The organism is Paenibacillus sp. Soil766 (assembly GCF_001428105.1).
Lineage (GTDB): Bacteria > Bacillota > Bacilli > Paenibacillales > NBRC-103111 > Paenibacillus_E.
Map to the genome: position 1 here is coordinate 356101 of NZ_LMSJ01000012.1, position 56535 is coordinate 412635.

Genomic DNA, 56535 nt, shown 5'->3' on the forward strand with positions numbered 1-56535 from the left:
CCTCGGCGAGGCTCTGGCTCCCCAGCAACCTACGCGTGCGGCGCAGTTTATTGAACAATTCCGCGACCTGCATTCCTCATCGGTCGAGGCTTACTACCGGCTAGGCCAGCTGTATCAGCAGCTCGGCCGCCAGGAAGATGCCAAGCGCGCGTACCGCGAAGCGCTGGACATTTACCGCGGCTTGCCACGCTACAGCCGCAGACAGCAGCGGCGCTGGGCATGGCTAGCGCGCATGAAATAGAAAGGTTCCGCTCATCTGCGAGCGGAACCTTTTTTCACTGCGAGCGCGTAGCCGCGCGAGAGCAGCAAAGCGCCCAGCAGCCCGATAAGAACGGCTGCTGTGGTGTGCACATCATAGAGCCAAAGGCGCCAAGGCGCTGGCTCTGGCGTAACGCGATCCCACAGGGTGAGGATCGCGGGATGCACGAGATAAATGCCGAAGGAGGCTGCGCCTAAGGCAGATAAGAAAGCGCTGAAGCGTGAGCCACGCGCCAGTTGGTTGCGCGCCCACGGCACACAGACGAGTGGGATAGTCAGGCAGTATGCGAGCAGCGTCAGCTCGAACCAAGTATTTTCGATCATAGCGAGACCATATTGCTGAAGCAGGAGCATACCTACGTAAGCGCCGCCAGCCACATAGACGGCGATCCCAATCCACCTTTTGCAACGAATCGCCCAAGTCACCATGATGGGATAGTGGATGCCCATGTAAGCACCGAAACAGAAAGTAGCCGTATAGCTTATGAACAATGTGGCATATTCAGGCAGCGGGATTATCCAATGATGACAGGTATAGGAAGCTGCTTGAATGCCGATTCCTAGAGGAATCAGGCCGTGACGTAGCCAAGCGTAACGTTGTACCGCACTTATGATCAGAGGGAATAGCACATAGAACTGAACGATAATAACGATATAATAGAGATGATAGCTCGCATTGCCCGATAGGAGCAGTTTAATTAGATGAAACACATCGAATTGTATCGTGCCATGAAACATGAATTGATTATACACATAATAGAATATGGACCAAATGACATAAGGAATTAAAATCTTTTGCAGCCTTTTTATCCAAAAACCACGTGCCATTCGAGGCTCCCAACGGTCATAATACGAATAAAACAAGACGAGACCGCTAATCCAGATGAATAATGGAACGGTAAACAAGCTAGCTTTGTTGAGGATGAAAAAGATAGCCTGTGAGCCTGTCCCAACAGGAAGTTGAGTGGCGCCAGAGGTACCATGAATGAGTACGACAGCAAAGATCGCAATTGCACGTACGATGTCGATTTCTGACAACTTAGCCTTAGATAACATTGTGTAAAATCTCCTTTTTTCTCTCGTTTCACTGTAACATGATCCCCTTAGGAGGACAATGCCGCTATGAATGAAAGCCCGCGTAGCTTGACGCTCTCACCTACCCGAGATAAACTGTTGATAGCGTGTAAAGAGATCAATCAAGAGGGTGAATGAGCGTGAGTTACGAATATTTGATGCAGGCAGTTTTGCTCATATTTTTGGTGATTATCACTTTTTTTGCTATGTTGGTATGGACCAAATGGCGAAAAAGAGGACGGAGATAAAACATGTATTTTATTAATCATGAACAAATTGATGGGCGCATTCAGTTTCTGACGGTACTCGCGGAGGCAAGTCAGCAATTAGAAGTGCAGTGGGCACAAGGTAAGCAGGATCTGATTTGGCAGCTTTCGCAAGAACGAGTACTCCATTTAGCGATAGAAACTGTTACGGATATTGGGAGCTTGCTCATTGATGCCTTTATTTTAAGAGATGCAAGCAGTTATGAAGACATTGTAGAAATCGTACATGGAGAAGGAGCTTATTCAGAGTCTTTGACGGAGACATTGCTGCAATTAGTGAAGCTTCGCAAGCCACTTGTACAGGACTTTGTAGAATGGCAGCGACAAGACTTGCATCCATTAATACCTGTACTCCCAGCGGCTTTTGAGGAATTCGCGGCTTCTGTTCGAGCATTTATCAAGAGTGAATTGGAATAACATACATAAGTGTTTCATAATTTACTTATTGCCTGTGATGCTGTAAAATGAGACCTAAACGAGTACCGAGGGCAGGTGAGAGCATGAATCAAACACTAGAAACATCGACGCGTAAAGTGATTCTTTCTATGCTCAAAACGCAAGGGCCGTTAAGTGTTCAAGATATGGCCAAACAACTCGGGATTACTGAGATGGCCGTCAGACGACATATTCATTCGATGGAGAAAGATGATTTGCTCGAGGCCAAGCTCGTAAGGCAAGCAATGGGCCGTCCAACAAGTGTGTATACCTTAGCACCTCAGGCGGACGAATTATTTCCCAAGAAATACTCGCAATTAACGTTGGATTTATTAGACGAGCTATTAGAAGACGAAGGTCAAGATAAGATCGAACGGCTCTTTGAAGGCAGACAGGGAAAGCTGGAAGCTCGCTATCAGTCAAGGATGCAAGGCAAAAGCTTAGAAGATCGCGTGGCAGAATTAGCGGACATTCAGAACGAGAATGGATATATGGTTGACTGGTCCGCGCAAGATGATGCTTATATCTTCAATGAGCACAACTGTCCTATTGCGAAGGTGGCCAATACGTTCCAGCAGGCATGTCAATGTGAATTATCATTGTTCCGAAATCTACTGGATGCTCATGTTGAGCGTACAGAGTGTCTGGCCAAAGGTGCTAACAAATGTGTGTATATCATACGTCAAAATAAATAGTTTGGAAAAGAAGTAAAGCAGGTAGGACCTGCTTTACTTCTTTTTTTTCGTTCATTTTCTAATATTTTCACATATCCGGTTTCACAGATTCAGGAATTGTTTATTAATACATATGAGGATGCTTTTGGGACAAATTTCCAATGTACGGACTAAAATTAAATCTCCTCTATCGAAGTTTATATTATATAAATAGTAGAGGAGGTGAATCCATAACTATGAATAACAAAGACTTCGGTTTTAGTTCTAGTCAAATAGAGAGAAAAAGGAGTGCATTCAGAGTGAAATCAATGATGGGGAAAATTTCTCATGCTTTGGCTCTATTCATGATCGTTTCTATTCTAGTACCTGTAATTGCATTCGGGGCAACGCTAGGCATTAAGTCGTACACATACGACAAGACGACTGGAAATGTAACAGCAACCGTTTATAGCGACGTTTATGACAATGTATCTGGAGCTGTGTATCTGAATGTGTACACTCCTGATCTTCATTTATTGAAGAAAGCTTACATGACTGATTACACCAACACGGAGACCGTAAATGGCGTTACATATTACAATTTCACATTTAACACAGGGATAACAGCCAAAGTATATGATGCCGTCTATTTATCAGGCCAATATAGTTCTACAGTTTCTAGCCGCGTATATGCGACGGATGCCAACCCCGATGTGCCAGGATGTACGAGTTACTGTGGTGGAGGTGGGTATGGCGGAGGAGGTAGTTGGATACCACCAGTAGCTGGGACTACTATTAGTGTTCCTATGACAGGTGAAGTTAACGAAGATACCCTGAAAAATGCACTAGCTTCGAATGTGAACGTAGAACTCACATTATCCGGCGACATTGCCCTTCTTCCAGCTTCTGCTTTAGTTGATGCTGTAGGTAAAGCGGGCTCGACCATTACAGTACGGTCAGACAATGGCACTTATATGCTTCCTCTTACTATATTAGATTTGAATACACTAGCACAATCACTAGGTATCCCCTTGAAGGATCTGAAGATCAAAGTAAGTATTACGAAGCTTACCGGTGATTCAGCAGCTGCGGTTACTTCTGCAGCCACTTCTATCGGTGCTAAAGTGATTACTGATGCAGTAGACTTTAATGTGATTGCTCTAGGACCTGGAGACAAAACAACTTCTATTGATTTTGGCAAAACGTACGTTTCACGTTCCATTAACATCACAAATACAGTAGATACGAAGTCGGTTACAGGTGTTCTCTACAATGAGACAACGAAGAAGCTAAGTTTTGTTCCGGCAATCTTCGAAGTTAAAGATGGCAAAACAGTTGCAACGCTGAAACGTAACGGCAATAGCATCTACACTGTAGTTGAAATGAACAAAAACTTTACAGATACAGCTTTCCACTGGTCTAGGGATGATGTAAGCCTCCTTGCCAATAAGCTTGTGATTGATGGGATGACAGATACGACATTCGCGCCTGACCTTTCCATTACCCGTGCAGAATTTGCGGCATTGGCTGTTCGTTCCTTAGGTTTAATCCTGAATATTACTACAACAGCCACATTCAGCGATGTCGAAGCTTCCGATTGGTACGCAACGACAGTTGCAACTGCAGCTAAAGCGGGTATTATTGAGGGATATGAAGATGGTTCATTTAAGCCAAATGCTCAGATCACTCGAGAAGAGCTTGCCGCTATGATTGTACGAACGATGAATTATGCAGGATTGAAATCAAATCTCTCTGATTCACAGCAACACGCGTTATTAAGCAAATTCAGCGATTCTAACAATATCGTGTGGGCACAAAAAGAAATTGCTACTGCGATCGATGCTGGAATTATCAATGGTTTGACGGATACAACGATCGGTTCTAGCAACCAAGCAACTCGTGCAGAAGCCGCTACTATGCTGAAACGTTTCCTAAGTAAAGCCGGATTCATTAATTAATATGTTGTGAATAAAGACCTGATGTTGTGGACCACTGTGTCTCAAGATCAGGTTTTTTTAGTCTACTTCAACATCTGCACGCACACCTTTCAGCATACTTTCAGCCAGTATTCATACAGCTATCAGCCCAATTTAAGTATCACTTCAGGTTAGCGTTCTATACTTGATCTATCAGCAAGATAACAAAATGATAGCAATCGAGAGGCGGTAATCGTATGAATGAAAATAGGAACAATAACGTGAACTTGAATGATATAAAGGTTGAGGGCAAAGCAAGCAATTCGAGAGTAAAACCAATCTTTGCAGCTTTTATGGCAGGTGCAGTTGTGGTTGGTGGGTTGATGTTTACTTCGGACAAATTGAATCTGTTTGGCTATGATACGCAAACGGTTCAGTCCAGTGCCGTTGCAGCTTCTGCAGCGAACGCAGCTGCGGCTGGTGTCCAAACCGCATCACTGAACAATCTAGGAACCAATAGCATTTCACAAATTACGAAGGCCTCGAGTCCGGCCATTGTCAAAATTGAAACGAAAGTCAAGCAAACAAGCACATCTGGTCAGCGAAGAAATTCACAGCAACAAGGGACGCAAAGTGGAGATACGATCGAGAATGGGATCGGATCTGGGTTCATTTTTGAAGATAGCGGCTATATACTAACGAACGAGCATGTGATTCAAGGCGCAGACGAAATCGATGTTTACGTCCAAGGGTACGATACTCCATTTACAGCAACGCTACTCGGAAGCAGTTATGATTTAGATTTGGCTGTACTCAAAATTCAAGGAGACAAAGCTTTTCCAGCGCTTAAAATCGGGGATTCGGATGCGGCAGAAGTAGGTGAGTGGGTTGTTGCGATTGGCAATCCATATGACTTCGATTATTCCGTTACAACAGGCGTTTTAAGCGCCAAGGAACGTGAAATCAGCATTGATGATGAGCAGGGTACACGTAATTACAAGCATTTGTTACAAACGGATACAGCCATTAACCCAGGTAACTCCGGTGGTCCGCTATTGAATTTGAATGGTGAAGTCATAGGGATTAATACGGCCGTCAATGCCGAAGCACAGGGAATGGGCTTTGCGATTCCGGCAAGCACCATTAACTCAGTCGTAGATAAATTGAAAAACAACGAAACTATTCCAAAAGATCCAGCGCCCTACATTGGCGTAGCGTTGCAAAATATTACGGATGACATGCTGCAGGATTTGCAAATCAGTAGCACCAATGGTGTGGTAGTTGCTGAAGTACAGCAAGGTTCACCAGCTTTCAAAGCGGGAATTCGCCAGTATGATGTCATTACGGAAGTGAATGGTAAAGGAATTGCGAATACGGAGGAACTGACAAAAGCGGTTCAAACCGCGGCAGTTGGCGATGCTTTGAAGGTGAAAATTTCGCGCGATGGGCAAACGAAGGATGTATCTGTACAAGTTGGCGATAAAAACGAGGTAGCCGCCTATCAAAGTTAAACAGCCCACCAAGAAGTAAAGAACGGAGTCGCGAACATTCGCGAGCTCCGTTTCTTCATGTATCGACGCAATCTCATACACGCGACGCCGCGAGCAATTGAGCAGCCTTATCCGTGATCCAGCCGAAATTGCCGGCTTCAATTTCCTTCAGGTTGATGAGCGAGCCGCCAATGCCTAAGCCATAACAGCCGATGTTCAGGAATTGCTTGATGTTGCCTTCCGTTACGCCACCTACAGCTATCATGGGGATTGTATCCAATGGCCCCATCAATTCCTTGATGTAGGGCAAGCCTAAGCTTGCACTTGGGAAAATTTTAACGGCTGTAGCTCCAGCTTTCCATGCTTTCACAACTTCAGTCGGCGTCATCGCACCAGGGAAGATCGGAATCCCCTCTTGTTTCGACCAACGGATGACCTCCTCGTCCAAATTCGGAGTGACCAGGAAAGCAGCCCCGGCAGCAACAGCTTGTTTGGCGTCCTCCAGATCCAGCACAGTGCCGGCTCCGATGAACATGTGATCTCCCCACTGCTTTTGAAGGTTAGTGATCATGGAGAGTGCACCAGGTGTGTTTAGCGTTACTTCCATGACGGTGACCCCACCTTGGCGAAGTGCTTCAGCAACAGACAGAATGTGATCTTCCTGCACGCCTCGGACGATCGCCACGATACGTGTACGCTCAATTTCTTGCAAGCCTTGTTCTCGGTTCATTTCTCGATTCCCCCAAATCAATTCCTAAGTATTTGTTGTTTATTATGACAGGTTCCAGAAATTTTTCCAATCCGTTGTGTCAAAACAAGCCCCTCCTACCTATACTGTAGTAATTCATAGGCATTCGTCTAGAAGCCTCATCAATCCTCACAGCTTTCAGCTCATAGGAGGTGACCTACATGACATGGAGTGAGATCAGTATCGTCAGCTTGGCAGTTGCTTGTTTAGTGCTCATTGTATTTACCGTTCGTATGATCATCACGGCTACGCGAACACTTCGCTTGTTAGGGGACACGGTTGTTGAAGTTAAGCAGGGAGTTGTCCATACAACAGAGCATGCGGGGAATCTAATGAAGCAATTAGGGCAGCTTACGGAAGAGGTACATTTGCAAGTCCTTGCCTTAGAGCCAAGTATTCAATCGGTTGAAAAGGCAGGGAAGGCAGTCGGGGAAGTCGCTTCCCTACTTCGCAAAGCCTCACGCATGATGAATGATTCCTTACTTGGTGCGGAAAAGGTCGTACATACGCATCAGAAGCGTATCCACGACATCATGGAATGGGCAACCACAGGATATGAGCTATGGCAGAGATGGCAGGCGCAGCGGAGTGCGAAATCAGATCATTAAGGAGTGGATATCACATGTCCAATGGAAAAAAAGGAAAAGATCTTCTCATCGGTGCAGTCGTAGGCGGTTTAGTTGGGGCGGCAGCAGCGCTGCTGTTCGCACCGAAATCAGGGCGTGAACTACGTAGTGATATTGCAGAAGGAGCTACTGTGGTTAGCGACAAAACCGTGCAACTGGCGAGTACAGTTAGTCAAAAAACGCAAGCAGCTGCCAAAACAGTGAGTACGACAACCACAGATCTCGTAGGTAAAGCGAAGGATACAGCAGCAAGTGTTGTCGAGACAGTTCGTTCTTGGAAGGATTCGCAATCTGAAGATAACATCCAAGATGAGATCGCAGCATCGGAAGCAGCAGAAGATTTAGTCATCGTAGGCCGCTAGTTTTGTAAAGAAAGAAGCAGAGCGCTCCTTCTAGGAGTACTCTGCTTCTTTGCTGTTACCATTTGGATGGATCAATTTTACTAATATCCAGACCTTCCCACACATTCTTAATATCGGCGGTCTCTGGATGATCGAAAAGCAGCCATGCGGTAGGGAGATACCGTTCGCCGTATTCACTTGAAGGTTTATTAATAATAGCATTATTGTGGACTAATACGGTTGAAGCGCCACCATCTAGGTTCGCCGCGGTAATCGCGCCATGCGCTAAGAAAATTTCCTGCACATCATAAAGCGTTGCACCAATACTGTGCGTTTGTCTGCCATCAATGATGGCGAAGAGAATCGACCCATCCTTCGTTTGAGCCATACACGTTCGTGGCGCAATACCCCAGCCATCTGCTTGACTTTTAACCTGGCCAACACCATTCACAATAAAACGTGGACTGAAGGAGACGGCTTCCTGAACGCCCATTTGGAGCAACTCCGAAACTTTGTATTTCCCGGAAATCATACGGCCTTCCTTATCGATCCCAACGATTTGTACGGTACCATTCATACCTTTGTCATTATAAAAAATTTTGCCTCCAGAGATCACGACACCTTCTGGCTGAAACCCATTGCCTTCCCAGTTCGGGTCAATAAATCCGCCGCCATTCACACCGAGGATTGCTCCTGTCCGTTTGACCATGGAGGACACTTTCTCCCCTTTACCAGCTTTCTCCGGCACTGCGATGCGAAGCTTAGTGGGGTCAGAAATGGTTACAAGCTTACCTTTGAAATTGGGACCCGAGATATTCTCGATGGTTACTAAATCTTTTTTGACTGGGGCTACTACTTCCGTAGGCGTATGGGACGGTAGAGGTGCGATTTCTACAAGTCCTAGATCCTTCTCGGTCCCCATTTCGTCAAAACTTTTCGTATATGCTTCTACTCGTTTCTGTAACTCGGAAGTGCCAATTAAATATTTGGCCCAATCCCGATGCTGCGTGGTGATGATGGTATCTGCCATCATGAAACGCAGACTCGTGCCCGAGGCAGTCAGGAAAAACCAGCTTAAACCTAAGATTGCTAGAATTGTAATCGTAACAATTGTATACGACATAAAGCGTATTCCTGCAGAACGTTTGCGCTTTACGCGGGCTTGCAGGGTAGTCTGTTGGGCAGTTGTTTGTTGAACAGCCATGGTTAGGCATCTATCCTCTCTAAAGCTAATCAGGTCCACACTGTCAACTTATAAGACGAAAAAAAAGGAGAATAAGTTTCAGAATTCCCTGAAATTTTCTCCTTTTTTTTGTAAAATGCTTAATTTTGTCGTTGAAGTGAGGCAAGTAGAGAGTCTTTTATCATATTTTTCTCAAATTGATATTCAAGATTGTTCCCTGCATGATAGGCGACACTGCGTAAGATAAGATCATGGTATTTCTTTTGTCGCAGGGCAGCAATCGTCACGCTCAGACTCACACCAAGCGGATCGAAATAAAGCTTACCTGATTGTGCATCATATTTCTTAACGTGAGACAGGTTGACGAATAAATCCGTATCCATTTTCTTAAACCCTTGATCTTCTAGTTGGTCTAGGAAATGACTGAAATCTAAGAGTGACTGCATGGGAATCGTGCGATTACCGATCGGCGTATGATACGTCATTTCGGTAGATCCAATTTCTATAAAAAGGATGTCTTCTAGGGGAAGAGTGGGCAGTGTTGCTCGACTATCTTGGATACCTTTTTCTAGATATCCAGCTTTCTCCATAAGATCTGTATACGAAAACTTATAAGCATCTGACAGTTTTTTTAACGTGACAGGGGATGGCTTAATCTTCTCATTTGTTGAACGGTTACGCTCTAATTCTAAATCACGAATATAGGCATGGGACAGGCCACTTTTGTTGGCAGCTTCACGTAAGGACATCTTTCCTCGCAAGCTCTCCAAAAATTTACCGAATCCTTCAAATTGCTTCATCATAGGAATCCCTCCATATGTTAATTGTAATTGAATTGACGCAAAATTGAAACGTTTATAGCACTTATTGGTACTAATTACCTTAGCGGAATATGAACATCTTATAGGATTCGTAAGCAATATGCGAATTTAGTAGGTCGCGAGAATCAAACCCGTGACTTCTTTCTTCTAATTTTTTATAATAGGAAAGTAGAAAGGGGACGATATTAACATGTCAAATAAATGGCTGAGAGACAACGGTATGCATCTTTCCTGGCTAGTTGCCTTAGTTGCGACGCTAGGAAGCTTATATTTTTCTGAAATCTTGCATTTTGCACCATGTAAACTATGCTGGTATCAGCGTATTCTTATGTACCCATTGGTCGTAATTCTGGGTATTGCAGCAGTCCGCAGAGACTACAAGTTAACCATCTATGTGTTGCCATTAACGATTTGGGGAGCCTGCATTTCGATCTATCATGTATTATTGCAAAATGGTGTTTTCAAAGAAACAGGTACAGGCTGCGGTCCCATTGCTTGTGATACCGATTACTTAAACTGGCTTGGATTTATTACGATTCCGATGCTGGCAGGAATAGCGTTTATCCTACTCACCGTTCTACAATACTTGACTTATCGCGCTACAAAATAACCCCTAGAATCAATAGTTAGGCAGGTAATTTGTCATTCACTGTCGAATAGGCATGGAAGAAGAATCCATCCTAACCCGAGGTGTAACTTATGATTAAACATACCCATAAAGCTGCACTGCTGATCGTACTGAGTGTTTCGTTGGTCGGTTGTGCAGATATAAGCCTAACTGCCCCTGTCGGCACTGAAGCGGCTTCCAAAGCCAGTCCAGTTATTTCACCTAGATTTTCACCAACCCCTTCTCCCGCACAAACCGTTAAACCATCGCCAATAACGACACCTACGGCAACACCACAGACAACGACTGCGCCGAGTGCGTCACCAGCTGCACCGAAGCCTAGTGCAACGCCTAAAGCCACTGCTGATCCTGCCAAATCGAAACCATTACCAGCAGATCGTACGCCGTATTCTTGGTACTATATGAAGAAAAAAACAGGGCAAGTTCCTGATTTTCCGCATGAAACCAAATCCTTCACCAGTGACCAGAAAGCAGTCTGGGTTGGGACAGGGAAAAAGGTTTATTTAACTATTGATGCAGGTGGACCGCTCATTGAGGTTGATCTCATGTTGAAATCACTCAAAGAAAACAATGTGAAAGCGAACTTTTTTATCACAGGAAACAATATTAAGAAGAATCCGGACTATTTGAAAAGAATAGTGGCAGACGGTCATTATGTCGCGAATCATACGATGACACATACGGATTTTAATGACCTGACAGATGATCAGATTCGCAAGGAAATTAAGGATTTTGAAGTTTTGTATAAGCAAATCACCGGTAAAGAGGTCGGGAACTACTTCCGTTTCCCTTACGGTCACTATAATTCTCATAATTTAAGTTTGGTTTCTGAGATGGGCTATACCTCTGTATTCTGGTCTACAGCCATGCGTGATTGGGAGCCTAGAGCGAATGGCGCTGAGGATCCGTACAACGATATTATGAATAATTTGCATGAGGGCAACGTGATTTTGATGCATCAGGGCTCCATTGAGAACATGCAAGCACTGGATCGTATTTGTAAAGAAATTAAGAAGAGAGGGTATGAATTCGGACTTGTCACCGAGCTTCAGCCTAAAAAGTAAAGAAGATTAGGTCGAAAACTGTGTAGTACTCTTGGTACCTTTAAGCTTGGCCGCACATATCCTAACCATGTGGTTTATATCAATTCATCAACCGGCAAAGGAAGCGGATATGTGTGCAGCAAGCGATAGCCGTACTGGACTCCGGAGTCGGAGGGTTAACTGTTGTAAAGGAAGTCATGAGACAGCTGCCGCATGAAAAAGTCATTTATTTTGGAGATACAGCTAGGAGCCCCTATGGCCCCCGACCTGCTAGTGAAGTTCGTCACTTTACACGTCAAATCGTAGACTACTTACTTCAGTTTAATCCCAAAATGATTGTAATTGCCTGTAATACGGCGACTGCGGTCGCGATTGAAGACATACGTGCACGCGTCTCGATTCCTGTCGTAGGTGTGATTTCTCCAGGAGCAAGAGCAGCAATCAAAATGACTCGAAGCGGTATGATCGGTGTCATTGGCACAGATGGAACGATACGCAGTCAAGCCTATGAAACGGCGTTGAAGCAGATTTCGCCTGATATCCAAGTCTTTAGTGAGGCGTGCCCGTTACTAGCTCCATTTGTTGAGAGAGGGCTTTTTAGTAGTGAGCGTGCGCATACAATCGTGGATCAATCCCTGAATCCCTTGAAAAATAAGCCGATCGATTGTTTAATTCTGGGATGTACCCACTACCCATTTCTGATGGAATCCATTTCTCAAGTTATGGGTCCTAAAGTGACATTAATTTCTTCGGCGGAAGAGACAGCCAGAGATATAAGTACGATCCTTTCTCAGAGAGGCATGCAAGCGAAATCCTTGGAAACACCGATTCATCAGTTTTTCTGCAGTGGTACGCCAACTGTTTTCCGGCAAATTGCGGAGAACTGGCTCAAGGAATATATTGCTGTTATGCCTGTCGTTTGGCAGGTGCCGACTATTATTTAAACGAGTCAAATAGACCCTTTGGGTCTATTTTTATTTCACTTACCGCAGGCGGAGATACCGCATGATTCCTGCAATCGAGGCATAAGCATAGCCATACGAATGAAGTAAAAGGCTGTGAGGTGGTTGTGTGTTAGGTTATGGCTATGAGACATTGGCCCAGGAGATGAATCGTTTAGGCAAAATATATCCATTTTTGCAAACGACATGTATCGGCAAAAGTACGATGGGAAGAGACATTCATGCGCTGCGTATCGGGCACGGTACGAAGGAAATCCATTTCAATGCAGCCATGCATGCGAATGAATGGATAACGGCACCCTTGCTAATGCAATTTGTTGAAGACCTGGCATGTGCTTATGCAAGAGGAACAGCATGGCAGGGACGTAATGTTAGACGTATTTTGTCAGAGTATGCCTTGTGGGTCGTGCCGATGGTTAATCCTGATGGTGTAGATCTTGTTTTAAATGGATTGCAGGAGGATCATCCATATCGTGATGCTTTGTTGGATTGGAATAAAGGGTCATTCTCGTTCTTGAATTGGAAAGCGAATATACGCGGTGTAGATCTTAATGATCAATTCCCTGCCCATTGGGATGAAGAAAAGCTGCGAAGAGAACATGATAGACCAGGTGAGCGAGATTATGGCGGCGAAGCTCCGCTATCTGAACCGGAAGCCGCGGCACTAGCTCAATTCACCGAATCTCATGATTTTGAGCTTGTCGTTGCCTTACATACACAGGGGAGAGAAATTTATTGGAATTATCGCGATTATGAACCAGCTGAAGCTGAAGCACTTGCAGAGAGACTGGCATTAGCCAGTAATTATGAGGCTGTGAAGCTCTCGGGCAGTGACGCAGGGTATAAGGATTGGTTCATTCAACAGTTTCGGCGACCAGGCTTTACAGTCGAGGTGGGGTTAGGCGTAAATCCGCTGCCTGTTGAAACATTTGCTTTACTTTATGAGGAAGTGACTCCTATTTTATTGACTGCCTTGGAATTGTAATCGTAAGACAAGTCACTTCAACTTACTTGTGTTCGCTACGAACCGACTTTGCCCAGACTTCATATACTGAGGAAAGGAAGCTGTTGGGGAGGCGTGAAACATGGCACCACCTAAAGGTAAAGGCAAAGTTGTTAAGAAGAAAAAGGAACTTTCATCTCGTGCGCAATACACGATGAGGATCGTTGAATCTGCCACTTGTTCGGTGTGCAAAACACCTTGCGCAAGGGGCATGCGCTACTTAGAAATGATGTCACAGCCTGGGGCTGTCGGCAGAGGTGTTCCGTGTATTTTGACACGTAGGAAAATCAACTAACTTAGATCCGCCCCTTTGGAGGGGTGGATTTTTTGTTTCCGGTGGGGCACCTCAACAAGTCTAGTTACCTCAGCACGCCGAACAAGCCGGACTCGATCAACAAGTTCAACAGCTTAACAAACTGAACTCCCCCAACTCCCCCAGCTAGCCCAATTACCTCCTGAACTCTTTGTAACCCGCCTCATGTCACGAATAGCTGTATTTTATGTAGCTAATTCATTAGAATTTCGGCTGAAATCACGGTTAGATGGAAAATGTACAGTTAAATACCAGCGTTTTTGTAGATATGACTGGATGAGGCAGAATTAACTACCTATTTTCCATCTAAATTGAATTTAGGGGCAGATTTCTCTAAAATAGCTGTACAATTTCCAGTTAATTCATACAGCAGCGAGTACGAGGTATTCTCAGGAACGCCGCAGATCCCTCCAGAACATAAATAAAAAGCCCCACGAGATGATCTCGGGGGACTCCTATGTGTATGAATTAATGGTGTGGTGTGAGTAATTTGTCTGCTAAAGATTGTTTGAGTTTCTTCATTGCGTCTGTCTCAAGTTTGTTGCTTTGAGCAAATTTCGTTCCTGTTAGTGCAAGCGCTTCCTTGACTGTCATTTCAACACGAATAATTTCTTCGCCATGCGGAATTTGTAACATTTTCATCACTCCTATGTCAGCTTTTAAAAGCGAAAACCTTGATTCTATGCACTTTTAATATAACACATCATGTTAGGTTAAACAAGGGCAAAGCGAACCTATTTTACAAATAATTAAGGGGGCTTGTCCGTATCAAAGTGGAAAGACAAGTAACGTTCTTTCTTCAAGTCAGCGTAAAAAGAACCGATCTCAACCATGAAGCACATGGCGATATCGGTTCTTTATGAGTACTATTTTAACTGTAACAACGTAATTCCACGATTTCGGCACGCGCTGAGCCATTCGTTGACGCCACTACGACCCGAAGACGGTTCGTTCGTACAGAGCTGTCTAACACATGAACATGGTGCCGAGTATGATTGTTAGTTTCCTCAACAACTGTTGTCCACGATTCCCCAACCCATGCTTGCACCGTATAATCTTTAACTAATTCAGGGATAATTTCGAATTCAGTCCGATGATGATGCAAATTAATTAAATCCTCATTGACGTCATCGTTGAACGTTATATGCACTTCCCCAATGCTATGAGTTTCTGTCCAGCTGGCTTCGAGCCATTCCTCAGCACCACTGTCTCCAGCGGAAGACCACAGATGCGGACTACCATAAGGCCGTTTGTGGCCGTCAGCTGCCTTTTCAGCCGCATAAGCGGAAGTTGGCGAGAGTAATCGGAAACAAAACGGCTTTCGATTGAAGTTTTTCGGACTCCAGTCGATCACAGGTTGATCAGGTTGCATTTCCCCAAAGTCAGCGGTACTTGTCGTGACCGTATTATTCTTAAAGGACAGTACACCAGACTGCGGGCGATCGGATAGATGTACAGCTAGAGCAGGGTTGCTTTTGAGCACGATGAATGCGTTCTGAGCTTGTGCAGGCTCCCATTGCAAAGCAGCAGTGACCCATTGCTCAGATCCCTCACTAACAGGCACTACAACGGATGCAACCAATGTATGAGGGACGTAATTCTGAGGCTTGCCTGTGTCCCACAGTTCGACAGTAAGCTCTGTAGCAGCAGTCGCATCGATTAATAGCTCTAAGCCATTAATAAACGGATCTACGGGCACTAGAAGCCCTACAGGCGTCTCCAAAGGATAAACACCAGCCGACTGCTCCAAAGCCAGCTCTGTCAGCGTGCTGGAGGCCGTCAGCGTCGCGCTGCGAACGAGATCTCCCTCGTCGTTATTCACCACACCGAGAATCGACGCATCCTGCCGCAGCAGCGTCTGCTGCAGCTCGTTCAAGTGCTCGCTGTGCAGCTCACGAGGCGAGACTCCTTTGGCTGCGCACAGGGCTGCGCCCGTACCCGCAGCTTCGCCAATAACAGCACATGTCGCCATGACACGTGTTGTGCCGAAAGCAACGTGGGACGCGCTGATATTGCGTCCAGCCATGAGCATATTCGACACATTGGTCGAATAAAGGGAACGGAACGGGATATGATAGGAACCATCCATATGCATATGTTTAGAGCCGCTTTCCGTTGAATACATGCCTTGAGGCGGATGCAAATCAATGGACCAGCCACCGAAGGCAACGCGGTCCTCGAAGAACTCTTGGGCAATCACGTCATTTTGATTCAGGACATAGTCCCCGACGAAACGGCGATATTCCCTTTTCCCTGGAATTGAACCGATCCATTCCAATGTTAAATTCGCACTGTCAAATTTCCCTGAGTTTTTGATATAGTTCCAAATCCCATAGATAACGGAGGAAAGCTCATCGCGAATTCTCTCATTATCATGGACCGTATCATGCTCACCGCCCCATTCAATCCACCAGTAAGCGCATCCATTATCGCCGCTGCGAATAACGCGTTTCAGGGGAATCGAAGTTTGTGTAATATCTTTCGCAAAGCTCGGAGCTATATATTTGACAGGGCGGCCAGCATCCTTCGTGTAGAAGAGCAGTGTGCTTCCCAGTGTAATATCATCCGGCACGAGTGGCGCCCATTCTTCATTAAATTCATGTTGAGCTTCCCGACCGATACGGAATTTAGCACCAGCGAGGAAGCCAACTAGACCGTCCCCCGTACAATCGAGGAAAACACCACTTTCGAAACGAATTCTTCGCTCCGAGCCCATCATCCAACCTGTGACAGCTTGAATGGTGCGATTATTATCATCACCTGAGGCATCAACCTCGTGCACATCTGTGTTTAAGAACAAGGTAATATTCGGCTCAGCTTTCACCTTTTCAAGGACAATTAAATCCCAGATATAAGGATTACCATCGATATTGCGATATTGGTTCTCCACAAAGAGTTCACCCATGATGCCAGTTTCGCGGGCATTTCGGTGGATACCATGCGAGGTGGCACCACACACCCATACGCGTATTTCACTGCTGGCATTTCCGCCAAGTACCGGACGATTTTGAACCAGAGAAACAGTTTGACCTAATCGTGCTGCTGCAACAGCTGCACAAACGCCTGCCAAGCCACCGCCAACGACTGTGATATCAGATGTAACGATTTCATGCTTCATTATGAGCACCTCACTAGTATTAGAATATCTATGCTTTCATTCTAAAATAGCTTATATCCTTTTAACATACAGTGAGTTACAATTAGCATATACTTTATTTCATCCATTGGAGAGTGTGTCATGATTTATCGCGATCCAGCCTTAAAACTCTTGTCTCATGTGTATTGGCATCAGAAAAAAGAGTTTATGTTTGAGCGTGATGACTACCCTTGCTGGACGTTGTTTGCGGTGGAAGAAGGGAGCTTCTTCTATGAAATTCGTACGGAGCAAGGAGAGGCTAGATTCGGAGATCTGGTGCTTTGCCCCCCTCGAACCGTGTTTCGTAGAAAAACGATCGAGCCGCTGACTTTTCATTTTATACAATTTATAGGGGAACCCCATATGGAACACGAAGCTATCTGGAAGGGAAAGCTGTCCGTACAAGATCTGCCGCGCCTGACGTCCAGTTATCGCTATTTGCGATCTATGCAAGGGTGGGATGAAGAGAGCACACAGCATAAGTTGCACCTTGTGAATGATCTGTTCCGAATCGTACAAATGGAAAATCTTATCAAGGAGGGCTCACCTGCAACTATTATAGATGGAGATATGGAGCATGCACGGGGCTTTCTGACCGATCATGCGTTCGGTAATCTATCGATGCTGGAATTAGCCACTTCTTTGGGACTGACGCCTGTTCAATTTACCCGCAGGTTTCGGAAAGCCTTTGCCCAAACACCAACCGAATTTATTAATGACTTGCGTCTTACGCGTGCGAAACATCTGCTGGAAAATACGACATTCACTCTGGATATGATTGCGGTCCAATGTGGATATGAGAATGGCTTTTACTTGAGCCGAGTGTTTACGCAAAAAATCGGCAAGGCACCCTCCTTGTACCGCAGTATGCATCGGGTATAGCACAAAAGCACAACCCCCCAGATCTTCATAGAAGACTGGGGGGTTGTGTGCTAAAGGCTAATTGCCCGTATACGGCAGTTTTCCTTCGGTATATTCGTTCTCAGGCTTACGAATCCAACGCTGTAAGTAGCCTTGTGTATGTAAGGCTTTGATCAGAATGATCAGCACTGGCGAGAGAATCACCCCGGCTACCCCAAAGAGGGAGAGGGAAATAATCATGAATGCTAAGGTTGTAAATGCCGAGACACCTAGAGATTCACCTGTGATTTTGGGCTCCATTATCTGTCTAACGAGAATGACTACGAGGAGCAACGCACTTAGCCAAATCGCCAGTGTTGTATTCCCAACAATGAACAAGTAAATAATCCAAGGGATGAATAAGGTGGAGACGCCGAGCAACGGCAGGACATCAAAAATCGCAGATAGAAGCGCGATAGAGAACGCGTTATTCACATTCAGTACGAGCAAGGCAATAAAGACAACGATGAAAGTCAGTGTAATGAGCTTGGCTTGTGCTTTTATGTAAGATACGATCCCCTTCACGACATTTTCTTTGAGAAAAAAGAAGACGGATTTGAAGGTATTCGGTGTTTGCTCACTTGCAATACGTTTCCAAGATTCAATTTCGATGCTTAAGAAGTATGCGAGAATGATGCCGACGATGAAATTGAACATGAACGTGGAGAAGGAGGTCAGGGAAGCCACTAAGCCTGATAAAAAGGCGACAAGGAACGTAGAAGCTTTGCCAGCAAATTGGCCAGCATAATCTTTGGCTTTGCCAGTTACATCGTCAGGCAGGGCTTGGAAGCGATCATTTAACTCGGCAATCCGATGAATAATCTGCTCATTGAAAACCGCCGCATAGTCATCGATTTTATCCACAAGACTCATGATCTGACTGGTGAAAATGACGACTGCCCCTGCTAATGCCCCTAAAATGATAAGGACGAAAACTAACGTTGAGATAGCGGAAGCTAAAGATTTGCTCATCCCTTTACGATTCAAGAACCGAGCTAATGGCTCGATCATCATGAATATAATCAAAGCCAAGAAGATTGGCGTGGCGATGGCGTACAAATAACTGAATAACAGCATGAATAAGTAGACGGTTAATGCGATGAGCCCTATATCAAATACCGTACGCCAATATTTCTTGTAAAAAGAAAGCATCCCTTTTCCCCCAGATCGTTATTGTTCAGTTAAAATAATCGGTCCATTACTTGTGATCGCAATCGTGTGCTCGTATTGAGCAGATAGGCTGCCATCGTACGTTCTAGCTGTCCAGCCATCTTGGTCAACTTTGGAGTGATATTTACCTACATTAAGCATAGGTTCAATGGTGAAAACCATGCCTTCCTTGATGCGCGGCCCTTTACCTGCGGGTCCATAATGAGGCACTTGAGGTTCTTCATGCATCTCGGAGCCAATTCCGTGACCGATGAAGTCTCTAACAACGGAGAAGCCTTGTGACTCGGCATAGACTTGTATGGCATTGGCGACATCGCCGATCCGATTGCCGACGACAGCTTTTTCAATGCCTTTATATAAGGACTCCTTGGTAACTTGCAGGAGTTTCTCAGCAACAGGGGAGATCGTACCCACCGCATAAGACCAAGCGGAATCAGCTAACCACCCATCGATGCGAACGACCATGTCAATCGTAACAATGTCACCATCATTTAGCGGTTCTTTCTTCGGGAAGCCATGACAGATGACGTCATTAACCGAAGCGCAGGTTGCGTAGGGGTAGCCGTGATACCCCTTTTGCTCAGGCGTAGCGCCGTGTTTGGCCAGAAAGCCTTCAACAAATTGGTCGATTTCCCACGAAGTAATGCCTGGGCGAATCATTTTCGCGATTTCTTTATGGCAATCGGCAAGGATTCGGCCTGCTTTCCCCATGGCTTCAATCTGTTCTTTTGTTTTAATCGTAATCATCAAGTTTCTCTCCTCTTGGGCTAGCTTCCCTAATTGTTCATTATGTCCATTTTGCTGACCAAAGCTTCATCTCTCTAATAATTTGATGCAGATCCTGCCCTTTTGGTGTCAAGGTATACTCAACAGTAACAGGAACTGTAGGGAACGCCATGCGCTCAAGAACCCCATGTTCTTCTAAATGTCGCAAAATATCAGTAAGGGACTTGGGACTGATACCCGTAATTTGGCGCTGAAGCTCTCCGAAACGCTTCGTTCCACAGAATAATTCACGAAGGACAAGAAATGCCCATTTCCCGCCAATAACCTCCAAGGTTCGTTCAACGGAACATTCGATTTCTTTTGGGATTTTGGGAACATAGTTGCTAAGTGGAGCGACTTTTTCATTTTCCAAAGTTGACATGAGATCGCTTCCTTTCATCAAAATTGTGCAAGGTACTTACTTTAAGGTTAGTAAGTTAACAATTTGTAATAAGGGATTATTACTCATACTACTATGTATTTTAAAGTTCCTTATGGAATTTGGCAATAGAAGGGCAGAATAGGACGAGGTTGATTTCATGCGCTAGATTCTTTACAATAGAACTAAATTAAAATTTATTGTTTCAGGAGATGTGTACATATGAAAGTCAAAATTTCTCGCAATGCAGCAAAGGTACTTCAAGTGGAGCTTAATAAAGAAGAAAACCAAGGTTTGTTGGTTCGTGTACAAGTGACGCATAAGCATGGTGATCATGCTCACTATGGTTTGGGTCTTGATGATAAAACAGCAAATGATGTTGTGGTAAACACAGACAAAGGCATCGATGTATTGTTAGATCAAACAGAGCCGCTTCTAGACGGAATTCGCATTGACTACTTCTACACACCTGAGGAAGGCTTCATGATTACTAACCCAAGTAAGGGGAACCACGGAGACCACTAATGCGGAATGATATTCGCATTTGTGATAAATGCAAACACATGAAGGTGAAATCGGCACTTGCCAAAATAAGTGCCATGGCACCGGACACGGAAGTCAAAGTTGCGTGCAAATCGTATTGCGGTCCATGTTCAAGATTCGCATTCATCTTTATTAATGGCCGTTATATAACGGGCGCAACCGAAGACGAAGCCATCGAAAAAGCGAAGAAATACGTGAAATGATCAAAAAGCATCCGTCCAATGTGGACAGGATGCTTTTTTGTACTTGATAAGCTGGAGTCAGGCGTGAACAGCGGATTTCTCAATCAGCTTACGAATTTCACGATCGATCTTGTGAGGCTTCGTAGTCGGAGAGAAGCGTTTGATCACATTACCGTTACCATCAACTAGGAATTTCGTGAAATTCCACTTGATGCCAGATCCGAATAGGCCGGATGCTTTACTCTTCAAATAACGATACAACGGATGAGCATCTGAGCCATTCACATCGATCTTGGCGAATAACGGGAAGTTCACACCAAAATTAAGCTGGCACGCCTGTTCAACTTGTTTATTATCACCTGGCTCCTGATCTTTGAATTGATTACAGGGAAAGCCGAGGACACTGAAGCCTTGATCTTTATAGGTGTCGTGTAGCTCTTGAAGCCCTTTGAATTGAGGAGCTAATCCACATTTCGTTGCTGTATTTACAATAAGTAGCACTTGATTGTTGTAATCGGCAAGGGATTTCTCATCCCCGCGAATCGTCTTCACTTGAAATTGATGTACACTCATAGTGACACTACCCTTCGCAATTAATATTTATCACAATTTAATTGTACACAATTTTAATTCAAATGAAAAGTTATGTTTTCACCAAATCTTCTAATGCGCCTGTCAGCCAAGGAAACCGCCACTCAAACCCATGCTCTTGCAATACACGAGGAATGACCTTTTGACCTTCAAGGAGCAGGACAGATAGCTCGCCAAAAATCAACTTCATCATAAATGCGGGAACGGGGAAGAGATTGGGTCTTCGCATGACAGCCGCAATCGCGCGTCCCAATTGCTTATTCGTTACCGGATTTGGTGCTGTGGCGTTAACGGGACCAACAATCGAGTCATTCTGAACGCAAAAGTCAATCATTCTCACCATATCGTCGATGTGAATCCAAGAATGCCATTGTCTGCCACTGCCCACGGTGCCGCCAACACCAAGCTTATATGGAAGCGCCATTTTGGGGAACGCGCCTTCTTTATTATCCAACACAAGACCAACCCGCACCTTCACAAGACGTGTTCCTTGGATAAGATCAGCGGCAGCTTCCCATTGCTTAACAACGCTTGCTAAGAAATCCGTCTGTCGATAAGGACTCGTCTCGTCAAAGGTATCCGTCTCCGAAATGCCGTAATACGACATACCTGAAGCATTCACAACAACCTTAGGCTTCGGGTCCATTTGGGCCACTAACTTGGCTACATGCTCAGCGGCTTGAAATCGGGATTGTACAATTCGCGCCTTAGCCGCTTGCGTCCAACGTTGACTGATGGATTCACCCGCCAAATTTACGATAGCATCAAGATCTGCAAGCAATTCCGTATTTCGATCCAACTCGTCCCACGTTAACGTTCTAACACCTGGTACCTGCTTCGAAGATGAGCGGGATATATTAATAAGTTCGTGACCTTCTCCTAACCAGTAAGTGATTAATCGTTTTCCGATAAACCCGCTGCCGCCTGTGATCGCTATTTTCATATTCAAGCACCTCCATATCATCATTATAAATTCATCATCCAATAAATACCATTGAAGTGAATGCAATAGAGAAAGGTAAACTTCTCCGTCTGAAATAACGACATTATTCGCTATTTTCGTGTATAATTGGAATTCGGTTATTAATTAACCAAAGGGTAATTCGTGTATCAGCGAGAGGAGTCATCGTCTATGAATCGTATGCGTCAATTTCTTCAAGCCTATCATCCTATCGTACATACGCTAATCTTAGGTACGGTCATGGCCCGGGCTGCTTCTTCTATGAGTTTACCGTTCCTAGCAATCTATTTGGCGAAACACACAGATATGAGCCCAGGGCTCATTGGTATTGTCATTGGAATGGGGGCATTAGCTGGCACGTTCGGTGGTTTTATCGGCGGCGCACTGTCAGACCGATTTGGAAGACGAGTCATTATGCTCGCGGCACTTTTCGGTTGGGGAATCGTCTTCCTTGGTTTCGGAGTCGTCAAACTACCAGTTCTGTTTATGCTGCTCAATATGTTAAATGGGCTTTGCCGTTCCTTCTATGAGCCTGTATCGCAAGCTTTAATGGCAGATCTAACTGATCCCTCCAAAAGACGGCAGGTCTTCTCACTTCGGTATATGGCCATTAACGTCGGTGTAGCAGTCGGTCCATTGCTGGGAGCTTTCTTTGCAACTATGAACGGAGCATTACCCTTTCTACTCACAGGAATCATTTATTTAATCTATGGCCTAACACTTTACGCTCTTCTCATTAAGTTTGGGATTAAGAAAATCGAAGGTGAGAAGAAATCTATCGTCACTTTCCGCTCAGCTTTAGGCGTTATTCGTAAGGATATAACGTTCCGGTTGTACATTATCGGAGGGATTATCGGGGCGATTGGTTATTCACAGGTCATGGTGACATTGTCTCAGTACTTAGAGAGAGATTTCGTTAATGGTGTCCAAATGTTCGCGATTCTCATGAGCGCCAATGCCATTGTCGTCATTGTGCTGCAGATTCCTTTGGGGAGATGGGCAGAAAAGTATTCACCTCTAACAGCAATTGTTGTCGGGAACTTCATGTTCGCACTTGGGGATGTTGGTTTTGCTTTTTCACACTCCCTGACATGGCTCATTATCTCGATGGGGATTTTCACGTTCGGTGAAATACTGAACTATCCAGCCGCGAATATGTTGATCGATAAACTGGCTCCAGAACATATGCGTGGAACCTACTATGGTGCCCAATCGTTAACGAATATTGGTCACTTTATGGGGCCATGGATTGGCGGCTTTTTATTAGTATCCTATGGGGGCAGCACGCTCTTTCTCGTGATAGCTATTTTGTCGATGTTGGGCTCGATTTTCTATTGGAGAGGCACAAAATGTCAAAATAGGGTAAAAATATCGTCGAAAATGCAAATATTTTGATGGAATTCGTAAAAATAGTTCCTTGGAACTATTCGATTTCAAATCATCATCCCTTATTCTTGAGAGTATAACAAGTATTTCTATGAAGGTATCAACTAAAAGATTGTGCACATCATCTCGACAAAGGCAAAGCTGGCGAAAGCCAGTGACGCAAAGCTACAGGGGCCTTACTTCTCCTTCAAAAGGACAAGCAGCCAGCCAGCCGCCGAACGATTGGGAATTCACTTACAGAACCCCTCTAGTCGGTTCACTACGGTGGGGTTTTTCTCTGTCATAGCGGAGCAAAGGAATGCAATGGAATGACAAGTACAAAGGAGGCTCTCGCGGCATGAAATCGGAAGTTAAATTGCAAGATGAACAGAAAGCAACATCGTTATGCGGTAACCATGTTGCACGTTTAGTGCCATCCACGGATGGACCTAAACTTATGATTAACCGTGAAGAATATGCATTAAACGAAGCGTGTTGGGATGTGGAGATGTTTCACGGGAGAAACAATAGCATTCTAATCTTCTACTGGAAAGGTGAAGTAAAGCTTTCGGTGAAAATGCCACCTATGGCACAAATCGAAGCGTTTGTCACAAGACTTTTCCAATGTTTATCATCCAAATTGAGAGTGGTTCAACCTATTTAGGTGAATCGCTCTTTTTTTTCGCTTGTAGAAGATAAGGCAGCGGGAATAATTAGAGATTTCCTCATTGTCACCAATCGACCCTAGCTGATATAATATACGAATACAATTCGTAGTTCTTAAGAACTATGTGAAAGGGGATGCATGGCATGAGATTGATTACACGTTCCGATTTCGATGGTTTAGTATGCGCGATGCTCTTCAAACAATTAAATATGGTGGATGAAATGAAATTTGTCCATCCCAAAGATATGCAGGATGGCTTAATTGAGGTTACCGAGAATGATATCCTGGCTAATGTTCCCTATGTCGCTGGATGTGGCTTATGGTTCGATCATCACTCCAGTGAACTCACACGGATGGGGGAATCAGTAACGTTTAAAGGAGAAACTCGGCTTGCTCCAAGCGCTGCGCGAGTGGTCTATGATTACTATGGTGGTAAAGAAACCTTCGGCGATATCGACGATATTATGATTGGTGTAGATAAAGCGGACTCCGCACAATTTAGCAAAGAGGACATTTTGAATCCAAGCGGTTGGGATTTGCTTTCGTTTATTATGGATGCACGAACGGGATTAGGTCGTTATCGGGATTATCGCATCAGCAACTATCAGTTGATGGAGGATCTCGTTGAGCATTGTGCAACGAAATCCGTAAGCGAGATCATGGAATTGCCCGACGTGAAAGAGCGAGTAGCTCGTTACTTTGAGTTAGATGCACTATACAGGGACATGCTTCAAACCTATACCCGAGTAGAAGGAAATGTCGTCATTACGGATCTTCGTGACGTGGAGACTATTTATCCAGGGAATCGTTTCATGATTTATGCGCTGTATCCGGAGCAAAACACCTCCATTTGGATCGTTGATGGCCGAAATAAACAAAACTGCGTATTTGCTTGTGGACACAGCATTGTCAATCGCACGGCACAAACAAACATCGGTGATTTGATGCTTCAAAATGGTGGAGGCGGGCATCAAGCTGCAGGGACTTGCCAAGTGGACTATGCGCAAGCCGACGAGGTTCTTCACAAAATCGTTGAAACGATGCAAGCAGCAGGTTAAAATAAGTGGACAAGCCGCAGCAGGGGAGCAGCCCAGCATGCGGTTTTTCTTTGTAGGGAGGTCATTTTCAATGAAATTAAATCAGATGCATCACGTTGCGATTATTTGTTCGAATTACGAGCAGTCGAAGCATTTCTATGTTAATCTACTTGGACTCACCGTTATTCATGAAACTTATCGCGCAGAAAGAGACTCATACAAATTGGATTTACGAATTGGGGATACCCAGCAAGAAATTGAATTGTTTTCTTTTCCGAATCCACCCCAGCGTGTGAACCAACCCGAAGCCAGGGGACTACGTCATCTTGCCTTCGTTGTTGCAAATATGGAACAAAGTGTCCAAGAGTTAGAAAGTAAAGGAATTCTGGTTGAGCCAGTGCGGATAGATCCGATTACGGGGAATCTTTACACCTTTTTTGCGGATCCTGATGGACTGCCGTTGGAATTGGTGGAGATTGTTGGATAGGTGAAATTCCGAGCGGGTCGAAGGAGAGCGGACTGCTGACTAAATAATCGTAGAGCCATTAGTTAGATGGATGGTGATCGGTCGCCAGAGCTCTTATTTGTCCATTTCGCGGGAAATTTCCTCCAAAAATGGTGAATTGCTGAGCGCTGGTGTCTGACAGTTTGGGACGGGAAACAGGCTTCCCCATATGGTGCAATCCAAAAACAGCGTAAGCTAAGAGATCTAACCTCTTAGCTTACGCTGTTTTGGAATGTTATTGGTACTTTACCTGCGCGGAGGCAGAGGGCCTAGATATTGGAACAAATTACATTCGATACGACCGTTAAAAAGCTTACGCTTCTTGTCGGCGCGGCGGTTCATGTAATGCTCGAGCTGTGTGCTCGGGCTTAGAATGAACAGGCTCCACGACGGCATCGGCCTGGTCAGTGCACCGAGCTCGCGCAGCGCAAGCTCGACATCCGGTGCTTCACCAAGACGCTCGCCGTACGGCGGATTGGTGATTAAGCAGCCATAATCGCCGCGCGGGCGCGCTTTGGCGATGGGTTCAACCTTCAGCTGGAACTGCTTCGTCAATCCAGCTGCCTTAGCTGCCGCCTCTGCCACTTCGATGGCAGCAGGGTCAATGTCGCTGCCGACGATGTGCAGCGGCACGTTGTCTTTGACCGCGTCGAAGGCTTCGTCGCGGGCTTTGTCCCAGAGCTTGCGGGGAATGTTCCCCCAAGCTTCACTAGGGAAGCTGCGCCGCAGGCCTGGCGCGATATTCCAGCCGATCATCGCGGCTTCGATCGGGATGGTTCCCGACCCGCAGAACGGGTCGTAGAGCGGCCGGTCGACGTTCCAGCGGCTTAACAGGATCATAGCGGCCGCCATTGTTTCCTTCAGCGGCGCTTCGGTTACGAGCTTACGGTAGCCTCGCTTGTGCAGGCTCGGGCCTGTCGTGTCGATCGTTAGCGTCGCGATATCGTTCAGCAGGGCCACTTCAATCACGTAGCGAGCTCCGTTCTCGGGGAACCACTCGGTGCCGTAGCGCTGCTTCAGCTTCTCGACAACAGCTTTCTTAGCGATCCCTTGGCAAGCAGGAACGCTGGATAATTGTGACTTATGGGATCGCCCCTCGACAGGGAATTCGGCATCGTTCGGAATCCAGTCTGGCCAAGCGAGCGCTTTGGTGCCTTCGAAAAGCTCATCGAAGGTTGTTGCTTTGAATTGCCCCATAAGCACGAGGACGCGATCTGCGGTACGCAGCCAAAGATTCGTGCGACAGATGGCCAATTCGTCACCAAAGAATCGGACGCGTCCATTCTCGACAGTCAATTCCTCATAGCCGAGATCACGGATTTCGCGGGCAACGATAGCCTCAAGTCCCATCGGGCAAGTGGCGATTAGTTCAATTTTTTGTGGCATAGGTATAGTCCTTCCATCCGGGTTGTACAACGCTCAGAAAACTCATACAATTAACAAGTATAGGACAAATAGGTTACACTTACAAACGGGTAATGCAAAGTTCCTACATATGATGCGAATTTAGGAGGTCAAATACATGGAAACGATCACTGCGGAAAGCTATATGGAAGGTTTATATGAAGAAGATGCCGTACTATCACGGGTGAAGGAAGTTATTGTTGCTCATAACATGCCTGAGATTTCGATCGCCCCAGGATATGGCAGATTGTTAACGATGCTGGTTACGATGATAGACGCGAAGCGAGTGTTGGAAATTGGTGCGTTAGGCGGTTACAGCGGCATTTGCTTAGCGAGAGGGTTAAAAGAAGGCGGTAAGCTCATATCCCTGGAGCTGAAACAAGATTTCGCGGATGTAGCGAAGCGCAACGTGACGGATGCCGGTCTCGGAGAATTCGTTGAATATCGGATTGGTGAAGCACTCCATCACTTGAATGAGCTGTTGGAGCGGGGCGAACGCTTCGATTTCTTCTTTATTGACGCGGATAAAGTGAATTATCCGAACTATCTGGAGCTCGCGATCAAGCTGGCGAATCCAGGGGCAATCATTGCGGGAGATAATACGCTGATGCGAGGCAAAGTTGTTGATGAGGGGCAGACGAAGGCATCCGTCCAAGCGATGCGAACGTTTAATCAGCGGATTGCGACAGATGAGAAGCTGGAAAGCACCATACTTCCGGCGTATGATGGTTTGGCTTTAGCACGGGTGAAATAGATCAATTGTTAGAAAGAGCGATCCGCAGTTGGCTGCTGATCGCTCTTTCGTCATGTTAGGATGCTTTTTCTTTCGTATGTAAATCAGAATCGATCCTAATCGTATCTTTTATTTGTGGTTTAATTTGTGTTAGTGGTGCCTGAGGTTGCTTGGCAGGTTCGAGGTGAGTCGTTGTACGTTGTTTCTTGAAGCTCAATGTGCTTAAGCTGTTCCAATAGATAAACAAACATTCTGCACAAACGATAATCAGTAGGATTCTACGCCAATTTAGCTTCATTTAGATAAGCCTCACTTTCCATCACACCCCTATATTAGCATATAGTGGAATTAATTTCCATGAGTTTTCATCCAAGGGTAAAATCTTTCCGAAATCGCTTGGCATGTCGAATAAATGGGAAACCTCCATCTAATTTTTGCGATTTTTGCAGATTGTTCGGATTCGATGGAAAAAGAGAAAGTACATCTAAATACCTCATTTTTCGAGAAAATGAAGGATAGAGTGGAGATTAGCTACCTAAAATCCAGTTATTTGAGCAAAAGTGTGTTTTGGGCTGATAATAACTGGATATTTTCCATTTAACTTGCTGGGTGGAAGGAAGAGTTATATTGGAGTAGTTGGGGTTACATGCTTAATCACTCAAATGCACCAATCCCGACGTAATCTCCAACTCATACCGTCGACTATCGGGCATCTGAGCATCGTACGCTATCTGTACAGCTCGCTTGATATCATAGGGGACTCGAACGAATTGCAACGTAACCCCTGCTTGAACCGCAGGATCCGTCTCTCCCTCGATCACACAGTAACACGCCTGAGGTATACCATCATAAGGAATACCAACACTGCCCACATTGAACAGCATCAACCCGCTGCGCTCTCCCAGACTCGCCTTCTCCTTCTCCGAAGGATTGCTCAACGTCAACATATAGGGGATATGAATATCCCCATAGCCGACAATATCAGGCTCATTCCCACCGTAAGGGAGTTCGGTCATCTCCGTATTCGCAAACATCGCTAGCCGCTCTTTCTTGGAAGCTTCTCGTTTCAATCGATGAAAAACACTTTGAGCAGAGGCGTGGAACAAGCGAATATGTTTCCCGCTTAGCATCAGATCGATCGAGAATGGGAGCTGCTTCAAATAGGCGAGACGCTCATCGCCAAGTGATTGCTGCTGCCATAAGCCTGCAGGCAACTCCTGCGGCATTGTAATGCCGAGATCCCAGTTGCCTTGCACAACAGCTTCACAAGTCAATTGGATGAGGTCGATAACCTCTGCCGAGCTTGGCCCTTTGCCAACAAGATCGCCAAGACAGAAGATACGTGTAAGGCCTCTACGCGCAATATCGTGAAGCACTGCTTCTAATGCAGGTAGGTTACCATGAATATCGGAAATAATAGCGATTTTCTCCAAGCGACTGGTTCCTTTCTTTTCCTAAGTATTGCTTCTGTTATACCACACAAGGCAGACAATCTGAAAATGTGAGTCTTACCCTATTACCCAACGATGTCGACTTCTGTTATAATTTGTAGGGGGAAAGGGGAATGTTTGAATTGGAATCTAGACAAGATCGTCACGGTAAATCGAAAAAAGAATCAAATCCGAGCAAAAAGCCTTCACTTAAGGTTTTAGGTGGCTTCACAGTTGCAGCGATTGCTTGTTTCGCTATTGGAATCGGAGCTTCTTATTTGTCATCCAATTATAATAATGGGGATGAAGAGGGAGCAGCATCAACACCAATGGCTGTTATTTCACCGAAACCATCGACCAACACTACGAATGGAAATTCGACTGTGCAGGTAAGTCCCAAGGCTTCTGCCATCGTTACCCCGACACCAACACCATCAGCGAATGCAACAGCGGTAAAGCAAGTAGGAACTGGCGCACAAGTGAAGTTAACTTTTGTGGGTGATGTCATTATGGCCTCCAAAGTGGAAGATATTCTTAAGCAAAAAGGCTATGATTACCCGTACACGCATGTAAAAGATTTCTTAACCAAAGCTGATTTTACAATTGCAAATTTGGAATCGCCAATAACGACTAGAGGCAGCGTTCAGAGCAAAGAGTACGTGTATCGTTCTGCGCCTGAGGCATTGCCCCCGCTTAAACAAGCAGGTGTTGACATTGTCAACCTAGCCAATAACCACATCATGGATTATGGATCTGAAGGTTTGTTAGATACGATGAAAGCCCTGGATCAAGAGGGCATTAAGCGAGTGGGGGCTGGCAAGGATAATGCAGAAGCCTACCAACCAACGATCGTGGAAAAAGATGGTATGAAGATTGCTGTTTTTGGTTTCAGTCGTGTCGTTCCAGAAGCTTCTTGGAAAGCTGCGCCTGGTCATCCTGGCGTTGCCGAAACGTATAACTTTAAGCCGCCTGTTGAAGCCATTGAGAAAGCCAAAGCAACTGCAGATCTGGTTGTTGTTGTAGCTCATTGGGGAGTAGAACGCGATGACAATCCGGATAAGTATCAGAAGGAACTCGCTCATCGTTATATTGATGCAGGAGCAGATCTGGTTATAGGCGGACATCCGCATGTCTTACAAGGCTTTGAACAATACAAAGGCAAATGGATTGCCTATAGTTTAGGTAACTTCATTTTCACGACGAATGACACGCCGAAAACTTGGGAAACCGTCATCTTGGAAGCGGCTTGTTCAAAGGACAAGTCCTGCGATATTCATCTAGTGCCGATTTTGACGAAATCAGCCTTACCAACGCCAATGAATGAGGAAGATGGATCGAAGCTATTCCAACGTTTAAGTAAAATATCTATCGGTGCTACGGTGGATGCGCAAGGCAATGTGAATAAGAAATAGTAGAGGAGTTCATCTGACATGACAGCTACGATCCGTAATATATATTGCGTTGGACGGAACTACCGGGCGCATGCTGCAGAACTTGGGAACGATGTCCCGGACCAACCGATGATTTTCACGAAACCCACGCATGCGTTAGTACAAATGGATGGAGGTGCTCTGTCACTTCCTGGTGATCAAGGTGAAATTCATTATGAAACTGAACTCGTCTTGCATATTGCAAAGCCATACATAGATGGTATGAAAGTCGATGACATCGTCGATCAATATGCCCTTGGGATTGATTTTACACTTCGCGATGTGCAGAACGTGATTAAGAAAAAGGGGCAACCATGGCTGCCTGCCAAAGGGTTCCTGAAGTCAGCGCCAATTACAGCCTTCCGTCCGTTTCCTGGGGCATCGGAATTGATGAAATCCAACTTCCAGCTTCGTCAGAATGGACAAGTTATTCAAGATGGGAACATATCACATATGATTTTCGATCTTCAAACCATCATCGATTATATCGCGAAGCATTATGGTTTAGGTCCTGGCGATATCATCTTCACCGGAACACCTGAAGGCGTCGGACCTGTTCATAATGGCGATCATTTAGAGCTTCTCTGGGGAGAAGAGCAATTTGGAGCTTTTTCCATTCATTTATAGCATAAAAGGGCAGTCTCTTAGGTCACATCGACCTGAGAGAACTGCCCTTTTTCGTTGGCATTCTATGTATTCGTTTCAATTGGATTAGCTAAAGCTTCATCCGAATATTGCTCTCTTACACGGAGAATAGCAGGTAATTGTTTGAAGAAGGCATCAACCACATCCGGGTCGAAATGCTCTCCGCGTTCCTCTTGAAACAATTGGAGAATGCGATCTAGCTCCCAAGCTTTCTTGTAGACACGATCACTTCCAAGGGCATCGAAAACATCAGCTATCGCTGTTATACGCCCGTAAATATGGATCTCTTCGCCTTTGATACCGCGAGGATACCCTCGACCATTCCATTTCTCATGATGCTCATAAGCGACTACCGCGGCTGTTTTGAGAATATGTCGAGTCGAATTACGAAGCAGATTATAGCCGATCAGCGTATGATTCTGCATAAGTTTGAACTCGTCCTCAGTTAGCTTGCCAGGCTTATTGAGCACCGCATCAGGAATGGCTACCTTGCCAATATCATGCATAGGTGATGCAATTTTCAGCAGTTCAGCCTCATCTTGACTCATACCCAACTCAAGCGCAAGTAAATAAGAATACTCGGCAACACGCTTCACGTGATTACCAGTTTCCTTAGATCGACTTTCACCAATTTCCCCCATTCGGAAAATAATTTCTTTCTGCGTCTCCTCAATTTCCATCGTTAGGAGGGCAGACTCTAATGATTTTCCAGCGTAAGAGGAGGCCAAGGTTAAATATTCCATATCTTTGTCTGAGAATTGCTCACTCGAAGTTAGCTTATTAATCGCTTGATAAGCCCCCATGATCTCTCCTTGGCTATTGCGAAAGGGGATGACCATTAAGGCTTTCGTGTGATAACCCGTTTGTTGATCCGTACGGATAGCGCCATTTTCTAAATATGATTTGTATTCCTCATTGGTATAAGCATCATGAATAAAGACAGCTTGATCATTCGTTACAGCATAGCCTACAAGGCCAGCAGAACTTGGAATCCGGATTTCATCAAGACCATGAGCCACTTTGGACCATAGTTCATTCTTCTGAGTATCTAGCAGCCAGACGGTACAACGATCGGAGACAATCATCTCACGCCCCATATCCGCCATTAGCATAAGTACGTTATCAAGCAGCCGTTCGTTTGCAATCTTGGAAGCATAGTCGAATATGACACGCAGCATTTCTTCCGGTTCTAGGTCTCTTTTGAAAGTGGAATTGGTAGTGAAGTGATCTTGCTCCATGTCAGCCTCCTATCGCTTATCACCTTTATAGTATCATAAAATAGGTGATTTATGGTTAACAATTTGCAGAAATAACCGAAAATTGTCGAATTAATTTTACAAAACGCTATAATAAAGAGTCGTGGTTGAATATGATACAATATACATACTAAATCTACCAAAAAATCTGAATGGATAAGAGGAGAAACCTTTTTATGCTGTTTATGCCGGTAGTCTACGGATTCATAGGAAGCGTATTGATTGCAGGTGCTGCCTACTGGAAGAAATCTTTATCTATGACGGGGCTGATTGCTGCGGTGCTGCTAGGAACAACGATGTATGCGTGTGGGAGCCTAGCATGGTTCGGGACACTCATCGCGTTCTTCATTTCTTCAAGTTTGCTATCGAAACTCAAACAACAACGTAAGGCCGCTGCAGAAAGTGGCTATGCCAAAGGAGGGCGACGTGATGCAGGTCAAGTTGCCGCCAATGGAGGACTTGGTTTGCTGCTTTGTATCGGAAATGCCATCTGGCCAGATCCCGTCTGGTGGTACATCTATATAGGGGTTATGGCAACCGTGAATGCCGATACGTGGGCTACAGAAATAGGCGGGTTGAGCAAGTCGATCCCTCGGTCTATCGTGAATGGGAAGCGGGTTACTGCGGGAACTTCAGGAGGAATTACGGGATTAGGGATAGTAGCTTCCTTGCTTGGCGGAGCGTTTATCGGACTTGTAGGGGGCATTTTCAACCAAATTGGGGAGACACAGGCGTTAAATAGTTCAATCATTCTCTTAGTCTTGGTAGGTGCAATTGCCGGCTTAGGTGGATCTCTTATGGATTCTTGGCTTGGGGCAACGCTGCAGGTCATGTATCATTGCGAGGTTTGCGGTAAAACGATTGAGAAGCAGGAGCATTGTACTCAGAAAGCTAGGCAAATTCGAGGCCTGCGCGGGATGAGTAATGATATGGTAAACGCAGTATCCTCATTAATCGGAGGGGTAATATGCTTCTACTTGAGCAGCTTACCTCTCTGATGGTTGTTTATCAGTAACCCTAAATAACGTCTAAACACTCGGTTCTTTCTGTTCGATGTCGAAAACCGTGGAGGATACGGTGGGGGGGAGTTGCACTTCGTGAAGTTGTTTTTCTAATTGTTTCACTTTACGCTGCAGCTTATATTGACGTACCATACCGAAGAGACCAACAATGAGACCACCTAATAAGGTTGAGGTTAAAATGACGAGAATTAAAGGTGTTGACGTCGTGGTAAACATGAAGTTTACTTGTACAGGTTCAACATTGACGACTGCGAATACTGCTGTGATTAGAGCAAACACTAAAGCACTGATTAGGATCCATTGCATCTTCATATAGCCATCATCCTCTCATGTTTAAGAAAAAGGTTGAAAGCCAATGCTTTCAACCTTTTCGTGTTCTTGCTAGCCGCCCTCGCTCGTATTCAGAAGGGCGGGAGTAATCTCGGAATCATTTACTTCGTCAGCTCTTCCATTTGATCCAGCAATGAGCTGAATACGCTCATCGCTTGTTTAATTGGCTCAGGTGTAGACATATCTACGCCGGCCTTCTTAAGAATGTTCAGCGAGTAGTCACTGCCACCGCTTTTGAGGAAGCCGAGGTAGCGGTCAACCGCTGGCTGGCCTTCATCCAAAATCTGCTTCGCAAATGAAGTAGCAGCAGAGAAGCCTGTCGCATATTTATAAACATAGAAGCTGTTATAGAAGTGAGGAATACGTGCCCATTCCATCTCGATATCTTGATCGACGACCATGTCATTGCCATGGTACAGCTTATTCAAACCGTAGTAGATTTCGCTGAACTCTTGTGGTGTCAGGGACTCGCCTTCTTCTGCCTTCTCATGCGTAATCATTTCAAATTCTGCAAACATCGTTTGACGGAATACCGTCGTGCGGAACTGATCTGCGTAGTACGTGAGCAAATACATTTTTTCCTTCGGATCTGTTACACGCTTTAACAGGTAATCCATCAGAAGTGCCTCATTGAGTGTCGAAGCAACTTCAGCTAAGAAAATGGTGTATTGCGCATAACGATACTCTTGGTTCTCATCTGACAAATAGGAATGAATCGCGTGACCCATTTCATGCGTCAACGTGAACATGCTGTTCAGATTGTCTTTATGGTTCAACAATACGTACGGATGTGTGCCGTAAGCACCCCAGCTATAAGCACCATTGCGTTTATTTTTGTTCTCGTATACATCGATCCAGTGGTTGTCGAAGCCATCTTGAAGAATTTTCAAGTAATTTTCGCCTAGCGGTGCCAAGCTTTTCTTGATTTCTTCTTTTGCTTGTTGATACGTAATGTCCATTTTGAACTCTTCTACAAGCGGTGCAAACAGGTCATACATATGTAACTCATCGACCTTGAGCAGCTTTTTACGGAGTTTGAGATAGCGTTGCAGCTGCGGCAAGGATTCATGAATGGTGGAAATTAAGTTCGTATACACTTCTTTCTTAATGTTATCCCCGAAAAGCGTGGACTCAAGAACAGAAGGGTAATGACGGGCTTTGGCATAGAAAATGTTTTTGTTGATGTTCGCGCTTAGTGTAGCGCCGATCGTATTGCGATTGTTACGGTATGTTTCATATACAGCTGTGAACGCATTCTTCCGAACCTCAGGGTCACGGCTCTCCAGGAACTGGATATAGCTGCCGTGGGTGAGCTCGACTTCTTCCCCTTTTTCGTTCTTCACCTTCGGGAACTTCAAATCCGCATTGTTCAACATGCCGAAAATCGTACTCGGTGCGCCTGCCATGTTGCCTGCTTGAGCGAGAAGTGCTTCTTGTTCTTTCGATAACGTATGTGGCTTCTGACGAATCATTTCTTCAAGCGTATCTTTATAAAAAGATAAGGAAGGATCGCTCACAAGCTGCTGAAGCTTTTCGTCCGAAAGGCTTAAAATTTCAGGAGAAATGAAGGAAGCTGCTTCGCCAACTTCAACACTAAGTTTTTTTGCTTTTTCGGATAGGGCTTGATAAACAGGTTCAGCTGTATCTTCGTGATGCTTCATGTTCGCGTAGACATATAATCGTTCCATTTTCACGGAAAGCTCATCTTCCAATTGGAAAATTTGCTTCACAGAAGCCGCATCGTTAAGTTTTCCTTGGAAGGCACTGACTTTGCTAAGCGAGCTTTTTACCTCTTGAAATTCTTGATCCCAAGCCTTCTGATTGGCAAATAAATCCTCCAATTGCCAACGGTGCTCGGCCGGTACTTGCTTGCGTTCCAATAATTGAGTCATCGTAGCCCTCCTGTCCTTGTTTTGAGATTGGGGTAAGCTGGTATCCTTTGCGTGTAAATCAGCTATGGGGATGGAGCTAAGAAGAATCCCCATTACAGCTGTTACATAGAGAAGGCGCATTGCGGTCACGCTCCCGGCATATTCCCATGAGGGAAGTTCTAACTGAAATCCCATTCCATGGTTTTCACCTAGTATGACCGATTGCAAGTTTAATTATCATTATATGAAAAAGCTGGATGGAAGTAAATTCAAGTTCCTGCTCGGAAGAAGCTAAGCAAGATCAGAACGAAGGATATGGAAACCATAACTATCGCCAGCAAAGCTAGATAGCGTTTCATTTGTGCGGGAAGGCTGTCTTTTTTCATAATCAAAATGATCGCCAGGCAAAAGGATACAATTACAAATGTGAGTATAGATCCAGAATCGGTCATCGAAAATCATCCTTTTTCCTTATAGAGTATGATACTTGTTCCATATCATACTAATTTTCGCTGCGCAGGGTCAAACTCCTTTTTCAACCGGCATGCTGCATCGAATCTTGGGGAGATTCATCGTCTTCCTCTTTCACGAGAATGAATTTGCCGCGAGAATCCATTTTAACCGTGTAGCGATCCTCAGGAGAAATTTGTGCCTCTTCACTAAGTTCCTTAGGAAGTGTTAATTGTCCGCTATCCCCGACACTTACTTGATAGCCAATCATCTTTGACCATTTACCTGCACCTAGGACGAGGACGACAAGTAATCCGATGAATAGCCATTTGCCTAACGGATTGGATTCGAAGAAGGGGGCAAGGAACTTTTCTCCCGTTATCATTTTGCCGGCAGTAAGCGCAAGCACGCCTGCTCCGATATAAATTATCGAAGGATACTTCTCGATCCATTTAATGAATAATGTACTTCCCCATACCACGATAGGAACACTGATCAGGAGACCAATAATCACTAGCAGGAAATTCCCATGTGCTGCGCCAGCGACCGCAATGACATTATCTAAACCCATGACCGCATCAGCGATGATGATGGTCCGTATGGCAGCCCACATGCTGTCTTTCGCTTGCATATTTTCATGATTTTTCTTTTCGCTCAGAAGCTTATACGAAATCCATAACAGCAAGATTCCACCGACCAGCAGCAGTCCAGGTATTTTGAGCAACGTTACAACAACAAGTGTTGCTAATGCACGAATCACAATCGCGCCAACTGTGCCCCAGAGAATGACTTTCTTTTGTGTTTCTTTTTTCAAATTACGTGCAGCCATCCCAATTACAATCGCGTTATCACCAGCAAGCACCAGGTCAATCAGAATAATACTTAACAGAGAGACGAAAAAGCCCGTTGACAACCAATCCATACGCGAACACACTCCTTCAAAGTTTTTTTGATGCAAAAAGAGCCCAGCACCGTTTGTCCGGTGAAGGCTCTAATTCATCAAAAAAGACCTTCACCAATGTACATGGCAAAGGTCTTGCTAACAACGTTGTCGTTGCCAATAAAGCCGGGATCTGATGAGGATCCGAATTGACGACTTTACTGTATCAGCTACTCCCCTTTGGAGTGTTACTATGAGTTTATACGAGTATTATATGCGTTGCGTTTCAAAATAGTCCGCTTTTTCTCATACGTTTTTAAAAGCGTCCATAATAGCTTGCCATTCTTCTTCGGTGCCATCGAATTTATCTTTGGCGAAGCGTTCGCTGGCCCAGTGCAGCATGGCAGGTCGTCCAATAAAGTTGTGGCATTCTTCGCCCCATTGATCAGAGATTTCGGTTAACACGATTTTAGTACCTTGAACCTCGACATTGAGCATGTTCCATTTATCTTTTTTATAAATCGTATGTCTTTTGAAAGGTTGATGCGACATGGCCTTTTTCCTCGTTTCTGTTATAAGCTTATAGATGAACATAATCGTATCATAAAAAGCTGTGATTTCCAAACGAACAGATCGTTATATTCATTATTTTCATATTGCGCTGGGAAAGCTCTCGTGATAGAATTCTCCTAATCCTTTCCAGAGGGAAGGGGTTAAGAGCCGAGTTGAGGAGAGATGAGTATGGAACAGAAACAAGTTTATGAGCAAGTTGGGGTTGCAATGACCTCAAGATCGTATGTTGAATATGAGAAAATGTTTATGTTGCAGACGGCAGATTTGATCGGTAAACGAGTGTTGGACGTCGCTGGCGGCGCATCTTCGTTTACGTCAGAAGCCAGTCGGCTTGGTATCTACGCAGAGGCGGTTGATCCGCTGTATGCGAATTCGCCTAGTGCTATCTCAGCTCATGGTATGCAAGAGATTGAGCTTGTTGCAATGAAGATGGCCAAGTTAGTTGATGTGTACGACTGGACGTTTTACGGGTCTGTCGAGCAACATCGGGCAGGACGCATTCAAGCACTGCAGCGTTTTGTAGAGGATTTCTCAAACGTAGAAGGATCAACCAGATATCATACAGCGGCTTTACCTTCTTTACCATTCGAAGCGGAGAGCTTTGATCTCGTGATGTGCAGTCATTTTCTTTTTCTATATGAAGAACAGTTTGATTATGCATTTCATGTAGGGGCTGTTCGTGAGCTGCTTCGAGTTTGCAAGCCAGGCGGAGAGGTAAGGATATACCCGCTAATGAGTTTCCGCACAGAGGAATATTCGTACCTTCCTGAACTAATTAACGAGTTCGAGTTGGCTGGATTTAACGTTCAAAAGCGAGAAGCTAGTCTACCTTTTCTACCGAATTCTCATCAATTTTTAAGCATAAAAAAGTAGCCCTCTGCATAGTGAAAAACCTTGGTACATCAACAAATTTCAGCTTATCCACCTCGGATTTTCCGTTGATTTTTCACCACTCAAATGGTATAATTTCCTTATTCGTCAAAGATGGCGATATTTTTAGGAGGTTGTTCATTTGAAGGGTACAGTGAAATGGTTTAACGCAGAAAAAGGGTACGGTTTCATTTCTGTTGATGGAGGCGACGATGTATTCGTTCACTTCTCCGCTATTCAGGGCGAAGGATTCAAAACATTAGAAGAAGGCCAATCCGTTGAGTTTGATATTACTCAAGGAAACCGTGGTCCTCAAGCAGCTAACGTCACCAAATTATGAGAAATCCTTAATCGCAGTTGCTCGAAGACGAGCGGCCGCGTACAGAGGTAGGATTTATCGCCAATAAGAATTCCGTTTTCGATTGCCGAAAACTTATAGTATCTCTTATATGGTAAGATTCTGGGACTCCCTACTTATAAATAGTGTCATAGCACAAGCAATAAAGACAGTTCTCGAGTTCACTCGAGGCTGTCTTTTTTGTTTGCTTTGTTCTCATTTTTTCATTTTGGCGGGTATAAGCCATGCCATAGAATATCGATAATTTGCGTAGCGGCTTCCCCTTCGTGTGGGAACATTTTATTTCCGTCGCCGTCCGTCGCATGACCCATCATGAGAAGTGAGGTATAAGCACGAGCGATCACACGTGGATTGACGGGGCCAATTTCCCCGGAGTCAATCGACCTATGGAATTCAGTTTCGAGCGCATCCAATATACCTTGTTCGGACTTGCGCATGGCTTTCATTTGCTCATCGGAAAGTGTGGCCTCCATCTTGCGCATGAAGGAATGCAGGTCGAAATCGACCGCTTTCAGATGACCCTCTGTAATGCCGAGAAGCCTTTCGCGAAGCGGAGCAGGTTCGCTTAACCGTTTAATGGTTACCCGTCTTACGTTATCCATCAATTGGATCATGGAGGCTGTTAGCAGGTCGGATTTGGAAGGGAAATAGTAATAAACAGATGCTTTCGTTACCTGGCATTCTTTGGCGATATCGTCCATGGAGACGGACTCGAAGCCCCGGGACAAGAATAAGGGAATAGCGGTCATTAAGATTTTCTGATTAAGAGGCATGTCTCCCTGGGAGACGCGAGGTCTGCCAAGAGGCTTTGATTTTTTTTCCATAAGTGTCACTCCTGAGAGGATTCTAAATAAAACTTGATTAATTAACTGACAAGTATATATAATTAATTCGATTACAAGAATAATTATAACACTATTTCATTTTTTAGGAGAGAGGCTGTATCATGCATGAAAATTTTTTATTCAGTAAAATAGGCGGTATTGTTGCGGGACGACGCAGCAAATGGGTAACATTGGCCATTTGGATTTTACTTACAGGCATTTTATCTGTCTTTCTACCTAACGTCAATTCACAAGAAAATAATGCCGCACAACAACTGCCATCTGATGCTTGGTCACTTGAAGCAGCTGCGCTGATGAAAGAGCAGTTCCCAAGCAATGAAGGTGTGCCAGCACTCGTTGTCTGGTATCGTGGATCTGGTCTGACAGATCAAGATTTGGCTGCTGTACAGAAGGTTACGAAACAGCTCACAGAAACACCATTAACGGCTCAGAAGGGATTGCCCCCATTGCATCAGATGCCTGCTCCTGCACTTAAGGGCATGGTATCCAAGGATGGCAAGATACTCGTCCTGCCGATTTCGTTTAACGAAGGAACGGAAACAGAAGTCCTCCAGGAAGGTATGGAGAAACTCGAAGAGATAACCGTAAGTCAATTAGGGAGTGACCCCTTTGAAGCGAAAATAGAGGAAGATGGTTTACATGCGCGAATTACAGGCCCTGTAGGCATTCAGTCCGATGCAACTGCGCTATTCAAAGGCGCAGACTTAACCTTACTCTTGGCAACGGTGTTGCTTGTTCTTATTCTTCTCATACTCCTATACCGCTCCCCAATTCTGGCGATTATACCATTGGTTGGTGTAGGATTTGCGTATGGCATCATTTCACCAATTCTTGGTTACCTTGCACAGCAGGGATGGATCACGATTGACGCGCAGTCGATCTCCATTATGACTGTCCTATTGTTCGGAGCAGGCACGGATTATTGCCTCTTCTTCGTGGCTCGTTACCGACAAGCCCTATTGGTTGAGAAAGACAAATATACCGCGCTTCGTGATTCATTCGGTGGTTCAACAGGTGCGATTGGAATGAGTGGACTCACGGTAATTGTTTCCTTGCTGGGTTTACTATTTGCTCAATATGGCTCCAATCATCGGTTCGCGATTCCGTTTAGTGTAGCGATCTTCATTATGGCTATAGCGAGTCTAACTCTTGTTCCAGCACTTCTTGCTATTATTGGACGTGTGTCATTCTACCCGTTCATTCCTTTGACAGCAGAAATGCGAGCGGAGAAAGAAGCACGCAAGGGGAAACGCATTCGCGAGCAAAAGCCTGTTGGTGCGATGAATGCAGCGCTTGGCCGAGTGGTAACGGAAAGACCCAAAAGTGTGCTCGCTATCTCATTAATCATTCTTATTGCCTTGGCAGCTTTTGCCCCGCAAATTAAATTTACCTATAATATTCTGGAATCGTTCCCTTCAACAATGCCGTCACGTGAAGGCTTCAGCTTGTTATCGGAGCATGTTTCACCGGGATCATTGGCACCAGTTAAAGTGGTCGTCAATACAGAAGGGAAAACGCCAGATGTCCAAGGAGCGCTTGCGAAGTTACCTTATATCGAATCGGTGAGTAAACCAGAGGATAGTAAGAAGGACGCCAATTATAAGGCGTACGAGATGATTTTTAAGCAAGATCCGTACGACTTGGAAGTGATTAATCGAATTCCTGAGATTCGAAGTACCCTGGAACAGAAGTTAATTGAGTCAGGTATAGCGAACCCGCGGGTTTGGGTAGGTGGAGAGACTGCCACCCAATATGACACCAAAACTGTCGTAGAACGGGATACGAAAATTGTTATTCCTGTTGTTATCACGGTAATCGCGATCCTTTTACTCGTTTACTTACGATCCATTGTTGCGACCGTCTATCTGATTGCAACCGTACTGCTTTCCTATTACTCAGCGTTAGGTGCCGGGTGGCTCATATTGCACTATTTTATGGATACGGCTGCGATTCAAGGATTGATCCCGCTGTATGCATTCGTCTTCCTCGTAGCGCTTGGTGAGGATTATAATATTTTCATGATTTCGAGTATTTGGCAGGCAAGGAATCGGTTGAGTTTGAAGGATGCGATACGATTAGGCGTTAGCTCAACGAGCAGTGTTATCACTTCAGCAGGCTTGATTTTAGCAGGCACCTTTGCGGTTCTAGCTTCACTGCCGATTCAAGTGCTGGTGCAGTTCGGTGTCATTTGTGCCGTCGGTGTTATATTAGATACTTTCATCGTTAGGCCGTTCCTTGTCCCTTCCATTACGATGCTGCTTGGAGATGCGGTGTTCTGGCCTAGTAAAGTGAAGCGGGCCCCACTCGCGTCTGATTCTAAGAATTAAGTATGACAAAAAGGAGCCATCCGCAAATCGCGGACAGCTCCTTTACCATTTAGTCGATGATTTCAAGAATATCATCGATTTCTTTACGGGCCATTTTGCCAGGTTTATCCTTCGGATAGCCAAGGGAAATAACCATGTTAATTTGATACTCTGCGGGAATCTCCAAGTAAGCTCGAATTTGATCTTGTGCTAAAAGGACAGGGCCTGTCATAGGGCACGTCGCGAGGCCTCTAGCATGCGCAGCAAGCATAAGGTTCTGCGAAGCTAAGCAAGAGCTCTTGATGCCTTCTTCGGCCCAAACATGATCATCGACCAATTGAATCGGATCGAAGATGCGATCGCGGAATTTGGATTCATAAGGTGTCGCCAAGCAAATGATAAGAACAGGCGCATCCGAGAAGGCTGTTGCGTAAGGTCCAAAGGATCTTACCAGCATGCGTGCTTCTCTGGACAGACCTTTCTCCTCTGCAGCCGCGGCACGAAGATGCAACTGGTCCCAAGTCAATTGCTCGATATGTTTGATCTTCTCTGTATTTCGAATGGCAATAAATTTCCATGTTTGTGAGTTCGTATCACTGGGAGCATAACGAGCACAGTCAATGATTTCTCGAATATCTTCTACTGCAACGGGTTGTTCGGTAAAGTTGCGAATACTGCGTCGTTCAAGAACGATGGTTTTGAAATCTTCATACATCATAATAAATGTGTACCTACCTTTGCTGCTCATAATGTTCATCTTGGATTATTACTTGGTACTAAGACTATATCCTTATTATAGGGGAGATCAACAAGGAGTACAACTGCCGTTACTCCCAAATAAGCTCAAACTATAAGGAAGAACCGATTCTCTTATCATCGACTAGGAAGAGCTTCCTCATTCTTTTGGAATAGATATGTGCATAGAAAGCCTATGGCTGAGGTTGTGGATAAGCACGCTGCAATGAGATAAACGGTACTTCCGCCTGTTTCGTTATAGATCCAGCCGCCTGCCGTTCCGCTTATCAACCCAGCGATACTAGACCAGGCGACAGCGAAAATGGCTTGCCCTGAAGATCGGTACTCATCCGGAATAATTTGACTCAAATAACGATTCGCGGTGAAGAGGAAAACACCGAAAGTTAAGCTATGTAGAAGTTGAATGCTGATGACCCAAATTGGATCCTGGATGAAACTCATCATGACGAAGCGGAAGGCGTAAATCACACCAGCAAAGGCAAGTAAAGGTAATTCCTTGAAGCGATGCCCGTGTTTGCTCAGGTAGAAAAAGACTGGAATCTCGCTGAGTGCGGATGTCATCCACGCATACCCGATGAGTGAATCTGAAGCTCCGAGCTGACGCATATATAGGGCCAAGAAGCCATCGTTGAACCGATGTGAAACTGACATAATGATCACAAGCGTAAGGAACCAGATGAATTTTTTGGAACGAATAATATTCACCATGCCGCCAAAGGCCATTTTTTTGCCGCCTTGACGCGTATCTTTTAACAGAAAAAGAATAATCAATGTGAAGCCTATCGTTATAAAAAGCAAGAGCGGTGTAAGTCCTGTTCCGTAAGCTCGTAGAATGAGACCGAAGCCGCCAGCTGAAAGTGCGAAGCCAATAGAACCGTACACACGGAAGGAGGCATAGCTTTTGCCACTCGATCGAATATGCAGCATGACCTGACTGTCATTTAATGAGTTCACGGGCTGTTGGAAAAAGAAGAACGCTGCCAAACAGACGTAGAGCAGGGAAAACCAGCCTGCGGTAGAAACTAAGATGGCTGTGACGAGCTGTCCGAGGATCAGAATAATCATGATCTTCTTGACCGTTTGAAACCGATCACTCAGGAACCCCCATAAGAGGTTGGTTGCAATGCCGATCAATGGTCCAATGGCGTAGAGCAAGCCGATTTGGATCTTAGAATATCCTTTATAATCGAAATAAAGCGGGAAAAAAGTCACAACTATCCCCATCGTCATAAAAAAAGAAAAAGTAAACATTTTAAGCAATCGATCATTTCTATCAATCGCATTTGAATTTGCCAAGCGTAATCATCACCATTTCGTTACATATTTTCTTGAGGCTGACTAGGTTGTTGTACATCATTCGTTCGTTTGAGCACATAGATGACGACAAGCAGTTCTGCCAACATGCCCACCGATTGTGCTAGTGCGCCAATCATCCCGTTCCAACTCGGAACCGTTGCAATGGCAACGAATAAGGTAAATACCGTAATAGTAGCATTCGCAGATTGAGAGAAAACCATGATTTTTGTTTGGCCGCGAAGCATAATAATCCCATTCATATAATCAAGCCACGGGAATACAATCGTCATGATCATGAAAATACGCATTGCACTTAGGCTGGCGTGCCTCAGCTCCGCGTTTACACCCATGACATGTGTCATAAACCAAGGCCCGATTGGTGTATAAGCCAGTATGGCAATTAGTGTTCCTGGAATAAAGCTGAGTAAGAGAATGAAATTTTTGACACGCACAGCATCTTTTCGATAGAAATTTAAGACGATTTGATGTATGTAGGAGAAGAAACTCATGACTAACTGCGTTAAGGATCCAGCAATCGCAAAGGACGAGATGGCTAGATGGATATGTGTTGTTTTGCCTAACATGGCATTAATAGAAGGTCCAATAATTACCGCGATAACAGATGAATATAAAAGCGGTTTATAAAAGCTGAAAATTTGCTGTTTCGTCTCAATCGGATGATTGGGTGCTTTCTCAGGAATAACATGCTTGAGCAAGCTTGTACCCTCCCAAATCGCAACAGCTGCTTCGATGACCATACCGACAAGGAAGATAATGGCACCAACTTTACCACTAGAGACATTATCCGTTGTAATAAAATATAAGGATAAGAAATACATCGCGATAATCCGTACTCCCATGCCGATGGTGAGCCATTTGGTACGCATATTGAAAATGATAATTCCATGAAATAAACAACGCAGACCAGAGAAGATGCTTACGTACATGAGGATACGGTAAACACTTAATGTAGCTGCAAGCATTTCACGTTCTACGCCGAAAAAGTAAAGAAACACCCATTCTCCAACCGGTGAGTAACAAAGTATGAGGCCTAACAGGATGATACAGGCAAATACATATGAGCTGACAACGGCCATGGCACGGAACGAAATCCGGTCTCTGACGAGTGCAGAGCAGGCTTGACGTAGCAATACAACGGGTCTTTCTGTCAGTCCTAGGAGACTTAGGGGGATGGCGTAGCTGGCGATGACAACCTCAGGATTATCAGCCCTTGCCAGAGTGCTATTAATAATAACATGCGAGAGGGTTACAAGCGTTGCAGAAAGTCCGAGGGGGAGGAAAAAGGAGATGAGCTGTTTCCATGTGATTGTTTCCTTTAATGTCTTAGCATTCATCCAAATCGCACTCCTTCGCGTTTTGCAAAACATTTCTTAAGTATATCAGAAAATGAAATGGGGATGACATACAATTTTAACTGGAAACCGAAGGTTTGAAGTGATACATTTAAAGGTAGAATGTTTCTTGAACAAGATAGACAGCTTTACCTGCAAGGAGGTACACAAGAATGAACAGCTATTTTCAGTATGATGAGAGACTCGGCATTGAGATCCCCGCTTTGGAATTGGAGTGGGAAATGTATGATGCTGCCCTTCGCATAAATCTTTTATTACAGTGGGAACAAATACGAGGCGTTATTCCGGATCGAATTATGCAATTGGAAGCACAGATCATTGAAAAGCAAAATAAACTCGATAAGGAAGACGATTTTGTAACCTCCTGCCGTTTGAATTCCGATATTGCTGACTTGGCTTCAATCATAAATGATCTTCATCTCTGGTTCCGAACTAATCAGGATTTGGAATCAAAAACCCACCATTAATGGTTGTCAATGAAGGGAGAATGAATGCATGCATAGCAATAAGGATGGGAATAACTGGCTAGGAGAGATAGCGAAACCACTTCTGGAGCATCTCCCTGCACTTTATCCAATTGAAGAGTGGGACGTCGCGATGGATGCGCGGATCGAAGGACTCTCGACATCGTTGATTACCGGAGGTAGTCCGGAGCAGCCCCCCTATGGGTTAGCCATTAAGGCAGGCCTTTTTCTTCTCAATGAAAGCTTGGATAAATCTCACGATATATCCCAAGAAATTACGAATCCAACAGGAAGTTACTGGCATGCCCTTATGCATCGGATGGAGGGCGACTATAGTAATGCGAAATATTGGTTTAATGATGTTGGCAATCATCCTATTTTTTCTAATCTAGTCCAATTTGTAAGAGATAATCTATCGCTCAAAGACTTCATGGAATTGGAAAATGAAGCACTTCGACATAAGCTTGAAGTACTTGTAACATCGCCAGTTTGGAATCCATACGTATTTATTGATGTGATAGAAATTCAGGTATCGCTTGTTCAGAATCCTACAGTTGATAATTGGTTACGCCAAATACAGCGATCTGAAATGCAATTATTACTTCAATTCTGCTATGAACAAAGTTGTGGAGGAAGTTTACTTGAAGCAATTGGACAAAAGTAGAATAAGGAGCCATGCGAAGGTTCCGCAGGGGCCTATCCGATTAATGATCAGTGTATATCGCTATATTTTGCCCGGCGTCAATGAGCAATTGAACATCTGGAAAAGTAAAGCGGAGAATATTCCCGATGAAGAGCTTCGTACCCAAGCGTTAGCAAGTATTGCAACGAAGCAATTCCATTGTCAAGGAGGAGCTGTGTATGCAGCTGCTCATTTATCGATGCGCCATGTGCTTATTCCGCTAATCGTCGCATTTCAGTCAATCAGTGACTACTTGGATAATTTATGTGATCGAAGCACGTCGATGGATCCTATGGATTTTCGGCAATTGCATCAATCGATGCTAGATGCAGTTGATCCTGCGAAGCCTCTGCATGATTACTATGCGTTCAGAGATGAGAAAGAAGACGGCGGCTATTTAAAAGATCTTGTTCAGCAATGCCAGACTTCAATTAGCCAGATGTCATCTTATTTGAAAGTGGCTGACCAGGTCAAAGACTTTGTAGGCTTATACTGTGATTTGCAGGTGTACAAGCATATTCGTAAGGATTTACGCGAGCCACAACTGCATCAATGGTGGAACGCTCATCACCATAAGTATAGCCAGATTGATTGGAATGAGTTTGCTGCTGCAACGGGCTCAACCTTAGGCATGTTTATGTTATTTTTGTCTGCGTGTGATCCGAATCTGACGGACAAGCAGGTGGAATCCATTCGGGAAGCTTATTTTCCTTATGTGTGTGGACTTCATATCCTGCTTGATTATTTAATTGATCAGGAAGAAGACATTGTAGGTGGAGATCTGAATTTCTGTACCTACTACGATTCCTTAGATACAACCGTAGAACGAATCGCTTTCATTGTTCAAGAGGCGAGAAGTAAAATTTTGTTCTTGGAACATCCGAGATTTCATCGTATGATAATCGAAGGTTTGCTTGCTCTCTATTTATCTGACCCTAAGGTCAACAGTCAACACCAGGTGAAGAAAATTTCAAAGCGTCTGATGAAAAACAGTCCTTTAACCAGGCTTTTTTTCTGGATAAATAGCATGTACATCCGTACGACATCATGAATGTCATTCACAAGAATTATGAAGGAGGAAATTTAACATGTCAGCAGTAAAATCAATTGCCGTTTTAACCAGTGGAGGAGATTCTCAGGGTATGAATGCAGCGGTTCGAGCAGTTGTTCGAAGTGCATTATACCATGGGCTCGAAGTGTATGCCGTTCAGCGCGGATATCAAGGTCTTATTAACGATGATATTCGTAAAATGGACTTGCGTAGCGTAGGTGACATCATTCAGCGTGGAGGAACGATTCTCCAAACGGCTCGTTGCAAAGAATTTATGACTCCTGAAGGACAACAAATCGGTGCAGACAACTTGCGTAAACGCGGAATTGACGGCCTAGTTGTTATTGGTGGAGATGGTTCCTATCAAGGAGCGAACAAGCTTAGCAAGTTGGGGATCAAGACGATGGGCCTACCGGGTACGATCGACAACGACATCCCATTCACTGATTTCACAATAGGATTCGATACAGCTGTAAGTATTGTTGTAGATGCGATTAATAAGCTTCGGGACACGATGACATCTCATGAACGTTCATCTGTTGTTGAGGTTATGGGACGTCATTGTGGTGAAATTGCCCTGTATGCGGGTCTTGCCAGCGGTGCTGAAACGATTATTGTACCTGAGGTGGATGTGGATGTTACTGAGGTTGCTAATCGGATGAAGGATAACTTCAACCATGGCAAGCGTCACAGTATCATCTTAGTAGCTGAGGGCGCAGGAACTGGTGAAGGAATTGCGAAGCAAATTACAGAAACGAACGGAATTGAACCTCGTGTAACCGTTCTTGGTCATATTCAACGCGGTGGTGCGCCTACGCATAATGACCGGATTTTGGCAAGCCGCTTAGGTGATTTTGCTGTTCGCAAACTAATGGAGGGTGATTCTTCCAAGGCTTGCGGTATTATCAAAGGTGAGCTTGTAGCAACGGATATCGATCTAGTTGTGAACACCAAACGTACCTTTAACATGGAGCTTTATGAATTGGCTAGCCGTTTGTCTCAATAAGCCTAAATTTGCGAATATGTATTGATCTTCGGTTGTGTTTCGGATATAATTGCGAACAACGTACAAATCGACATCATGTCTATGAAGAGCTTCCAACTCGGAGACGTTCATGATCGGAAGGCATGTATAAGCCTTCTCTAAATAAACCGGCACCGTCCGTTATCGCGGAACCAAGCGGATGATGACATTCATGTCATCATCAAGTTGGGTGGCACCGCGAGCAGAACGCTCCTCGTCCCAATCGGACTGAGGGCGTTTTTTGTCTTTTTCACATATACGAAAAGGAAGCGGTGACGGATTATGCTGGATATCAAATGGATTCGAAACAACCAAGATCAAGTGAAAGCAGCAGTGATTCTAAAAGGAGCAGAATGCCACGTTGAGGAATTGCTCGTAGTTGATGAGAGAAAAAGGGATTTGCAGAGCCAAGTCGATCTGCTTCGAGCTAATCGCAATCGTGCTTCGGAGCAAATCGCGTCGTTAATGAAGCATCAGAAACCCGCTGAGGCAGAAGGCTTGAAGGAGCAAGTACGGGGCTGGAATCAGAGCTTAACGCTACTAGAAGCGGAATTGGACGAGTATGAACAGAAGTTCAAGGAGCTCATGCTGCAAATACCGAATCTAGTTTCACCTGATACACCAATTGGAGCGAGTGATCAAGAAAATGTAGAACTGAAGGTCGTTGGTGATAAGCCGACGTTTGAGTTCGAGATGAAGGATCATCTTCAGTTAGGTGAAGCGTTAAATATGATCGATGTTGCACGGGGTGTCAAGATCGCGGGCAGCCGCAATTACTATCTCAAAGGAATGGGACTTTATTTGCATAGGGCTGTCCAACAGCTAGCCATTGACTTGCTAACGGATCGTGGGTTCACCGTCATGGATGTACCACTCATGGTGCGGGAGGAAACATTGCTGAATGCAGGCTTCTTTCCATCAGGTAAAGATCAAACGTATGAGCTTCCTGAGGACAACACATGGTTAGTTGGTACTTCAGAAGGTCCGTTGATTTCGTACTATGCGGGGGAGATCGTCGACTTATCGGAGGGGCCAATTCAATTAGCGGCCGTGTCGAATTGCTTCCGGAAAGAAGCGGGCTCAGCAGGAAGAGATGTACGAGGCTTATACCGTGTCCATCAATTTGCGAAGGTGGAGCAAGTGATCCTCTGCGAGAATAATGCAGAAGAGGCAGATCGTATGCTGCAGTTGATCACACAAAATGCCGAGGATTTACTTGCATGTCTAGAACTGCCTTATCGAGTTGTAGCGGTGTGTTCGGGCGATATGGGGGCTAAAAACTACAAACAATTCGATATTGAAACTTGGATGCCAAGCCGTGGGGCATACGGCGAGACGCATTCGTCGTCGAGCCTGCTGGATTTCCAAGCTCGGCGCAGCAATTTGCGTTATCGGGATCAAGAAGGTGTATTGCGTTATTGCTACACGCTGAATAATACAGCTGTTGCTTCGCCAAGAATCCTCATTCCATTGCTGGAAAATCACCAGCAGGCGGATGGCTCGATTTATATCCCCCCTGCGTTGCGACCGTATATGCGAGGGTTGGAAGCGATTCGCGTGTAAGAAAGAAAGCCACTTATCCTAAGTGTTGCAGTAGGATAAGTGGCTTTTACTACCTTACTCGTTCTAATAACCTTCCGCCAAGTCCACAACATTGATCATTTCTCCGCCATTCAGCATCGCGCGCAAATTGTGATAGAAAATGGTGGATACGCGATCTGTATAATGTTCAGATGACCCAGCAATATGAGGGGTTAGGATGACATTCTTCATGTCCCAAAGGGGGGAAGTAGCAGGTAAAGGCTCTTGCTCAAAAACATCTAACGCTGCGCCAGCAATCTTGCCTTCATGCAAGGCTTGAATCAGCGCATTTTCATCCAGCACATCGCCGCGAGCTAAATTAATGAAAAAGGCGCTGGGCTTCATAAGTGCTAGATGTTCTTTTTGCAAGAAGCCACGTGTTTTCTCTGTACTTGGAAGCAGTACGACGATGAAATCGCTTTGTGAAAGCAGGAGCTGAAGACCATCCTCACCGTGAACGGTTGTATCGAAGGCAGCTTGCGGTGTCCCTGAACGATTCAAACCGATGACCGACATATCGAATGCTTTGGCCTTGCGAGCAACCGCTTCACCGATGGCTCCAGCCCCGATAATGCCAATCGTTTTACCATGCAATTCGCCGAAGCGAACTTGATTGTCCCACAACTGCTGTTGCTGATTGTCATGGAGTAAATTAGCTTTCCGGACCCATTGCAGCATGAGACTCAACGCGAATTCACTCATTTGAATGGTGTGAACACCTCTAGCATTCGTAACAATTACTTGACGTTTATCGAGTTCTGCAAGTGGCAGTTTATCAACCCCTGCGGATAAGGTTTGCACCCACTTTAACTTAGGGGCACGACTTACGATGTCAGGGTGTAATCGACCTGCTGAGATGATCACATCAGCGTCAGGGAGCATGTCGCCAGCATTCTTAGAAGAGGCAAACCAATGAAATTGGGAGCGTTCCTTCAAGTCTTGAGGCATTTGTTCCTGCATAGAAGTTAAATTCATGCCAGTTATAGCTACTATTTTCAGCATATCATCACATCCTTGCTATTTTTTCGAAATGAATACCTACAATGATAAATGAAATGGAAAGCGAATGTAAACTCCAACGCTATCACAAAATACCCCGAGAGCGTCATTAGCCCTCAGGGTATTTACATGTTCAAGCGATTAATAGTTTACATTAGCCGTGTAATTATTGTTGGCATTCCACAATAGATACTCGTTAACACCGTTATCCTTCAAAGCTCGAATCTGTTCATCTAATTCATGCTTGCCGTATTTAATATAACCAGGTACCCAAGAAGCAGTAAAGTCTTGGATCCAAGGGCGGACAACAGGCTTCCAACCTTTTTTATCAATAGCTTCGAGCTTCTTAGCGGTATCCTTGGATGCACCATTGATTGTAGCATAGGGTGCAGCATCAGGTACTTTGGAGCCGAACCAGCCTGTGCTGTAATGGCTCGGATAAATCATAGGAGCAATGACATCGACATTCTGTGAGATTTTCTCGAAATCTTGACCGATACCTTCAGCTGCTGGAACTGACGCTGCATACCCGAAAATGTCGACAGAGACGCGAACACCCAGAGGAGATAATTGCTCTCTCGCATATTTCACGAAAGAAGAGACCGCATCAATCCGGGAACGCTCATCTTTGGTATATTTGAGAATGTCTGCTCGTTTCTCGAAACCTTCTGGGAAGCGGACATAGTCGAACTGAATTTCTTTAAAGCCTGCTTTGACAGCTTCTTTGGCAACAGTAATATTGTAGTCCCATACTTCTTTGCTATACGGATTAACGAAGCTGTCTGGAGGATTTTTTCCGTTCCCCCACAAGGTACCGTCTGGATTAACGAAAGATATTTCAGGTTTCTTTTTAGCTAGAATCGTGTCTTTGAAAACCACAATACGTGCTATTGGATAAATGTTATGTTCTTGCAGGGTTGTCATGAGTCCTGGCATATTGCCAATGATTTTCTGAGTGGTTCCCATTGCATCGAGCTCGGCATTTCCAGTTTCCCATGTAATGTAGCCCCAGTCATCCTTTACATCGATAACCATCGCATTCAAATCGGTATCATCAAGTAATTTAACAAGCGTATTGAGTCGTGAACCGCCAGCACTGTGAGCAGTAGAGTAGATCCCTTTAACGACAGGTGCGTCTTTCTGTGGATCTACCTTGCCCACAGGAGCGAGTGGATCCGTTGCTTCAGTAGGTGTCGTAGGCGTGGCAGGTTGTACAACAGCAACAGCGTTCTTCGCATCTAGCGAAGCTTGCACAAGCTGTTCAAAGCTTGCATCGGGGTTTGCGGCCGTTACATTACCCCAGATTAGGGCAAGTGAGGCGAGTAAGATTTCCATGATGTATAAGTCCACTCCAATCCTTGTTTCTAGCTTTCATTATAAGCTAAGCGGGAAACTACGCACAGAGGAAATTTGTAGGCTTTTGTAGAAGTTTGCATGAGTAATTTGGCATATGTCGTATTCGGTCTTAAGTAGGAATAAACAAAAACACCTAGAAGCTTGGCCTCCAGGTGCTTGGACTTACTTATTAGATTCACTTTTTGTTACTTCGGGGTTAATTTCTTTCCGTACGATCGTAGGTTGATCATCTGTGGATGAGTTGTTGCCGTTTCCATTTCCATTTGTTGCATCTTTGAACTCGCGGAACATTTTGCCAAAACCTCGACCAAGCTCAGGTAGTTTATTAGGCCCAAATAAAAGCAGGGCAACGATCGCAATTAGAATGATGTGCCAAGGAGATAAAGCTCCCATTCCAGACACCTCCAGTAAAATTTATGTTAGCTATATTATATCATGGACTTATCATAACCTATATAGCCTATTTATTACAATTTTAATAACACTAGGCGCAAAAGTGATGCAAAAAAGACACCCTCAATGGTACAGGGTGTCCTTATGATGTTCCGAAATGCTGAATTGAATAATTTCCATGACATCTTCCGCTGCGAGTGCCTCTATACCGAACCGTAGCACGATCTCGGATTCCAACTCATTGCTGGTTAAAGAGGGATACAACTCGGGCGTTAATTTCATTACAATCCTGGATAATTTGACTGTCTCCACAAGCATCACCCTTCCAATCAGAAGATTAGAATAAGAACTACGCCTGAACCTACCATCGATGAAAACCAGAACTATATGAAATTACATTCATTATAACACAATTCAAACTGGAATAAAGGGGCTGTTGGCTGATTTATCACTTAGGCTTTCTAAATTCTCCGACAACACCGACAGTTTCAACAATATTCACGAACGCTTTCGGGTCAATTTCTTTAATAATTCGTTTTAATTCTACTAGCTCATAGCGCGTCGTAACTGTCATTAGCATATCATGCTGTTGCTTCGTATATGCACCTTCCGTTTTAATTAAAGTAACGCCTCTAGGTATCATCAACAGTTTATTAATAATGGCATCCTTGTGTTTCGTCACGATGAACGCTGTTACTTTAACATGGCGAATATGTATCATATCGACAGTTTTTCCACTAATAAAAATAGCTAGCATAGAAAATAGGGCAAGATCCCAGTTGTCTTTGAAATAGCCGAGTGCAACGATGACAATACCGTTCATGGATGACAGGATGGTGCCAAGAGGGAAGTCGTATTTCCGGGTTAAAATGAGGCCGACAATATCGAATCCGCCGCTGGATCCGCCAATACGAAGCGTAATTCCGCTGCCGATCCCGATGAGTACACCGCCAAATACTGCACCTAACATGGAATCTTTGGCTACGAAATTCATGGGAATAATTTGCATCATCCAAGTCACCAAAACGACAGATGCAACGCTGATTATGATGAATCGTTTACCAATGGAAACAAGTCCCCAAATCATGAGAGGCATGTTAAACAATAAATAAAGAAATCCGATATTATAATCTGTAAAATAACCAATAATCATGGCAATACCCGAAACTCCACCGCTAAGCAGCTGATGGGGAATAAGGAACATATTGAAGCCGACTGCGACAAGCAGTGCGCCAACTAGAATGATTAGAACATCTAGCGCCTTTTTCAAAACAAATCACCTCTAAAATAGTATGCAGCATATTGCAAGTATAATTCATTCTTATAAAACTGCAATTATTATTTGAACGGTGGGCAATTAATTCGAAATACATAAAAAAAACTGTGTCCAAGAGATGGACAGCAGCTTGATGGTGAGACTATCGGCGCTTGAAAGAGCCTGTTTTCTTGGTTGTACTTGGCTTACTCGTACTCGGTTTACTTGTTGTTGGCTTCGTTACTTTATTTGGAGTTGAACCATCATTCTTACGTGCAGTTGAGGAACTTCCAGAGCTTGGATTTGCTGCACCACTCGTGAATCCTCCTGTTCGATCAGAGGTGGTTGGCTTCGTCTCCTTGGAGGAACCTGTAGTCGGTGTTGTTGCCTTGTAACTCGGCGTCTTCGTGTAGCCGCGGTAGTCATAAGAAGAACCTCTATTGTTATTCCAGCCGCCACCGAATATAGATTGAAGCAGCGAGGCGGTTAAATAGCCTTGTAAAAAGGAGGAGTCATAATGACTCTTGGCATATTCAATGCTATCGAGCTGAACTAATGTATTGTTACTATCACTGGGATCTTTCTGGATATTGATAACCTTGTCCTTATACACAAGGAACATCTGATCCTCAGATTCCTTACTCTTCTCTTTGGGTGTTTCTTTGGCAGCTAGTTCATTCGCAACTGTTGGCACTTTCTTGCCTTCAACAGCGTAAACCTTAGACATCGTAGTTCCCTTGCCATCAACGCTTACTAACGGATATTCATCCTTGATATAACGTCCGGCATCTGCGCCACATGCGGTAAGAAGAGCGATAATTAGTATGAAGGAAAGCCATGAAGTCCATCTCTTCATTGTCTGATAGTCCTCCTTTCAGGTGTTTCCGAAACATGCTTCCATGATAACATAGCTTTATCGACATCAGAGTTGATTTCAAAAATTTTTCAAAAATTTAATTTGATTGCCAGGTGTGCGTTCGCCTTCTAGGGCTACGAATTTACCATCCTGCCATTGTAGGAAGAAGAAACGTTGGTCTGGTCCGAAATATCGCCAGAAGATAATATCATCGCCACTGCGGAAATCGGTGTTACCTTCTGTCTTTGAGACGTCGTTGCGATGAAATTCCAGATCGAAAGTGACATCCCCATCTAATTCTAATCGGGTAGGCACATCGTTGGGGTCGTCTAAAGCTCCTTCAATAAAGCTGCATAAGAAGCAATCATAGGTTCTGCCTTTTTCCACAATCAAGCACTGAATATTTTTACCGCTTTGTAGATAATAAGCATAGCGATGTGGAGCAAATCCGCGGTCAAAATAAACGACTTTACCGGAGATAACATATTCCTCTAAGTCTACATTTACAATATCGCCAACACGCGCATCTTCAAGTGGATTGCCGACGGCTGTAGTTGTAGGTTGTTGTTTCTGGCTTCGCAGAATGCTGCTAACACGTTTAAATATGGACATAGTAAACTCTCCTCTATACGATTCCGTTTTATTGTTCTCCCCTTTAATACGAGTTGCCTATTCATTCGGTTTCGTTCGAATCGTTAAAAGAAGTCACTGGCAATGTGTGTATCACTTGTGCTATAATATTTTAGATGTTCTTAAGGGCGGCCAGTTGGATCATGGAAGATGACGAATCGAAAGTGTATTCCACCAAGAAACTATAGAGACGGATAGGAAGTCGTACTTAAGGGTAAAAAAGATACAAGGCATTAGCCTGCCCTGTACAAAAGGAGATTGAATTTATTTGAAAACATTTCAGGAGTTTGGTTTAGACGCATCGGTATTACGCGCGATTACAGAGATGGGCTTCGAAGAGTCCACACCAATTCAAGAGAAAACAATACCATTGGCCATGGAAGGCCGTGATTTGATCGGGCAAGCACAAACAGGAACTGGGAAAACGGCAGCGTTCGGTATTCCATTAGTTAACA

General features: G+C 44.6%; 62 protein-coding genes and 1 riboswitch (2 of these 63 cut by a window edge). Of the genes, 32 read left to right on the forward strand and 30 right to left on the reverse strand.

The genetic code is table 11. From position 1 onward, the window contains the following. A protein-coding gene (locus ASG89_RS10910; RefSeq protein ID WP_057310599.1) for a tetratricopeptide repeat protein crosses the window boundary here: on the forward strand, nucleotides 1-241 show its end. Its footprint begins 425 nt before the window's first position; 241 of the gene's 666 nt are visible here — the last part of the coding sequence; the start codon falls outside the window, past its left edge; its stop codon occupies nucleotides 239-241. Between the two features lie 11 nt (nucleotides 242-252). Here the strand turns inward: ASG89_RS10910 and ASG89_RS10915 are convergent, their stop codons facing one another. Further along, entirely contained in the window at nucleotides 253-1314 is a 1062-nt protein-coding gene (locus ASG89_RS10915; RefSeq protein WP_057310600.1) for an acyltransferase, read from the reverse strand. A 269-nt stretch (nucleotides 1315-1583) separates the two neighbouring features. Between ASG89_RS10915 and ASG89_RS10920 the strand changes: the two genes are divergently transcribed. The 4 genes from ASG89_RS10920 (at nucleotide 1584) to ASG89_RS10935 (ending at nucleotide 6113) form a co-directional block, all read left to right on the forward strand. Then, nucleotides 1584-2015, forward strand: a complete 432-nt coding sequence (locus ASG89_RS10920) for a DUF86 domain-containing protein (protein ID WP_057310601.1) — start codon at nucleotides 1584-1586, stop codon at nucleotides 2013-2015. 83 nt (nucleotides 2016-2098) lie between these two features. Next, nucleotides 2099-2728, forward strand: a complete 630-nt coding sequence (locus tag ASG89_RS10925) for a helix-turn-helix transcriptional regulator (RefSeq protein WP_057310602.1) — start codon at nucleotides 2099-2101, stop codon at nucleotides 2726-2728. A gap of 287 nt (nucleotides 2729-3015) precedes the next feature. Continuing rightward, nucleotides 3016-4644, forward strand: a complete 1629-nt coding sequence (locus ASG89_RS10930) for an S-layer homology domain-containing protein (RefSeq protein ID WP_063867828.1) — start codon at nucleotides 3016-3018, stop codon at nucleotides 4642-4644. 215 nt (nucleotides 4645-4859) lie between these two features. Continuing rightward, nucleotides 4860-6113, forward strand: coding sequence for a S1C family serine protease (locus tag ASG89_RS10935; RefSeq protein ID WP_057310604.1), 1254 nt, complete (start codon nucleotides 4860-4862; stop codon nucleotides 6111-6113). 73 nt (nucleotides 6114-6186) lie between these two features. On the opposite strand, the gene ASG89_RS10940 is transcribed toward ASG89_RS10935, so the two are convergent. Continuing rightward, complete coding sequence (locus ASG89_RS10940; protein WP_057310605.1) at nucleotides 6187-6822, reverse strand: bifunctional 4-hydroxy-2-oxoglutarate aldolase/2-dehydro-3-deoxy-phosphogluconate aldolase; 636 nt, start codon at nucleotides 6820-6822, stop codon at nucleotides 6187-6189. A gap of 179 nt (nucleotides 6823-7001) precedes the next feature. On the opposite strand from ASG89_RS10940, the gene ASG89_RS10945 reads away from it, so the two are divergent. Both ASG89_RS10945 and ASG89_RS10950 read left to right on the forward strand, forming a co-directional pair. Then, on the forward strand, nucleotides 7002-7448 hold the full coding sequence (locus tag ASG89_RS10945) for a DUF948 domain-containing protein (protein WP_057310606.1): 447 nt from the start codon (nucleotides 7002-7004) through the stop codon (nucleotides 7446-7448). A gap of 14 nt (nucleotides 7449-7462) precedes the next feature. Beyond that, a complete protein-coding gene (locus ASG89_RS10950) occupies nucleotides 7463-7828 on the forward strand; it encodes a YtxH domain-containing protein (RefSeq protein ID WP_057310607.1) in 366 nt (121 codons plus the stop codon). 55 nt (nucleotides 7829-7883) lie between these two features. On the opposite strand, the gene ASG89_RS10955 is transcribed toward ASG89_RS10950, so the two are convergent. Beyond that, entirely contained in the window at nucleotides 7884-9011 is a 1128-nt protein-coding gene (locus ASG89_RS10955) for a phosphodiester glycosidase family protein (protein WP_057310608.1), read from the reverse strand. Nucleotides 9012-9130: 119 nt separating this feature from the next. Next, nucleotides 9131-9793, reverse strand: a complete 663-nt coding sequence (locus ASG89_RS10960; protein ID WP_057310609.1) for a helix-turn-helix domain-containing protein — start codon at nucleotides 9791-9793, stop codon at nucleotides 9131-9133. Between the two features lie 208 nt (nucleotides 9794-10001). On the opposite strand from ASG89_RS10960, the gene ASG89_RS10965 reads away from it, so the two are divergent. The 5 genes from ASG89_RS10965 to ASG89_RS10985 all read left to right on the forward strand — a co-directional run bounded on the left by ASG89_RS10965 (nucleotide 10002) and on the right by ASG89_RS10985 (nucleotide 13742). Next, nucleotides 10002-10421, forward strand: coding sequence for a disulfide oxidoreductase (locus ASG89_RS10965; RefSeq protein ID WP_057310610.1), 420 nt, complete (start codon nucleotides 10002-10004; stop codon nucleotides 10419-10421). An 89-nt stretch (nucleotides 10422-10510) separates the two neighbouring features. Further along, nucleotides 10511-11503: a polysaccharide deacetylase family protein gene (locus ASG89_RS10970; protein WP_057310611.1), complete on the forward strand. Its 993-nt coding sequence runs from the start codon at nucleotides 10511-10513 to the stop codon at nucleotides 11501-11503. 113 nt (nucleotides 11504-11616) lie between these two features. Further along, the gene (gene racE, locus ASG89_RS10975) at nucleotides 11617-12426 is read left to right on the forward strand and encodes a glutamate racemase (RefSeq protein ID WP_057310612.1); all 810 of its coding nucleotides are present in this window, start codon (nucleotides 11617-11619) and stop codon (nucleotides 12424-12426) included. Between the two features lie 127 nt (nucleotides 12427-12553). After that, the gene (locus tag ASG89_RS10980; RefSeq protein ID WP_235549709.1) at nucleotides 12554-13429 is read left to right on the forward strand and encodes a M14 family metallocarboxypeptidase; all 876 of its coding nucleotides are present in this window, start codon (nucleotides 12554-12556) and stop codon (nucleotides 13427-13429) included. A 100-nt stretch (nucleotides 13430-13529) separates the two neighbouring features. Next, nucleotides 13530-13742, forward strand: a complete 213-nt coding sequence (locus ASG89_RS10985; RefSeq protein WP_057310613.1) for a hypothetical protein — start codon at nucleotides 13530-13532, stop codon at nucleotides 13740-13742. 486 nt (nucleotides 13743-14228) lie between these two features. Here the strand turns inward: ASG89_RS10985 and ASG89_RS36995 are convergent, their stop codons facing one another. Further along, the gene (locus ASG89_RS36995) at nucleotides 14229-14396 is read right to left on the reverse strand and encodes a hypothetical protein (protein ID WP_162259690.1); all 168 of its coding nucleotides are present in this window, start codon (nucleotides 14394-14396) and stop codon (nucleotides 14229-14231) included. Nucleotides 14397-14631: 235 nt separating this feature from the next. Next, nucleotides 14632-16878, reverse strand: coding sequence for an FAD-dependent oxidoreductase (locus tag ASG89_RS10990; RefSeq protein ID WP_057310614.1), 2247 nt, complete (start codon nucleotides 16876-16878; stop codon nucleotides 14632-14634). Nucleotides 16879-16998: 120 nt separating this feature from the next. On the opposite strand from ASG89_RS10990, the gene ASG89_RS10995 reads away from it, so the two are divergent. After that, the gene (locus tag ASG89_RS10995; RefSeq protein WP_057310615.1) at nucleotides 16999-17778 is read left to right on the forward strand and encodes an AraC family transcriptional regulator; all 780 of its coding nucleotides are present in this window, start codon (nucleotides 16999-17001) and stop codon (nucleotides 17776-17778) included. Nucleotides 17779-17835: 57 nt separating this feature from the next. Here ASG89_RS10995 and ytvI read toward each other — a convergent pair whose 3' ends face one another. From ytvI to ASG89_RS11010, 3 genes are read right to left on the reverse strand one after another with little or no spacing between them, the layout of a single operon-like run. After that, complete coding sequence (gene ytvI, locus ASG89_RS11000; RefSeq protein ID WP_057310616.1) at nucleotides 17836-18948, reverse strand: sporulation integral membrane protein YtvI; 1113 nt, start codon at nucleotides 18946-18948, stop codon at nucleotides 17836-17838. Between the two features lie 18 nt (nucleotides 18949-18966). Then, nucleotides 18967-19713: a type I methionyl aminopeptidase gene (gene map, locus ASG89_RS11005; RefSeq protein WP_057310617.1), complete on the reverse strand. Its 747-nt coding sequence runs from the start codon at nucleotides 19711-19713 to the stop codon at nucleotides 18967-18969. 40 nt (nucleotides 19714-19753) lie between these two features. Beyond that, complete coding sequence (locus tag ASG89_RS11010; RefSeq protein WP_056616422.1) at nucleotides 19754-20113, reverse strand: winged helix-turn-helix transcriptional regulator; 360 nt, start codon at nucleotides 20111-20113, stop codon at nucleotides 19754-19756. A gap of 219 nt (nucleotides 20114-20332) precedes the next feature. Here ASG89_RS11010 and ASG89_RS11015 point away from each other — a divergent pair, with 219 nt between their 5' ends. Next, the gene (locus ASG89_RS11015; RefSeq protein WP_057310618.1) at nucleotides 20333-20635 is read left to right on the forward strand and encodes a hypothetical protein; all 303 of its coding nucleotides are present in this window, start codon (nucleotides 20333-20335) and stop codon (nucleotides 20633-20635) included. Then, on the forward strand, nucleotides 20635-20856 hold the full coding sequence (locus ASG89_RS11020) for a DUF1450 domain-containing protein (RefSeq protein ID WP_057310619.1): 222 nt from the start codon (nucleotides 20635-20637) through the stop codon (nucleotides 20854-20856). The genes ASG89_RS11015 and ASG89_RS11020 overlap by 1 nt, the downstream gene beginning before the upstream one ends. Nucleotides 20857-20913: 57 nt before the next feature. Here the strand turns inward: ASG89_RS11020 and ASG89_RS11025 are convergent, their stop codons facing one another. Both ASG89_RS11025 and ASG89_RS11030 read right to left on the reverse strand, forming a co-directional pair. Continuing rightward, nucleotides 20914-21408, reverse strand: a complete 495-nt coding sequence (locus ASG89_RS11025; protein ID WP_057310620.1) for a glutathione peroxidase — start codon at nucleotides 21406-21408, stop codon at nucleotides 20914-20916. Nucleotides 21409-21478: 70 nt separating this feature from the next. Next, nucleotides 21479-22369 carry a TIGR01777 family oxidoreductase gene (locus ASG89_RS11030; RefSeq protein ID WP_057310621.1) on the reverse strand — a complete coding sequence of 297 codons (891 nt, stop codon included), beginning with the start codon at nucleotides 22367-22369 and terminating at the stop codon, nucleotides 21479-21481. Nucleotides 22370-22558: 189 nt separating this feature from the next. On the opposite strand from ASG89_RS11030, the gene ASG89_RS11035 reads away from it, so the two are divergent. The 4 genes from ASG89_RS11035 to ASG89_RS11050 all read left to right on the forward strand — a co-directional run bounded on the left by ASG89_RS11035 (nucleotide 22559) and on the right by ASG89_RS11050 (nucleotide 25943). Next, complete coding sequence (locus ASG89_RS11035) at nucleotides 22559-23782, forward strand: MDR family MFS transporter (RefSeq protein WP_057310622.1); 1224 nt, start codon at nucleotides 22559-22561, stop codon at nucleotides 23780-23782. 115 nt (nucleotides 23783-23897) lie between these two features. Next, nucleotides 23898-23992, forward strand: a riboswitch (cyclic di-GMP riboswitch). Between the two features lie 118 nt (nucleotides 23993-24110). Further along, complete coding sequence (locus tag ASG89_RS11040; RefSeq protein ID WP_057310623.1) at nucleotides 24111-24416, forward strand: hypothetical protein; 306 nt, start codon at nucleotides 24111-24113, stop codon at nucleotides 24414-24416. A gap of 146 nt (nucleotides 24417-24562) precedes the next feature. Further along, nucleotides 24563-25477: a hypothetical protein gene (locus tag ASG89_RS11045; protein ID WP_057310624.1), complete on the forward strand. Its 915-nt coding sequence runs from the start codon at nucleotides 24563-24565 to the stop codon at nucleotides 25475-25477. A 70-nt stretch (nucleotides 25478-25547) separates the two neighbouring features. After that, nucleotides 25548-25943, forward strand: a complete 396-nt coding sequence (locus ASG89_RS11050; RefSeq protein WP_057310625.1) for a VOC family protein — start codon at nucleotides 25548-25550, stop codon at nucleotides 25941-25943. A 264-nt stretch (nucleotides 25944-26207) separates the two neighbouring features. Here the strand turns inward: ASG89_RS11050 and ASG89_RS11055 are convergent, their stop codons facing one another. Then, nucleotides 26208-27347: a THUMP domain-containing class I SAM-dependent RNA methyltransferase gene (locus ASG89_RS11055; RefSeq protein WP_057310626.1), complete on the reverse strand. Its 1140-nt coding sequence runs from the start codon at nucleotides 27345-27347 to the stop codon at nucleotides 26208-26210. Nucleotides 27348-27483: 136 nt separating this feature from the next. Between ASG89_RS11055 and ASG89_RS11060 the strand changes: the two genes are divergently transcribed. Beyond that, nucleotides 27484-28119 carry an O-methyltransferase gene (locus ASG89_RS11060; RefSeq protein ID WP_057310627.1) on the forward strand — a complete coding sequence of 212 codons (636 nt, stop codon included), beginning with the start codon at nucleotides 27484-27486 and terminating at the stop codon, nucleotides 28117-28119. A 55-nt stretch (nucleotides 28120-28174) separates the two neighbouring features. Here the strand turns inward: ASG89_RS11060 and ASG89_RS11065 are convergent, their stop codons facing one another. Then, the gene (locus ASG89_RS11065; RefSeq protein ID WP_057310628.1) at nucleotides 28175-28396 is read right to left on the reverse strand and encodes a hypothetical protein; all 222 of its coding nucleotides are present in this window, start codon (nucleotides 28394-28396) and stop codon (nucleotides 28175-28177) included. 352 nt (nucleotides 28397-28748) lie between these two features. Beyond that, a complete protein-coding gene (locus ASG89_RS11070) occupies nucleotides 28749-29531 on the reverse strand; it encodes a metallophosphoesterase family protein (RefSeq protein ID WP_057310629.1) in 783 nt (260 codons plus the stop codon). Between the two features lie 131 nt (nucleotides 29532-29662). Here ASG89_RS11070 and ASG89_RS11075 point away from each other — a divergent pair, with 131 nt between their 5' ends. Further along, entirely contained in the window at nucleotides 29663-30940 is a 1278-nt protein-coding gene (locus ASG89_RS11075; RefSeq protein WP_057310630.1) for a CapA family protein, read from the forward strand. A gap of 18 nt (nucleotides 30941-30958) precedes the next feature. After that, on the forward strand, nucleotides 30959-31585 hold the full coding sequence (locus tag ASG89_RS11080; RefSeq protein ID WP_057310631.1) for a fumarylacetoacetate hydrolase family protein: 627 nt from the start codon (nucleotides 30959-30961) through the stop codon (nucleotides 31583-31585). A 62-nt stretch (nucleotides 31586-31647) separates the two neighbouring features. On the opposite strand, the gene ASG89_RS11085 is transcribed toward ASG89_RS11080, so the two are convergent. Continuing rightward, on the reverse strand, nucleotides 31648-32841 hold the full coding sequence (locus tag ASG89_RS11085) for an HD domain-containing phosphohydrolase (RefSeq protein ID WP_057310632.1): 1194 nt from the start codon (nucleotides 32839-32841) through the stop codon (nucleotides 31648-31650). A 239-nt stretch (nucleotides 32842-33080) separates the two neighbouring features. Between ASG89_RS11085 and ASG89_RS11090 the strand changes: the two genes are divergently transcribed. Further along, a complete protein-coding gene (locus tag ASG89_RS11090) occupies nucleotides 33081-33857 on the forward strand; it encodes a DUF92 domain-containing protein (protein WP_414813257.1) in 777 nt (258 codons plus the stop codon). 30 nt (nucleotides 33858-33887) lie between these two features. Here the strand turns inward: ASG89_RS11090 and ASG89_RS11095 are convergent, their stop codons facing one another. The 4 genes from ASG89_RS11095 to ASG89_RS11115 form a co-directional block, all read right to left on the reverse strand. Next, a complete protein-coding gene (locus ASG89_RS11095) occupies nucleotides 33888-34193 on the reverse strand; it encodes a lipopolysaccharide assembly protein LapA domain-containing protein (RefSeq protein WP_082592975.1) in 306 nt (101 codons plus the stop codon). A 119-nt stretch (nucleotides 34194-34312) separates the two neighbouring features. Further along, a complete protein-coding gene (gene pepF / locus ASG89_RS11100; protein ID WP_057310634.1) occupies nucleotides 34313-36103 on the reverse strand; it encodes an oligoendopeptidase F in 1791 nt (596 codons plus the stop codon). Between the two features lie 514 nt (nucleotides 36104-36617). After that, nucleotides 36618-37454 (reverse strand): TerC family protein, encoded by an 837-nt coding sequence (locus ASG89_RS11110; protein WP_057310635.1) that lies wholly within the window; start codon nucleotides 37452-37454, stop codon nucleotides 36618-36620. 264 nt (nucleotides 37455-37718) lie between these two features. Further along, nucleotides 37719-37964 carry a hypothetical protein gene (locus ASG89_RS11115; RefSeq protein WP_057310636.1) on the reverse strand — a complete coding sequence of 82 codons (246 nt, stop codon included), beginning with the start codon at nucleotides 37962-37964 and terminating at the stop codon, nucleotides 37719-37721. Between the two features lie 189 nt (nucleotides 37965-38153). On the opposite strand from ASG89_RS11115, the gene ASG89_RS11120 reads away from it, so the two are divergent. Both ASG89_RS11120 and ASG89_RS11125 read left to right on the forward strand, forming a co-directional pair. Further along, nucleotides 38154-38858 (forward strand): class I SAM-dependent methyltransferase, encoded by a 705-nt coding sequence (locus ASG89_RS11120; protein WP_063867813.1) that lies wholly within the window; start codon nucleotides 38154-38156, stop codon nucleotides 38856-38858. A gap of 139 nt (nucleotides 38859-38997) precedes the next feature. After that, nucleotides 38998-39195, forward strand: coding sequence for a cold shock domain-containing protein (locus ASG89_RS11125; protein WP_028556542.1), 198 nt, complete (start codon nucleotides 38998-39000; stop codon nucleotides 39193-39195). 221 nt (nucleotides 39196-39416) lie between these two features. Here the strand turns inward: ASG89_RS11125 and ASG89_RS11130 are convergent, their stop codons facing one another. Continuing rightward, nucleotides 39417-40037, reverse strand: a complete 621-nt coding sequence (locus ASG89_RS11130) for a TetR/AcrR family transcriptional regulator (protein WP_057310638.1) — start codon at nucleotides 40035-40037, stop codon at nucleotides 39417-39419. Nucleotides 40038-40159: 122 nt separating this feature from the next. Here ASG89_RS11130 and ASG89_RS11135 point away from each other — a divergent pair, with 122 nt between their 5' ends. Then, nucleotides 40160-42385, forward strand: a complete 2226-nt coding sequence (locus ASG89_RS11135) for an MMPL family transporter (protein WP_057310639.1) — start codon at nucleotides 40160-40162, stop codon at nucleotides 42383-42385. Nucleotides 42386-42434: 49 nt separating this feature from the next. Here ASG89_RS11135 and ASG89_RS11140 read toward each other — a convergent pair whose 3' ends face one another. The 3 genes from ASG89_RS11140 to ASG89_RS11150 all read right to left on the reverse strand — a co-directional run bounded on the left by ASG89_RS11140 (nucleotide 42435) and on the right by ASG89_RS11150 (nucleotide 45771). Continuing rightward, nucleotides 42435-43082, reverse strand: a complete 648-nt coding sequence (locus ASG89_RS11140) for a nitroreductase family protein (RefSeq protein ID WP_057310753.1) — start codon at nucleotides 43080-43082, stop codon at nucleotides 42435-42437. Between the two features lie 155 nt (nucleotides 43083-43237). Further along, the gene (locus ASG89_RS11145) at nucleotides 43238-44371 is read right to left on the reverse strand and encodes an MFS transporter (protein ID WP_057310755.1); all 1134 of its coding nucleotides are present in this window, start codon (nucleotides 44369-44371) and stop codon (nucleotides 43238-43240) included. Between the two features lie 65 nt (nucleotides 44372-44436). Continuing rightward, entirely contained in the window at nucleotides 44437-45771 is a 1335-nt protein-coding gene (locus tag ASG89_RS11150; protein ID WP_057310640.1) for a hypothetical protein, read from the reverse strand. Between the two features lie 170 nt (nucleotides 45772-45941). Between ASG89_RS11150 and ASG89_RS11155 the strand changes: the two genes are divergently transcribed. The 5 genes from ASG89_RS11155 to serS all read left to right on the forward strand — a co-directional run bounded on the left by ASG89_RS11155 (nucleotide 45942) and on the right by serS (nucleotide 50573). Next, nucleotides 45942-46256: a hypothetical protein gene (locus ASG89_RS11155; protein WP_057310641.1), complete on the forward strand. Its 315-nt coding sequence runs from the start codon at nucleotides 45942-45944 to the stop codon at nucleotides 46254-46256. Between the two features lie 28 nt (nucleotides 46257-46284). Further along, complete coding sequence (locus ASG89_RS11160; RefSeq protein ID WP_057310642.1) at nucleotides 46285-46917, forward strand: hypothetical protein; 633 nt, start codon at nucleotides 46285-46287, stop codon at nucleotides 46915-46917. A 43-nt stretch (nucleotides 46918-46960) separates the two neighbouring features. Then, the gene (locus ASG89_RS11165) at nucleotides 46961-47986 is read left to right on the forward strand and encodes a tetraprenyl-beta-curcumene synthase family protein (protein WP_057310757.1); all 1026 of its coding nucleotides are present in this window, start codon (nucleotides 46961-46963) and stop codon (nucleotides 47984-47986) included. A gap of 37 nt (nucleotides 47987-48023) precedes the next feature. Beyond that, complete coding sequence (gene pfkA / locus ASG89_RS11170; RefSeq protein ID WP_057310643.1) at nucleotides 48024-48992, forward strand: 6-phosphofructokinase; 969 nt, start codon at nucleotides 48024-48026, stop codon at nucleotides 48990-48992. A 300-nt stretch (nucleotides 48993-49292) separates the two neighbouring features. Beyond that, nucleotides 49293-50573, forward strand: coding sequence for a serine--tRNA ligase (gene serS / locus ASG89_RS11175; RefSeq protein WP_057310644.1), 1281 nt, complete (start codon nucleotides 49293-49295; stop codon nucleotides 50571-50573). 63 nt (nucleotides 50574-50636) lie between these two features. On the opposite strand, the gene ASG89_RS11180 is transcribed toward serS, so the two are convergent. From ASG89_RS11180 to ASG89_RS11210, 7 genes are all read right to left on the reverse strand, one after another. Then, a complete protein-coding gene (locus ASG89_RS11180; protein ID WP_057310645.1) occupies nucleotides 50637-51593 on the reverse strand; it encodes a D-2-hydroxyacid dehydrogenase in 957 nt (318 codons plus the stop codon). Between the two features lie 138 nt (nucleotides 51594-51731). Continuing rightward, a complete protein-coding gene (locus ASG89_RS11185) occupies nucleotides 51732-52925 on the reverse strand; it encodes a putative glycoside hydrolase (RefSeq protein WP_057310646.1) in 1194 nt (397 codons plus the stop codon). Between the two features lie 183 nt (nucleotides 52926-53108). Further along, entirely contained in the window at nucleotides 53109-53339 is a 231-nt protein-coding gene (locus ASG89_RS11190) for a twin-arginine translocase TatA/TatE family subunit (RefSeq protein ID WP_057310647.1), read from the reverse strand. Between the two features lie 123 nt (nucleotides 53340-53462). Next, nucleotides 53463-53621 carry a hypothetical protein gene (locus ASG89_RS11195; RefSeq protein WP_397340150.1) on the reverse strand — a complete coding sequence of 53 codons (159 nt, stop codon included), beginning with the start codon at nucleotides 53619-53621 and terminating at the stop codon, nucleotides 53463-53465. A gap of 166 nt (nucleotides 53622-53787) precedes the next feature. Then, nucleotides 53788-54609 (reverse strand): YitT family protein, encoded by an 822-nt coding sequence (locus ASG89_RS11200; RefSeq protein WP_057310648.1) that lies wholly within the window; start codon nucleotides 54607-54609, stop codon nucleotides 53788-53790. A gap of 148 nt (nucleotides 54610-54757) precedes the next feature. Next, on the reverse strand, nucleotides 54758-55450 hold the full coding sequence (locus tag ASG89_RS11205) for a DUF4247 domain-containing protein (protein ID WP_057310649.1): 693 nt from the start codon (nucleotides 55448-55450) through the stop codon (nucleotides 54758-54760). 78 nt (nucleotides 55451-55528) lie between these two features. Further along, nucleotides 55529-56062, reverse strand: coding sequence for a DUF4178 domain-containing protein (locus ASG89_RS11210; RefSeq protein WP_057310650.1), 534 nt, complete (start codon nucleotides 56060-56062; stop codon nucleotides 55529-55531). 286 nt (nucleotides 56063-56348) lie between these two features. Here ASG89_RS11210 and ASG89_RS11215 point away from each other — a divergent pair, with 286 nt between their 5' ends. Next, on the forward strand, nucleotides 56349-56535 hold the 5' end (the start) of the coding sequence (locus ASG89_RS11215) for a DEAD/DEAH box helicase (protein WP_057310651.1). Its footprint extends 1433 nt past the window's final position; the window shows 187 of its 1620 coding nt (coding positions 1-187); it begins with the start codon at nucleotides 56349-56351; its stop codon lies off the right edge, out of view.

Coding starts and splice junctions, on each gene's coding strand:
- ASG89_RS10915 (WP_057310600.1), bottom strand. CDS start 1,314: ATGTTATCTAAGGCTAAGTTGTCAGAAATCGACATCGTACGTGCAATT.
- ASG89_RS10920 (WP_057310601.1), top strand. CDS start 1,584: ATGTATTTTATTAATCATGAACAAATTGATGGGCGCATTCAGTTTCTG.
- ASG89_RS10925 (WP_057310602.1), top strand. CDS start 2,099: ATGAATCAAACACTAGAAACATCGACGCGTAAAGTGATTCTTTCTATG.
- ASG89_RS10930 (WP_063867828.1), top strand. CDS start 3,016: ATGATGGGGAAAATTTCTCATGCTTTGGCTCTATTCATGATCGTTTCT.
- ASG89_RS10935 (WP_057310604.1), top strand. CDS start 4,860: ATGAATGAAAATAGGAACAATAACGTGAACTTGAATGATATAAAGGTT.
- ASG89_RS10940 (WP_057310605.1), bottom strand. CDS start 6,822: ATGAACCGAGAACAAGGCTTGCAAGAAATTGAGCGTACACGTATCGTG.
- ASG89_RS10945 (WP_057310606.1), top strand. CDS start 7,002: ATGACATGGAGTGAGATCAGTATCGTCAGCTTGGCAGTTGCTTGTTTA.
- ASG89_RS10950 (WP_057310607.1), top strand. CDS start 7,463: ATGTCCAATGGAAAAAAAGGAAAAGATCTTCTCATCGGTGCAGTCGTA.
- ASG89_RS10955 (WP_057310608.1), bottom strand. CDS start 9,011: ATGGCTGTTCAACAAACAACTGCCCAACAGACTACCCTGCAAGCCCGC.
- ASG89_RS10960 (WP_057310609.1), bottom strand. CDS start 9,793: ATGATGAAGCAATTTGAAGGATTCGGTAAATTTTTGGAGAGCTTGCGA.
- ASG89_RS10965 (WP_057310610.1), top strand. CDS start 10,002: ATGTCAAATAAATGGCTGAGAGACAACGGTATGCATCTTTCCTGGCTA.
- ASG89_RS10970 (WP_057310611.1), top strand. CDS start 10,511: ATGATTAAACATACCCATAAAGCTGCACTGCTGATCGTACTGAGTGTT.
- ASG89_RS10985 (WP_057310613.1), top strand. CDS start 13,530: ATGGCACCACCTAAAGGTAAAGGCAAAGTTGTTAAGAAGAAAAAGGAA.
- ASG89_RS36995 (WP_162259690.1), bottom strand. CDS start 14,396: ATGTTACAAATTCCGCATGGCGAAGAAATTATTCGTGTTGAAATGACA.
- ASG89_RS10990 (WP_057310614.1), bottom strand. CDS start 16,878: ATGAAGCATGAAATCGTTACATCTGATATCACAGTCGTTGGCGGTGGC.
- ASG89_RS10995 (WP_057310615.1), top strand. CDS start 16,999: ATGATTTATCGCGATCCAGCCTTAAAACTCTTGTCTCATGTGTATTGG.
- ytvI (WP_057310616.1), bottom strand. CDS start 18,948: ATGCTTTCTTTTTACAAGAAATATTGGCGTACGGTATTTGATATAGGG.
- map (WP_057310617.1), bottom strand. CDS start 19,713: ATGATTACGATTAAAACAAAAGAACAGATTGAAGCCATGGGGAAAGCA.
- ASG89_RS11010 (WP_056616422.1), bottom strand. CDS start 20,113: ATGTCAACTTTGGAAAATGAAAAAGTCGCTCCACTTAGCAACTATGTT.
- ASG89_RS11015 (WP_057310618.1), top strand. CDS start 20,333: ATGAAAGTCAAAATTTCTCGCAATGCAGCAAAGGTACTTCAAGTGGAG.
- ASG89_RS11020 (WP_057310619.1), top strand. CDS start 20,635: ATGCGGAATGATATTCGCATTTGTGATAAATGCAAACACATGAAGGTG.
- ASG89_RS11025 (WP_057310620.1), bottom strand. CDS start 21,408: ATGAGTGTACATCAATTTCAAGTGAAGACGATTCGCGGGGATGAGAAA.
- ASG89_RS11030 (WP_057310621.1), bottom strand. CDS start 22,369: ATGAAAATAGCGATCACAGGCGGCAGCGGGTTTATCGGAAAACGATTA.
- ASG89_RS11035 (WP_057310622.1), top strand. CDS start 22,559: ATGAATCGTATGCGTCAATTTCTTCAAGCCTATCATCCTATCGTACAT.
- ASG89_RS11040 (WP_057310623.1), top strand. CDS start 24,111: ATGAAATCGGAAGTTAAATTGCAAGATGAACAGAAAGCAACATCGTTA.
- ASG89_RS11045 (WP_057310624.1), top strand. CDS start 24,563: ATGAGATTGATTACACGTTCCGATTTCGATGGTTTAGTATGCGCGATG.
- ASG89_RS11050 (WP_057310625.1), top strand. CDS start 25,548: ATGAAATTAAATCAGATGCATCACGTTGCGATTATTTGTTCGAATTAC.
- ASG89_RS11055 (WP_057310626.1), bottom strand. CDS start 27,347: ATGCCACAAAAAATTGAACTAATCGCCACTTGCCCGATGGGACTTGAG.
- ASG89_RS11060 (WP_057310627.1), top strand. CDS start 27,484: ATGGAAACGATCACTGCGGAAAGCTATATGGAAGGTTTATATGAAGAA.
- ASG89_RS11065 (WP_057310628.1), bottom strand. CDS start 28,396: ATGAAGCTAAATTGGCGTAGAATCCTACTGATTATCGTTTGTGCAGAA.
- ASG89_RS11075 (WP_057310630.1), top strand. CDS start 29,663: ATGTTTGAATTGGAATCTAGACAAGATCGTCACGGTAAATCGAAAAAA.
- ASG89_RS11080 (WP_057310631.1), top strand. CDS start 30,959: ATGACAGCTACGATCCGTAATATATATTGCGTTGGACGGAACTACCGG.
- ASG89_RS11085 (WP_057310632.1), bottom strand. CDS start 32,841: ATGGAGCAAGATCACTTCACTACCAATTCCACTTTCAAAAGAGACCTA.
- ASG89_RS11095 (WP_082592975.1), bottom strand. CDS start 34,193: ATGAAGATGCAATGGATCCTAATCAGTGCTTTAGTGTTTGCTCTAATC.
- pepF (WP_057310634.1), bottom strand. CDS start 36,103: ATGACTCAATTATTGGAACGCAAGCAAGTACCGGCCGAGCACCGTTGG.
- ASG89_RS11110 (WP_057310635.1), bottom strand. CDS start 37,454: ATGGATTGGTTGTCAACGGGCTTTTTCGTCTCTCTGTTAAGTATTATT.
- ASG89_RS11115 (WP_057310636.1), bottom strand. CDS start 37,964: ATGTCGCATCAACCTTTCAAAAGACATACGATTTATAAAAAAGATAAA.
- ASG89_RS11120 (WP_063867813.1), top strand. CDS start 38,154: ATGGAACAGAAACAAGTTTATGAGCAAGTTGGGGTTGCAATGACCTCA.
- ASG89_RS11130 (WP_057310638.1), bottom strand. CDS start 40,037: ATGGAAAAAAAATCAAAGCCTCTTGGCAGACCTCGCGTCTCCCAGGGA.
- ASG89_RS11135 (WP_057310639.1), top strand. CDS start 40,160: ATGCATGAAAATTTTTTATTCAGTAAAATAGGCGGTATTGTTGCGGGA.
- ASG89_RS11140 (WP_057310753.1), bottom strand. CDS start 43,082: ATGATGTATGAAGATTTCAAAACCATCGTTCTTGAACGACGCAGTATT.
- ASG89_RS11145 (WP_057310755.1), bottom strand. CDS start 44,371: ATGTTTACTTTTTCTTTTTTTATGACGATGGGGATAGTTGTGACTTTT.
- ASG89_RS11150 (WP_057310640.1), bottom strand. CDS start 45,771: ATGAATGCTAAGACATTAAAGGAAACAATCACATGGAAACAGCTCATC.
- ASG89_RS11155 (WP_057310641.1), top strand. CDS start 45,942: ATGAACAGCTATTTTCAGTATGATGAGAGACTCGGCATTGAGATCCCC.
- ASG89_RS11160 (WP_057310642.1), top strand. CDS start 46,285: ATGCATAGCAATAAGGATGGGAATAACTGGCTAGGAGAGATAGCGAAA.
- ASG89_RS11165 (WP_057310757.1), top strand. CDS start 46,961: ATGATCAGTGTATATCGCTATATTTTGCCCGGCGTCAATGAGCAATTG.
- pfkA (WP_057310643.1), top strand. CDS start 48,024: ATGTCAGCAGTAAAATCAATTGCCGTTTTAACCAGTGGAGGAGATTCT.
- serS (WP_057310644.1), top strand. CDS start 49,293: ATGCTGGATATCAAATGGATTCGAAACAACCAAGATCAAGTGAAAGCA.
- ASG89_RS11180 (WP_057310645.1), bottom strand. CDS start 51,593: ATGCTGAAAATAGTAGCTATAACTGGCATGAATTTAACTTCTATGCAG.
- ASG89_RS11185 (WP_057310646.1), bottom strand. CDS start 52,925: ATGGAAATCTTACTCGCCTCACTTGCCCTAATCTGGGGTAATGTAACG.
- ASG89_RS11190 (WP_057310647.1), bottom strand. CDS start 53,339: ATGGGAGCTTTATCTCCTTGGCACATCATTCTAATTGCGATCGTTGCC.
- ASG89_RS11195 (WP_397340150.1), bottom strand. CDS start 53,621: ATGAAATTAACGCCCGAGTTGTATCCCTCTTTAACCAGCAATGAGTTG.
- ASG89_RS11205 (WP_057310649.1), bottom strand. CDS start 55,450: ATGAAGAGATGGACTTCATGGCTTTCCTTCATACTAATTATCGCTCTT.
- ASG89_RS11210 (WP_057310650.1), bottom strand. CDS start 56,062: ATGTCCATATTTAAACGTGTTAGCAGCATTCTGCGAAGCCAGAAACAA.